Source organism: Rhodopirellula europaea 6C (genome assembly GCF_000338295.1).
Classification (GTDB): domain Bacteria; phylum Planctomycetota; class Planctomycetia; order Pirellulales; family Pirellulaceae; genus Rhodopirellula; species Rhodopirellula europaea.
On the sequence record NZ_ANMO01000085.1, the window covers coordinates 1 to 50,984 of the forward strand.

Below are 50,984 nucleotides of genomic sequence, written 5' to 3' on the forward strand. Positions count from 1 at the left end.
CTGAGATGACTCCTGTATTCGTGATCGTAAAGAATCCTTGTTTTACCGAGTTGAGAATCATTCGCATGTCGTTATTGCGAGCCTCTACTTCGGCTGTGCGTTGAGCCACCTTCTTTTCTAGTCCAATGACATTGTCGAAGAAACTGCGAGCGATGAAGCATGCAGCAATCGACTCAAGCACCACGAAGGCGGCGTGTATTGCTACAACCCAGAATGGTGCTTCATAGTTGAAAATGCTCGAAGGAAGCAGCATCCATAGCAAGGCATGGTGTAGGGCCGCAGTCACGGCAGCGGCAACAATTACCATTGGGTTGGCAAAAACCGCCAGCAAAGCGATGAGCACGAAGAAGTAGAAATGCATCTCAATCTGCACGGGGCCCTGCCCAAAGTGCACGAGAAGTCCACCCATGAACATGGCGGCGATGCCCATCACCGTCGAAATTGCTCTTTTGGAGCTCCATGTTTTCATCGCGAGCAGTGGCCCGAATAGCACCGCCGATGTCAGCACAAACGCCATCAACGGACCGGTGTCATTTAGGTACGCAATCGCGACAAAGACGGGTAAATGCAAGATGAAGAAACAAGCAGCGATCTTGTTCATTCGCTCCAAATACGTTTCTTCGAATTCCGAAGTGACGTGCGGCAATTTCAAGTATTGCAGTGTCGACTGGATCATTTCTTTATGCCCCCGATTCGTTTCAGTATTTGATGTTTAGCGGATCTACAATTGCTTTTAGGCTTTTTGAAACCGCACACCCGTATAACGGGAGTCCGGCAACCTCATTGCCCTCAAGCGTATCTTGGATTATCTGATGGTCTTGGATGTCCAGGCCTCTTTTGCGAGACGTATAGCCGCCGGAGTATTTGATCTCGCCTGCATTGTTTGTGACTATCAATAAAGGTGCTGATTCGACGCCGTACTTTTCTTTGAGTTTGATGGGAGTGACAACGTCAACTTGGTATCCCTGCGTTAATGCTAAATCTTCCATTGCCTTGTCCTCGCCGATCAGGACGACTCGCTCGACCGCATCGTCAACTGGCTTCCTCTTTATGACATGCTTGAGGACGCGGCGAGAACAAGGGCAGTCGCCATATAAGAAATGGAAGGCGAACACCTGGCGATCCGAGTGAGCGACGTTGCTGACTTGGGACGCGTATTCGAAGTCTTGCCCGATTTCGGGATGTGGCAGGTTGACCCAATGTCCTACCATGAGACTTGCTGACACCAACAACAGGGCGGCAGCCCATATCGGTATCGCTAACCGACTTGCGGCACGAATGAATGTGAAATTGCCCATTTTAGATCCACTGTCTTTCAACTAGTAGCGACGTCGCCGGCCCCAATCAGGATGCGGTGTATTCCGCAGCCATTACCCCTCAGTCAATTTTGGCGACAGAGAACGCTAACCCCGAAATGTTCACGGAGCATGAAATGGAAGGGAATCTTTTTGGATCAGGTCAGACGAGCAGGGCAACTTTGCTCATCTTGACGTTTGTGCCGACTGCCGGCGGCAGTCCTGATCGATTGTCCGGGTATTTCCGCTTGCGATCCTATCAATCACTCTGACTTTTGGATGGAGCGGCACTCATTTCGAAACCGGTTCTCTTCTGTTGGTTCCATCCGCAAACGCGAGCTTGCGGACGCTACTGATTGTAGTTTGCGGCCAAAACCGCACCGTTGGCTCGGGGCAATTATGCCACCATCGACCAGATTCAAGTCTGCGGACGAGAATTGACAAGCAATCGCTTTTGCGCTCGCGTTTTCACTGGCCCGATCACGTGCAACGGCAATCGCATCAAAGCATGCCGTTCAAGCAGGAGTTGCCGATGAAGTTCTCTGATTCTGTCCGACTTGTTTGCACACGGGGCGGCCGGATCCATTGGTGAAGCCAAGCGGAGGAGACGATCTATTCAGAGACTTTGTGGATGTCGAAAGGAGTCAGAGTCCCGGGTTTCCGGTTGGCGGTGGGGCGTGATCGATCTGAGATGCCGGTCCCAAGATTTGTGTCAAGGCGGGACGTAATGCGGCAGCCCATACTTGATAGCCGGCTTCTTCTAAATGGATGCCATCGGATGAAACATTCGGCAATAACTTACCTTCCGAGTCGATCAGTTTTTTATTGATGTTGATCCAGTGTATTCGTTCGTCGGCCTCGCTGATCGCCTGTAATTTTTGATTGACGGCATCGATAGCGTCGACTAGCGCTGGGTTTTGATCACGAGGAAACATCGCAGTCAGAACAATTGGCACGTCGGGAAATCGACCGCGGAACTCACCGATGATTGCCTGGATCCCCTCCACGACGTCTTCGACGTGGGACTGATTGGCCGGGCCCACCCAAGGCAGGTTGTTGGCTCCCGCCTGCAGACAAAGAACCTTCGGCGAAACTCCATCGAGTTCTCCGTTTTGCATGCGCCACAGTATGTGGTGCGTGTTGTCGCCTCCCCATGCGAAGTTGGCCGCGTTCCAGCCATGAAAAGATTTTTTCCAATGCGACAGTAGTTTGGGATAGTCCGTCGCGGCCCAGCGTCGGGTGATCGAATCACCCTGGAAGTAGACATCGATTTTTCCCTGTTTTGTCTTGGCAGCGAGCTGCCTGTGTGCTTCCCGCGAGTTTTCATCGTCGGGACGCCAAGGATCATGAGAACTGGTTTTGTTTGAGTTTTTCGATTCTCTTTCGTTGAGCAATTCGTAGACAGCATCGAAGGCTGGCTTCGGCTGGCGGTCACGGTCGAACAGCAGCGGATAATTCGTCCGATCCCACGGAAAGTAATTGAGCCAGCTTTGGCCGTCGTGCAGATTCCAAAACGACACACGAGCAATCACGTCGCTGTATTCGTCAAAGAGCTGAAATAAAGCAACGTACTGGTCAATTGTTTGTTGTTCAATTTCGGCCGGCAGTCCGTCTTTGTAGGGATCAAAAGACTTGAGTTCGTCACGGTACTTTCCGTCTTCAGCCCACCAGCGGCCCCGTTTGACGACATCGATGTCGAGTTCCGACACGACCACCTTCAGCCCCAGATCGCGCAGCGCGTCAAACGTTTCGCGAAGTTGTGGCAGGGAATCGTCGCCGAGTTCAAAATGTCCTTGCATGCCGTAAGCATCGACGGGAGCACCAGCGGCTTTGAGCTTGGTGAGCAGCTCGATCAGCTTTTCGCGCTTGCCGGGTTTGTGGCCGTTGTAGTCGTTGTATATCAACAACGCATCAGGGGCGGCGGCACGTGCTGCCTTGAACGCCGTGACGATGAAGTCGATCCCTGTTGTTCGTGAGTAGACGGATTCGCGAAGCAGATCACCGTCCGTGTCTCCGATCGCTTCGTTGACAACGTCCCACATCGTGACGGCGTCACCGTATCGACTGACAACGGTTTTTACGTGCGTTTCAATCCGGCGGAGCAATGACTGGCGTGAAACGGGCCGATTGTCTTCTTCCATCATCCACGGATCGGTGCGATCGTCTTTGGCCCAAACGAGACAATGGCCAACAACTTCAAGTCGATTTTCGCGAGCGAAGTCAATGAAACCATCCGTGGCATCAAAGTTCCACTCGTCCTCAGCAGGGTGAATGCCTTGCGGCTTCATGCAGTTTTCGGGCGTCAGAATGCTGAAATGCTTGCGGATCAATGCGGCATCGCCTTCATTGGTAAGGATGCGATGACTAACGCCGACCCCCAACTTAAAACGATCTCCCACGGCTTCTTTCAACGAACGCTTAGTTGTGTCGTCGACGCCTGCCTGTGGCTTTTCGACCCGCGGTTTCGTTGCCCACTGCGATTTGGCCCAGCGGATGAAATGCTCGACATTCGGCCCGTCGGTGTGACCGCCATCATGTTGTCGCCACGCCACTGCTCCATCGAGCAGGTCGACATTCACTTCTGGCATTTGCTCGTTCAAGTAGTCGTCGCTGCGACCGAGGTCCTTCGCTCCGAGCAGTCGATAGACCGGTTGGGCAGCGACGGCGGCCATGAAGCTGCCCTGATGGTCTAGCCAATGGGCGTCGCCTCGCTCGGGAATGCCATGGCTGATGAAGGTCAGCCGCGGAGCACAAAGGGCCAGCATCATGTGGGAATCGACGGGCAAGTCGCCAGGGGTTTTGCGTCCAAACGACGACTCCTCGGCCGCATACTGCAGATAGTTCCCGCACATCCAGTGGTAGGCTCCCGAGCTGGCGAGGTTTTCGAGGCTCTCGCCAAAGTTGCGACGATGCAGCGCCGTTCCGCCGGCACCCGAGGAAGCAATCAGCCCCATAGCGAATCGTTCGTCGAACGCCATCGTCACCAAAGCCGCTTTGCCGTAACGCGAGACGCCCGCGATTCCGACTCGGGTTGCATCCACCTCAGGAACTTGTTCGAAGTAATCCAGCGCACGCGAGGCCCCCCAGCCCCACGCTCGCAGCGAGCCCCACTGATCGGGCTGACGCGGCTGACCAAGGTTCGTCAGACCGATAATCCCGCGAGTCAGGCCCACACCGGCCGGTTCGGCGTCCTCTGGTTGAAAACGCCGGCTTTGCCATCCACCGACATCCTCTTGAATCGTCGACGGGTTGATCATTGCACAGCCCCAGCCTGCAGCAATCAAAAGGTCGCGTTTCGATGGCGGTCGAGGTCCGTCGTCGCCGTCATGCTGAATGAAACGTGCGAATGGATTTGGGTCAAACGGAGTCCAGCCAAACGTTATCAGCACTGGCACGCTTCCTTTCGCGTCTCTGGGAAGCGTCAGTGACATCGAAATGTTGACTTCGATCTCGGGGCAAGCGGTATTGTCGACCTTACCAATGATGTGCTTTTGGATCGCAGGCTTGCCACCGGCTTCAACTTCGCGCGTTTCAACGACTTCCCATTTTACGTCCGGGACAGTTACAGGAATCCGACCGTACAAGTGCGTTTCAAGCATACGGACTAGCTCCGGCCTTCGCGTTTCATTCCACTGCTCAGGCGTCGTGACTTCTTCGCCCGCGGTCGTGACGAGAACTTCCGGCAATTGTGGGTAAGGATTCGCTTGGGCTTCGTCGTAATTGGCTCCGTTGGGGGCATTGGCGTCGCTATTGCGCCCAGGACGCAGCTTGGTAATGCCCAACTGATCGAGCATGTCTTGGTGATCTTGCTGAGTCGTGAAAACAACGGGCTTCGACTCCTGAGCCGACGCGGACGTGTCTTGGGCACCGTACAGGTATTCTTCAAAGAAGTCTCGCATCTTCTTGGCGTAGGGAACCCCATATTTGTCGAACGTTGCTTTGACTTGTTCGTTTGGCTTCCAATCAAAGAACGCGTGGCCGGCTCCATCGACTTGTTCGTAGATGGCTTCCTGACTTTTGGCTTCCAGCGTCTGAACGAAAGCTTCAACGCCTTCATGCCGAATCAAAAAGTCATTCGTTCCTCGCAGCAGGTACTGCGGAACCTTTCGCGTACTCGCTTGAGGAATGTTGTCTTGAGGAGCCACGGCCTCGCTCGCCTGATCACCAAGATCTTGTACAAATCGCCCTAAACCCTCGCTGGAAAAAACTCCATAGCTAGGTGCGGCAGCCCTGATCGAGGTGCTTAACTGTTGTCGAATATCAACCGAAGTTTTGCCGTCAGGTAAGTAGATGGGCTTGAACTGGAAAACTCCTGGTTCGACACCGAATCCGCCATCGCCAATTCGGTCGATCAACAACGAAGCCGCCGCGCTGAGGTGCCCTCCAGCACTATCACCGGTCACTCCCACACGATTCGGATCGCCACCGTAGGATTCCGCGTGCTCAACAATGTGAGCGATTCCACCAAAAACGTCTTCGATCAGATCCGCCATCGAGTTGGGGGCGTCGTCGCCATCGGCATCGCCGATCCAGCGATAATCCAGGCTCGCAACCACGAATTTACCTCCCTTGGTCAATTCGCGTGCCAAGCCTCTCATGATGTCTTCGTCATTGGTGGACCACCCACCGCCGTGAATGATCACAATGATCGGCAAGCGTTTGGCGTCCGTCGGCGAATAGACGTCATACTTCAGCGGCTTTTTGCCGGGTTGAGCGTAGACGACGTTGTGCGTGACTTGGACGTGGTCCACTTCGTCTGATTTGATGAACGACGCACCAAGGTGTTTGTCTTGATCGACGACGACCTCAAACTCTCCCGTCAGCGACTCGTGATACATGGCTCCCCATCGTCCTGGGACTGAGTAGTAGACCGAATCGACGGCATAGTCATCCGATGGAGTCGCCGTCAGTTTGAGCTTTGTCCCCGCGGGTACACGACCGTCTTCAGGCAAGGGTGGCTCGATGGAGATGGAGCCGTTGGTTGTCGAGTCAACGGTAACCTGATGCATCGTCTCCTGACCGATGGCCCAATTGCCAATGAAGCAAAAACCCAGCATTAACAAACGTAGATTCACGTCTTTGTTCCTTGTCGTGTTGGCTTTGAAATTGGCAAGCCCTCGTCATTGGAATGCCAACCAGTCAATTGTGCGTTGATTGTCGCGCCGTCAGTCATCTCTAGAATTCAAGCGGATGCCTAGGAAAGTTAGTCGCATTGTCATCGTGAACGAGGTTATTCGTCGAAATTCTTTGTTTCGATCGTCCATGCGTCGTCGTTCGCAAGTTGACTATTCTCACCAACAAACATTTTCGCTGCATCCTGCTTTTCTTTGAGTTGCCAGTCGAGCCAAGCGATCGCTACCGGGGAATACTCGCCGCCGTGCGGTCGACGGTAGGTGCCTCCATGACCGACATCTAGGTTCGTCATCACGAGGGGTACGTGCTCGACTCGCGAGAAATCGTCCATCGCGTTCTTGTAAGCGATGTCGGATGGACCACCCATGATGTACAAGACCGGGGCATGGAAATTCTTGAGGTCTTCCTTGGTTAGATTCGGCATGGCTGGCATCGGAGAAAGTCCCGGTAGAACGCCGCTGTTGCAAACAACCGTCGTCGTGATTCGTGGATCGCCTGAGATTTCGATGGCTTGTAATCCACCACACGACATCCCCATCGCGGCGACTTTGGTCGTGTCGATCTTTCCAAAGTAAAGGCTGTCGTCTTTCGTGTTCTGTGCGATGATCCAATCCAAGGCAGCAATCAGTTGAGAAGCATTCGTCCGCTGACGCGATGACTCATCTCGCTGCTTTAGTTGATCGAGTGGCCCGATGCCGAGCACGATGTATCCGTGCGATGCAATTTCATTGAGAAAGTTTTTGTGCTCCTCCGTAGTGTTTGCACACGCTCCATTGCCCCAAAGAAGCACAGGAAGTTTTTGCTCGTTTCCAAACGCGGCGAGATCGTCGGGGCGGTAGATCGTCATGCCAGCCAGCGTGGGTGATTCCGTAACGATTGCCGAATAAGGGCCCTGGCCGCCGTCTTCGATCTCCACCTTCTTCGGTGACTCGGGGACTTCCTCGGAGTTGTCTTTTCCCGTTAATGCGACAATGCTCGCGTAGGCCGGTTTGGGATTGTTGTTGCTGTCGAAGAGCAGCGGGTGCTGCCCCCATCGCCAGGTGCGTCGATCGTTCAAGCCCCAAAACGTAATGCGTTCAATGGCGTCTTCGTGTTTCTTGAAGATGGCAAACAGCTTGGCGTAGTCTTCGGCTTGTGTGTTCAAGTCTTCGACCGAAGGCGGCGCACTGCTTCGAAAGCGACGCCTGCCGAATTGACCGCCGGACTCACCGCGAATGGTAACATCGAGTTCGGTGATACTGACTTTCAGCCCCAAAGACGCATAGTCGGTGATGGCCTTCTCGATGTCCTCAAAGGGAACGCGTCCGCTACGCCAATGCCCTTGGATGCCAACCGCGTCGATCGGTGCACCGTCGTCGATCAGTCGCTTGAGAAGCACCATCGAACTGGCGTGCTTGGGGCCCGATTCGATGTTGTAGTCGTTGTAATACAAGACGGCATCGGGATCGGCCTCTCGGGCGAACTTGAACGCCAACGTGAGAAACCCTGGACCGAGCGTTTGTAACCAATTTGAGTTTCGGAGATTCTCGGTCTTCGCCGTTTCCGAGTCACCGCCGTCGTCGATCGCTTCATTGACCACGTCCCAGCTCTGCAACTTTCCTTTGTAACGCCCGGCAAGGGTGTCAATGTGTTCCTTCATGCGTCGCTTGATCTTCTCGGGATCGCGGCCGTCGAAAAACCAATCTGGAGTTTGAGCATGCCAAACCAAAGTGTGGCCGTGGATGGTCATTTCGTTCTTCTGAGCCCACTGCACCAAAGCATCGGTCCGCTCGAAATCCCAGCGATTTTCGCTTGGATGAACTCGCTCGGGCTTCATGCAATTCTCGGGAGTGATGGCAGCAAAATGCTCCGCGGCCAGCTCCAGTTCCTTTTCTGAATAGCGAGACGGTAGGTCTCCCGCCATTCCGACCAAAAATGAATTCTTGAACGCATTTCTAACGACGCGATCGATTTTGACATCGACCACCGGGGCGGGATCTTCTTTCGGCGGGGGCTTGGGAAGATCGCGGGTGGCGAGTGAATCCTGGCCGCCCCTTTGCCCAAACGACCGAGTGATCGCAAGGCTCTTTCCCTTAAGTTCGCCGTTGTACTCGATGCGAAACTCTCGCTCGCCAAACTGAAGAACCTCCGCGAATGAGATCGAGTCTTTGTCGACATTCACATCGACGAAGTCAACCTTTCGCTCTTCGTCGCGAGCGTCCACTTCTCCTTTCAATGTCGCGTCGCCAGCGTCATTGATTGCGATGTGAAAGTGGTACGTTTGCAATCCGAATTGTGATTCAAATTGGCAGTGCCATGTGCCTGTCAAGACTTCCGAATTTTGCGTCGGCTCTTGAGCCGGCGTGAACGTGGCGGACAGGGCCAGGCAACAAAAGCAAGAAAGCGTTTTGGGAAACATGCGACAAAATCCGTGTTGGGTTTGGAAGTGAATGGAATCGCTTGGCGAAATGATCTACTCCGATTGAAACAAAAGCGGAGCGAATTCTTTCAGGCTGCGGCGCCAAGACTGCCATTCATGAGCAGTTTCCGGTGAGAGGTAGTAGTGGGCGTCGATCCCCATTTCTCTCAATTGCTCGACGGATTCGGCGGGGTCGCCACCGCGGCGCCTCCGCCCGCCCGCGACTTCTTTGCTCCCGTAGCTGACAAAGACCAGATCGACTTTGTCTTTGAAGCCATCGGTGTTCTCAACGTCTTCCTTTCCAATCGTTGCTCCACTGAACAATCCGATGTGAGAGAACTTGTCGAGGTTGCGAAGAGTGATCGACTTGGTTTCCATGCTGCCCATCGACAGGCCCGCCATCGCGCGATTGGGCTGATCGGTCAGGGTGCGGAAGTTCTTATCAATATGGGGAACGAGTTCGTCAACAAGGACGGTCTCGAAATCTTTGATATCGAAGTTGCGGAGGCCTCCCATGCGAATTTCATTCGTCATCCCGTAGGTCATCACGATGAGGAACGGTTTCGCTTTCCCTTCGGCGATCAGATTGTCCATGATCAAACCGGCGTGACCTTGGGCGCTCCAACCGTACTCGTTCTCACCCCAGCCGTGTTGGAGGTACAGTACCGGATAGCGTTCTTCTTGGCTGCTGTCGTAGCCGGGCGGCGTGTAGACAAAAACGCGTCGTTCAGAGTCCGTACTTTCTGAATGAAAATAGATCTCGCGAACTTGACCGTGTGGCACGTTTTTGAGTGCGTAGAAGTCGCGGTCATGTGCCGGAATTTCGATCCCACTGCCCCAACGCATCGCGCCGAAAAAGTATTTGCTATTCGGATCCGGTACGTGAGCACCGTCGATGATCAATTCGTAGTAGTGAAATCCTTCATCTAACGGACGTGAGTAGCCAATCCACGCTCCGTCATCACCTTTGACGAACTCAGTGCTATCGCGAAAAGTTGTTGCCACGCTCTTTGCTTCCGGCGCGACGACACGGAACTTGATGCGGCCTTGGGAGTTGACTTGCGGATAGTCCTTGCCGGCTTGGTTGGTCGGTGCCGACTGGAAGTCGTCTTTGATTCCATCGGGGATGTTGTTGCCGGCGCTATCATTTTCCGATGGCATTTCCTCCGCTTTGGTCGCTGGCTCTTCGTCCGTGGTCGAGCTTGCCGAATCGTCATGGAACAGCATTTGAGCGAAGTGGTACAGATTGTTTCGCCAGTGAGTTGGATCGTGTCCGTAAGAGTCGACGTTCCAGACGTGTGGGATGTTGTTCTCTTTTAAGTATCGTTGCATCCGCTGACTGATTCGGATCAAGCCGTCTTTGTTTCCGCAGGACAAGTAGAGCAGTTCCAGTTGCTCTTTGGTTTTCTCCGGCTCCGAAATCAACTCCTCAGACGCCTTGGTGTTCGGCGCCGACGAAAAGCCTCCAACCCAAGCGAACGTGTCCAGGTTCGTTAGGCCAAAGTTCAGTGATTGACCACCACCCATTGATAGACCTGCCAATGCCCGATGCGAACGTTCTGTCTTCACCGAGTATCGTGATTCGATGGCGGGGATCACGTCGTCAAGCAAGTCTCTTTCGAACACAGTGAAGGCAGGCGCACTTGCCATGACATTGCCTTCAGCGCGATCGTTTTTCTGAGCACGCCCGTTGGGCATCACCACGATCATGGGGACTGCCTTGCCATCGGCGACTAGGTTGTCAAACAGCACGTCGGGAGTCGCAAATCGTTGCCATTCGGTTTCGTCACCACCGATGCCGTGCAACAGATACAGCACCGGGTACTCCTTTTCATCTGAGTAGCCAGGCGGAGTGTAAACATTCATCTTTCGAGTTGTGCCGACCGTTTTCGACTCGTACTCGATCATTTCCAGTTTGCCATGCGGCACATCCTCACGTTCTTTGACGATGTCGTCCGCAGGGTCCGGATAAGTTTGCTTGTCGTCGGGACCGAGTTCGATTGGTCCTCCAAATCCACCGCGTCCGCGGCGGGGTCGCTCAGGATTTGCGTCGTCTTGTGCTGGCGCTTGCACAGCCTGAAGCAGACACAACGCGAACAATACCAATATTCGTTTCATCATTTCGACCTTGCTTGTCAGATACTTGGAGAAGAAGAGGAGGAGTTTTTTGATACAGGCTTTCAGCCAATGCGAATGGCTAAGGTGATTCCTGAACGCGAACGCGAAAGACGCGCAGTCGAATCGGAGACTCGCGATTCCAGTCGACATCCAAGGTACCGACGAATGTCGACTGGTTAAGCCAATCGTATTTGCCTACAGGTGCAACGAATCGAGGGGTCGTAAAACGCAAGCCAGACGGCGGGGCACCGACACCGAAATTGGAGACTCGAATCAAGACTCCGTCGTCCGTGCGGAGAAAATACGTCGCATCCGCTTCAGTCGCTCCATCGCTGCGGGAGAGATTCCAGTCTACGCCACCGGGAACCACTACGCCCTGGATATCCGGACCTCGAAACTTCCCACCCACGATCGGAATGATCCGCCGTTTCCCGGCGGCGACCTCACCAAAATCGAGTGCTTCGCCTATTTTGATGTCGGCGGTGTAAACAAATTCGAGTGCTGGATAGTCAGTGGGCTCGGGTGCATCGAGAGCCGTTGATTCTTTTTCCTCGTCGATTTTGGAAAGCCCCGATCGCGGATATTGTTGTGCTGTCTGCCAGGCGATTTCTTGAAGTGTTCTGGCAAACGCCCCATTCCACAGCGGCCGATCGGCTTGATTGAGCTCTTGTGTGGCGGGCAAACCAACGGGGCTATGCTGGTACAACACCGCAAAGTGCAGATAAGTGTTCAACGCTTCTAGCGGAGCCGACGGATGAGCCGGGTCAACGAATAGCTCGTCTTGCTTCTCCAGTCCCGGCACTTCGTTCTTAAAGATCCGTGAGCGCAATTCGGCGGCGGCTTGAGACGTTGGAATGAGAAAGACAATGTCCTTGCCATTTCCATATTTCTCATTCAACGCATCGACTTGAGTCTCTCCCGCGCGGATGTTGCGAATGTTCATTTGAGCAAGTTGCTCGGGCGTCTTGTTGCGATCGGGAACTTCCCAAGCCCCTTCCGGGAAGTCCTGGTTGTCGATGTCCCCACCACCCCAAGACAGTTGGATAAGAAATCGCATCTGTGGATTGTGCTTCAAACCCAACTGGATGAAGTTCTCGACGCCTTCATCAGGAAAATGAATAGGTGACATCACGAAGACGTCGACATCGCCTCGCTTGAGAGCTTTCTTGGCTTGATTCGTATCTTCGGGCAACTGCCAGTGCTGCAACGTCCTCGACGCGCCGATCTTTTGCAAACCAACCAGCCAATGGTCTTTGATTCCCTGTGCCGTTGCCAATTCTTGCAATTGGTCAGGCACATACCACATCAGGCTGTGCGACGCGTAGAAAACTCGTTTACCTTTCAGCTCGGTTTTCCCGGCAACGTCAGCGAGTTCCTGAGCATTCAAGCTAGGAAGCACGCACGCAACAAACGCAAGCAGAAAGGTGGGGAGTTTTAGCATCGAGTCATCCTAGCAGTCGCTATAAAGTGGTTCGCTCCGGAATTTCGCCATCGAATCAGTGGCCGCCGCCCGCGAACTCGACGGTAACGGCGAACACAAGTGGGATCGAAAAATCACCGCCTTTGAGGAACTCGATTTTTGTCAGCTCCTTGTCGGATTCGGCGGGGATTTTCAGGTAGCGAACTTGTTTGCCGTTGGCTTTTATGGCTGATGTCGACTCAGGCACGTCTTCACCCGCCTGATAGGTCACGATGTGCTTGCCATTGATCAGTTCGTAGTCACTTCTCGTGCCATCGCCGTAGTGCCGACGCACGATCATGCTGGTCGTTTCGTCCTTGAACCTCGGGTAAGCCGCCCAGGCGACGCCGCCGAGCAAATGGATCGCTTCGACATTTCCAGAACAATCAATGCTGACCGATTCCGGCAATGTGCTTGGTCTTCGTGGTGAAGCTTGCTGCAAGCCAATGATGTTGGCGATGCGATCTCCCTGTGGGTCGATCAGCTCGAAGGGGATGCCTTCGACTTCCACTCGACCGTAGGAATCGAGTTCAAACTTGTCTCCGGGACGACCGCGGAAACCGGGCAAGCCATTGCTGCCGTTGATGGTTGCCACACTTGAAATACTCAGTGGTGCGTGCGTGCCTCGCTTTGCCAGGAATGACAACAAGTCAGCCATCTCGGCTTTCGTCATTGCACTTTCAAACCCCTCGGGCATCAGCGATTTGGCCGACGATGTCATTTCTTCGATGTCTTCACGAAGGACCAATTTTTCCTTGCCCTGCGTGTCGATGATACGCAGCGAATTGGCCGACTCACCCGCAAGCATTCCCGATAAGACGTTTCCGTCGACGGTCAGGATTTGATAGGTGCGGAAGTTGTTCTCAACGCTCCGCGATGGATCAAGAACATTGATCAGGATCTCTTCCTTGGGGTGCACCGACATTCCCGTCAGATTGGGGCCGATCTCGTTTCCCATCTCACCGTGGATGTGACAGGCGGCGCAATGCTTTTTGAACATGGCGATTCCGTTGGTGACTTCGCCTTCTTGCTGGGTTACCGGCATCCACTGATCAACCAAACTTTGCCGATTGGAAGTCACCATGGCGCCGCGTGACTCCATGAGCTTCTTCGCGCGAGCGGCGATAGAATCGGTTGGATGATTCAACAGAGCCTGACGTTGATCCAATTGCAAATCGTTGAACTGCACTTGGCCCTCAGCGATCGCGTTGAGTAGGTCTTCGGTGCTCTCCGCTCGCGAAAGTAGCAGTGTGAGAATCTGGCTTCCAAGCTTCGGCCCCAGCGATGTCCGCAATTCCAAAAGCGTTCCGGTCAACCCTTCGGTTCGGGCGGTTTGAAGGGAGCGAAGTGCCTCGACACCCGTTTCCGGCGAAAGCTGGGGCGTGAAAAATTCCTCCGCGGCGTCCAAAATTTTCGGACTATTCGGGGCGAGTCGGATCGACTGGTCCCACGCGCTCAACCGGGCGTCTGCCTCGGCGCCCGAATCCATCGCGGTCGTCAGCAATTCATCTTGGATTTCGCCGACGATCTCGTTCAGGTTCTCGACGGACCATCTGTCAGCGACGGCAAGAATGGCAGCTTTGCTTTCCACGGAGGTGTCGTCAGCAAGGAACCGATCACGAACCAACATTTGCGATGCTTCCGGCAGGCTGATCGTCAGATCTCTTGGCCAGCCATTGGCAAGACCTTCCCAAACCGTTACCGCCAAAGACGAATTCGGATCGATCAGAAGTAGTTGACCAATTTGTTCCGCAGTCGGACGATTGCGTGCGAGGTGTTCTGCCAGCACCGAGACGCGTTGGGTGATCGCGTCCAAGCTCGCTTGATCCATCTTTGTGATCGCGACGATGGCCGAAGTCGGATCGGTGGAAGCGGCTGACGTCCATGCATCTAGCAAAACGTCATCCGTTTGGATCGAAGGCAGTAGGCCGGCGAGACCATCACCGTCGATCGCATTTTGCGCATTCCCCTCGGCGACGCGAAGCAACACCGTCAAACGGACTTTTGGGTCGACATCCTTTTGCAGGCCAGCTTCAATTGCTTGGGCGAGCTGATCTTCGTGACAGAAGCCGACCGCTGCGTTTCGCACTGGGCTGGAAACGTGCTCGAAGCCGGATTTGCAAGCGGCAGCGAGCGACTCGGCTGCGGCCACACTGTCTGATTCCGCTAAACCCGAAAGCGTCCAAATCGCGTGCATTGCGGCGGGATTCAAGCCGATCTCGTCGACTTCTTCGCGATTGACCAAAGCAACCAGAGCTTTCAGAGTCGATTCATTCGTGGCTTCTCGCTCGACCAACAAACGCTGGGCAGCACGACGCCAGAAGAAATTATCGCTCTTTAATGCTTCGACGAGATCTTCGTTGCTTGCACTGGCAAGTTCCATGGTGCGCGACGGCGAAGGACTGCCGGACTCGTCCGCAAGCAATCGATACACACGTGCAAACCGTTTGTCTCTCAAGTCACTTTCGTAGGCAGCACCCTTGCCGGTCTGGAATCCGTTGGGCGTCGGGTTGTGCTGGACAATGTAGTTGTACCAATCGAGCACCCAAACATTGCCGTCCGGACCAACCTCGGACATGATCGGAGCGGACCAATCGTCGATGCTCGCGACCGTGTTGAACGCATTTCGGCTGCGATAGTTTGCACCGTCTTTTTCCAGAACGAATGAACCCACCAAGTGTCCCGTCGGACCGCAGACCATTTGGATACGGTTCCACCACGTTTGCGGATAGTTTCGTGCGGTATAAATCGCTGATCCACAAGCGGCGGTGTAGCCACCGTGGTAATCAACCTGGCGAATTTTGTCGTCGATCGGGTTGAATCGGAAGTTCTCCGAAATGGGCCCCAGAGTTTCCGGCGACCAACCCCCGACTTGATCGTAGTAGCGGTTGGGGATCGGCATGTGAACGCTAGGGCAACCGTTGGCGGTTGAACCGAAGACGTATCCTTCTTCGCTGAAACCAAGTCCCCAAGTGTTGTTGTTGGTACCACGAATGAACTCCAGTGCATCGACGCGAATCGTGTGTTCGTCGAATTCGTTGGTCGTCTTCTCGGCAACGGCACCGGAATTAGCATCGATCGCGAACGCGGGAGCCGTCTGGTCGGAAGCTCCGGCTCGCACTTTGAATCGCCAAAAACCTTGGCGGAATCTCTGTTGCGGTTCGCCGTTGATGACGGGCTGTGAATTGTTGTAGCCCTGCATGCCCCAGATCCAATTGTCGGGGGCGTACTGGAAATTGCTCACGCCGCCGTGCGTGTCTCCCATCGCCCAGCCGGTGATCAGCGACTGGCGAAAGTCAGCCTTGCCATCGCCGTCGGTGTCTTTGAGATAAACGGTGGTCTGGCCGTCTTGAACGATCACGCCACCGCGGTAGCAGACGAGAGTTGAGGGGATACTTAGATTTTCGGCGAAGACCGTGAACTTATCCGCTTGGCCATCGTTGTCGGTGTCTTCACAGACTTTGATTCGGTCGCGTCCGACGGCCGGCTTTTCTTTGAGCTCGTTCGGATAATCCACCGTTTCGCAGACCCAAAGGCGACCGTTTTCGTCCCAGTTCATTGCGATCGGTTTTCCTCTTAAACCGGCAGCTTTCTCGTGATCGATTTCTTGGTTGGGCCAGTTCTCGCCCGACTCTTTCGCCCAAATGGCGAGGTTTAATCCTTTCGGTGTCGCGTAGGCATCGATCGACTTTTCGGCCTGCTGCGGATCTTGCATCATTGAGAGCGGCTCGGCCTGAGTTCCCCACTGAGCGCCAGGCGTGTAGTTGGGAATCTTTGCGCCCACGTCGGTCGCTGAAAACGTTTCGTCGTCCACCGATGGCGGGTCCATCTCGGGCGTGGAGAACGGGCGATTGGCGGCGGTGACCGCCTCGGCCTTTGGTTGATCGGAATCGTCATCTCCAACGAACGCCGTCAGCGTTTCCCCGCACGCCCAGAGCGTGCCGCGAGCGATGAGCCGCTGGAAATCAACGTTGGACCAAGTGCGATGGTCGTGTCCCCAAGCGGTGTAGAACACTCGGCCTTCACCACTGGTTCGCACCCACGTGTAAGGTTCGCCATCGGGATTGCTGACCGGACCCGACTCACTACTGCGGGTCTCCAGCACCGTCTTATCTGGGTTGAGTTTGCTGTGTCGGTAACTCTCGTCCATCGATCGAATGGGATTTAGACCATTCATGATCGGATGATCGGCCGCGACAATCTTCGTTTCAAAGCGGGTGAATCCGTGACTTTGAAATTGTCCACCTACCAAGTCGATGTACTTCGGCGAATTCAAAAAGCAGAACGACGCGCAATGAACGGTAATCAGCCCGCCTCCCTGATTGACGAAATCCAGCAACGCAGATTCGGACTCAGGCGTGATGCGTTCGATGTTCGCGAAGATCATCAGACCGTCGTACTTCTTCAAACTTTCCGGGCTGATATCTCCCAGCTTCTCGGTGTACCGCAGCTCGATCCCTTGTTCGCGAAGCGGCTCGGCTAAGTGGCGGTAGAACTCGGAGGGTTTATGAAACCCAGAGTCGCCAAGCATCAATACTGAGACAATTTGCTTTGCGGCAACACGGGAGCCTGAGGGAGAAGAGTCTTCTGCTGACGCGAACGGGCAACTGATCAGAGCAGCGACCAACATGATCGTCGCTGGTCGAGTTTGAATGACGGCCTTCATTTCATATTCCGATTGTGTGAATTGTTGTCAATGCATGCCTGTGATCGCGGCAAGCAACGCACTCGAGCAAGGAGCGAACGAGGATGCGATGCATTTCATCGGCGGCAGGTCCGCTGTCTAGACCAAGCGACTCTACTTCCTGCAAAGCCCGTTTCCCGTTGCATTTCTTAAGGAACCGCATGTTGGTATTGGGGCCTTGTGCATTTTGGCGTTGGGCGACGCTCGTCGAAACGTGCGTGTACGCACAAACCGTTTCCGCGAACAAAAGTTTCGCACATTCGTGTGGGTTTGTCGATTTCGTTCAGCCACAGAGCGATGTGGATTCGGGTTGATGCACAAGAAACCGCCAAACCGCGGCAAACAAGCGATTTACTTTCAGGATCGATATGCAATTTGATTGCTCCATCAAGGATCGCTCTGTTGTTACGAATGCGGGCTACGTTTTTTCTGCGGGTCGAGATAAACTGCAATGAGCTGGAGGTATTTCACGCGGCGAGAGGTGATTCGATTGTGCGACAACTTGATCGATATGCTTGTTTGTGATGAAGCTGACCAACGCAGACCGGCCGGAACAGCAGCAATTCCGAATAGGATAAGTCGCGTAGACCATGACAGATTCGATAGACCAAGAGCGTGGACTGCCTCTGGCCCTGCGTGCTGCGTACATGGCACTTCACCGCAGCACGGATGCGAGGTTTGCACCGCATGGAGTGACGGCGGATCAATTCGTATTGCTGCTTGCTTTAAACGAGAGCAGCACGCTCACTCAGCGAGAGCTGGCAGACCGGATTGCATCCGACCCAAGCACGGTCCGAGCGATGTTGGTGCTTTTGGAGAAGAAGGGATTTGTCCGGAGAGTAGCTCATCCAACCGATTCGAGAGCCAAGTCGGTGAAGCTGACGCCGAACGGGAAACGTAAGCTTCGAAAGCTATGGGAAGTCGGGCAATCGATTCGTGATGAAATGTATCAATCGATGACGACGAAAGAAGCCGACATTCTAATTCGGTTGCTTCGTCGAATACCCGACATACTCAGCCGCGGAAGGACAACCGTCTAAGTTGCAACGAAGCAAGAAGTCTCAGTTGCTTCGTTAAACACAATGTTAGGCACAGAAATTTACATCCTGTTGGGCAAAGGAACAGCAGAGACTCGATCGATGATCAGTTCCGCTGAGCATCTTGGTTTCAAATGCCTGGCTGAGAATCCCGGCCACAAGCGTCGCCAATCGGCAATCCGATCAGCACCGTCGAAGCCGCCGCAAGTACCCCCGACAGGATTCGACCAGGGCCGTATTTCTCGGGAAAAAGTAGGCTCTGCGGCAAAGTCGGGACAGAAAGCGGGACAGGTTGAAAAGCCTCGTCGAGCTTTGGCCTGGCTTCTTCATCGGCGGCGTATCCGCCCATCAATTTCCGGCACGCACTCTGGCGTGATTTCGGTTGTCGCATCACGCGGCGACTTCTTCCGGCGTGTCTCCAACGACAGCGACATACGGGAACATCGGAGAGTTCGGAAGTGCACCAACGATCGACCTCGCTTCGCAACCGACCATCGGATCTAGCGTGGGCGCTGCTCACTTGGATTGGTTGCGTCGTTCTCAATCACTCCACTTCCTCTGCGGATCAGGTTTTGATCCGTCGCCTTCGCGTCTTCTGACTTGAGGCGGCACCGAGCCACTCTGGCTGCGATGAGGGCGTGCACCGAATCGACTGCAAATTTTCCTCGCTCAGCCGCCGTTTTGTTCCCTGGTGCAACAAATCGGGAATAGCCGTTTGCCAAATTCAGTTTGTACTTGACGCATTTACCAGGGTGAACGTCGGGCAGTTGGTCAACGTGGCCACTCGATTTTCACCTGATGCGTCGCCTCAATTGCAAGTTTTTGGCGAGCACATGAGTGATTCTCCGAATCGAAAGATCTCCGTCCCCAAACGATTGGACGCCCGTTCAACGCGGATTGAACTGCGGCGTCCGAAAACCGACCGATCAAGCGAACCCCTCGCATTCACGTACCAGCAAGCAGCGGACGCGTTGCAGGTCAGCGTGTCGACGATCAAGCGTCGCGTCGAATCAGGAGATCTCCACGTCGTGATGATCGGCACGCTCCCCCGGATCCCCAAAGCCTCGATCCAGCAACTGCTGGGCGAAGCGTAGCCGTCGGCTGCTCGCTCCTGGAATGGATCCAAATCCTAAACCAATCAACTTCTTAGAAAGGGCATCATGCCAAACCCCATTGCGTACAAAAAGTACAACAAGACAGCGTACCTCTTCCGTTTCAATCGACCTGATACAGGCAAGCGAACCACCTTGCGTCTGGGTGTCGTTTCGAAGTTCGTTGCAAATGACTTCGGTCAAAGGATTGACGAGATTCTGGAATGCAACAAGTACCAAACCGATTTGAGCCCGAAGCTCTATAGCTGGCTCTCGAAGCTGGAAGACGAGACCTACGACTTGCTCGTCAAGGCCGGGCTCCTGGCTGCCCGTCAGGCATCGACCCTGCCGCGATTGAAAGTCTTCCTTGATGACTATCGAGAACTCAAGAAGGGCGGTGGCGGACGAAGCGGCGGCTGGAAGCCTGGCACCTCGAACAATCGCAAGCAAAGCGCGGATGACTTGGTCCGGTACTTCGGCGAAGACAAGGCTCTCCACGAAATCAGTGCTGGTGACGCGGAGGACTGGTTCCAGTGGATGCAGAAGCCAGGTCCCAAGGGACGTGGACTATCCGCGGCCACCGCATCGAAGAAGCTCAAGGACGCTCGCCAGTTTTTCCGTTACGCGGTCAAGAAAAAACTGATCGAGGAAAATCCATTCGAAGATCTTCGAATTCCAACCCAGGACAATCCTGATCGGCTGGTCGAAGTGACTCGCGAGACGGTGCAGAAACTGATTGATGCGTTCGACGATCCTGAGTTCAAGCTGGTCCTTGCGTTGGCCCGGTTTGCTGGGCTGCGTGTGCCCTCGGAGGTTTCTTGCCTCACCTGGGATGACATCGACTTTGATGAAGAGACGATGCGTGTCTTTGCTTCCAAGACGGAGCACCACTCACGTGGTGGCCACAGAATCTGCCCGCTTCTTCCTGAGCTCGTTCCTTACCTCCAGGCCGTACGGCCAGCCGACGCAAAGCACGATGACTTCGTGTTCAGGCAACTACGAGGCCCGAAGTTGAATTTGCGGACACCTCTGCTTCGCAAGATTGAGTCGCTGAAGATGGAGCCATGGCCAAAGCTCTTCCAGAATCTACGAGCGAACGCACTGACCGACTTGGCTGAGGAGCACCCGATCCACAAGGTTTGTCGTTGGCTTGGCAACACGGTCGATGTAGCGATGCGACACTACGTGATCATCAAGAAGCGAGAATATGACGGGCCCCGCCAGGACAGGAAAAATCGCTAATCGATCAAGTGACACCCATTCCAATTTCCCTCGTTCCGAACAAGGAAAACAAGATGAAGAAGCCCAGCAAAAGTGGGAACGTTGAAAGACCTTGTCCTTCATCCATTTGGTTTGCTTATCACAAGCAAGCCACCACTGTGGAGATCAACCCCGTAGCTTCCGGCACGCATTCTCGCGTGATCTTGGGCGACGTATCACGCCGCCCCGCCGTCCGGCTCGTCGAGGCCAGCAGCTGACCACATCATTTTCGATGCAATTTGGTACGTCCTTCGAGGATTCGGAGGACGCACTTCTTCCTTTTACTATCCACTCAACATGGCGACCGTCCAATGACGACTCAGCCATGCCGACAGAAAGAAACTCTCATGTCAAAAAACAATTCTTTTCAATCAATGTTGGCGGACTTCGTCAACGCACCGATGCCCAACGAATCGAAGCGTCCCTGCGGACTGCCGAATCGTGCCGACCTCCTCGAATTGACGATCACCTACCTGACGCGTCAGGCTCAGCATTGGCCTGAACTGGTCGGGAGAGAGCTTCTGCCTGAGCATAACCCGGAGTCGCTCACCCGGTTGGTGGTCGAGTTCGAGAAAAGTTACGTCTCGGGTCAGTTCGTTTCTTCGAATGTTCTGGCGACCCTCGGATCCGACTCCCCTGAACTTGGTGCTGCCTACATCCGCTACAGCGACGCCAACTCGAATACGCGGTCGCTCGATCAACAGCTAATCAACGTTCTGCAAATCGCGCGGCGGGAACAGGTCTTCATCCCTTGGAACCGCGTTTTCGCCGACGCGGCGATTAGCGGGACGACGTCCGCTCGAACGGGCTACCAAATGCTCGGGAACTTGATCCAGTCCGATCAAACACGGGTCGCTCGTCTGTTCGTCGACGACCTTGACCGACTGAATCAAGAGCAGATCGAGTCGCTACAGTTTCTTCAACTGATAAATCTGAACAACATGCGTCTCGCAACCGCTAACGGCTTTGACTCGTCACAGGGAATGTCGAAAGTTGCCCGCTCGTTCAAAGCTAAGCAGAACAAGTTCTTCGTTGCCCAGCTAACGGGAAAAGTGTTTCGCCGCATGATACACGAAAATACCCAGAGACAGAAACTCGGTCTGCCGCCAACGGGACTCAAAGTCGTGCCCAAGCGGGAAAGAAAGCCGGAACGTTGAAAGACCTCGTCCTTCATCCACTTGGTTTGCTTATCACAAGCAAGCCACCTCCGTGGAAAACAACTCTGTACCTGACGCGTCAGGCTTAGCATTAGCCTGAACTGGTCGGGAGGGAGCTTCTGCCTGAGCACAACCCGGAGTCGCTCACCCGGTTGGTGGTCGAGTTCGAGAAACGTTTCGTCTCGGGCCAGTTCGACTCTTCAAACGCCCCGCCGACGCTCGGAGCCGAACTGACGCAAACATTTGGTTCAGCACAGCCCGTTCGCCACTGCGAATTTGATGCGTGTCACCCCTCGTGCCTAAAACGCTCGATCCGAGGTGATCGCTCCCATCCGCAGCGAACGGGCCGCTGAATCCAACGCCCAAGCTGAAGAGCATCGAGACTCTTCTTTAGCTCCCAAACCGTTTTCAAACTTCGCCACTGACCGAGTGCAGTTCGATATTGCCGGTCCCCTTTTCTTCAAAGAGAACAAATCATGACGAACCAAAACCAAAACCAAAAATCCATCTCCAAGACTCCGCCTGTCGCCGGCCTGCCCAGCGACGACGCACTCAGAGAACTCGCCAAAACCTACCTGAACAAACAATACCAGCACTTCCCCGAATACCATTCACTCGGACTCCTGCTGGACCGCACCGAAGCGTCCCACGAGAAGATGGCTAAGCAGTTCAGTAAAACCTACCGCTCGGGCAGCGTGCATTCATTTACGCCAACTTCGCAGGTTCCCGAGAACATGACGGTGGCCGCGTGCTACGTGCGTTACAGCGATGCCAACTCGAACACTCGCTCGCTCGACCAACAACTCACCAACGTACTCGAAACAGCCAGACGCTCCGATGCCTTCATCCCCTGGGAACACGTCTTTGCTGATGCCGCGATCTCCGCGACGACGACTGCTCGTCCCGGATATCAATTGCTGCGGAACATGGTTGAATCGACGGAAACCATTCCCGTGGTCATCTTCGTCGATCAACTTGATCGACTGCATCGCGATCTAGTAGAAGCAAATCAGTTCAGGAGGATCCTCGAGTCGCGGCATCGCCGACTGATGACAGCGGACGGCTACGACTCCACGAACGGGTTTGCAAAAGTTGCCCACGCGTTTTCGTCGCTGGAGGGCGAGATGTACATCGACCAACTTAAAGTGAAAGTCGATCGCGGTATGACCGACGCGTTCAAAAACGGAAAGCACGTCTCCGCACCACCAACGGGATACAAACTCGTCGAATGCAAGGACGCCGAGGGCAACGTTATCATCAATTCCAATAGCAGAGTGGAGAGAAAAGTTGTCATCGACGACGAAGCCGCTGAGGTTATACGGAGAATCTTCAAAATGTACGCCGAAGAGAAGCTCAGCCCGGCGAAGATTGCGAAGGTACTCGACGGCGAGTCCGCGCTCGAAGGCTCCAGATGGGGCCAATCTAGCGTGACACAAATGCTCAAGAATGAAAAATACATTGGACGCTGGACTTGGAAAAAAACCACGCGTGTCCAGGATCCTGTCACAGGGAAACAGCGTTCGGTGCCCGTTCCTGAGGAAGAGCGATTGGTAGTCGAATTCCCAGAGCGCCGAATCGTCCCGCAAGAACTTTGGGAGGCGGCAGTTTCCCGAATGGCGGAGGTATCTCGAGACACCAATCCGCCCAAAGGCCAACGAAAAACATCGCGGCAAGAAGCCTATCCAACGATGCTCTTCGATCTTTGGTGCGAGAAGTGCGATGCTCCGTTGCGGCGTTTTCGGTCCGTCGGGGACTATGTCCAAATGAGCTGCCCTCATGGGAAGGACGGCTTGCGGGGCTGCGACCTCAAGTCGTCCAAATCTCTCCGCATCATCGAAGAGTGTCTACTGACGCCCATCAAGCAACAACTCTTTGCCGACGGCTATGCCGAGCGACTCTGTAGCGAAGCCAACAAGTTCCTGGCGGAAGAGGCCTCCAAACCACCTGTCGACACGAAGAAGATCGAGCGGAAGGTCGCGTCCCTTACGGCGAAGTTGAAACGAAACGGACAGCGTCTCTCTAGCCTCGATGAGGGTGTGGCAGCCGACAGCCTGTTCGAGAGTATTCAGATTGATCAAAACGCTCTGACTGATCTGAGGGCAAAACTCGCACTCACGGCGAAAGCGAACTTCCGCCCCGAGCCGCTCGACGCCGAAACGATCCAAGAGTTTCTCGCAAACTTGCGTGAACTGCTGCACGACGACATCGTCAAAGCTCATGGCGTCCTTTCGAAGATGGTCGGTCAGGTACGCGTATCACTCGGTGAGAAACAAGGGCGAACTCACACGTGGCGAGCAAAGCTCAATCTAAACTCAATCCCGGCGCTGGTCGAAATTGGAAAGCAAAGGGATTGTCCAACCACACACTCACTGGAGTTCCTTCAAGTGTGTAGTTGGACAACGGACGATCAGCAGCGAGTGACGATCGTTGACATCCCCAATTATCAGCGAATTGCGGCAGCTGCGATCAAAATGTATCGTGCAGGGTCGCCGGTCAATCGCATTGCCGTGGCTCTGAAGAGCGATCCATCGACCGTCAAAAAAGCAATCGAGTGGGCGGAAAACAACGACACGGGCTTCATTCCACCCGCCGACTTCAGCGTCCGTCGGAAGCTTGCGAACAACAAAACGGCAAAGATCGGCCCCGAAGTCGTACGGCTGCGAAACCAAGGCCTCAGGTTCGAGGAGATCGCCGAAAAGCTCGGTACAACGGGAGGCACCGCCTCACGAGCCTACAAACAATTCCATTCCGAGAAGAACATCGCAGCTGTTGAGAAGGGAGAGCTTCTCGACACCGGAAAAAACAAACGAAAGATTTCGCCTGATCAGGTGAACCTGATCAGGACGATGCTCGCCGACAAAGGCCATAGTCAGAGAGCGATTGCCAAGGCGGTCGGCGTCTCGCCGTCCACCGTGCGTGATGAAATCAAACGCATGGCGACTTCGATGTGATCAACTTTTTTAGCCCACAGCCGGCCGAATGGCCGCGCTGAAGTGCCTAGGGGACGAGTGGTTGAGTTCTGTCGCTTCGCTCAAGCCTCGTCGCTCGACGATTCCGATGGCTTGCTCGAAGGCGGCGGCATGTTCCGGCGGCACCTGACGTACAAAAGCCTTGACGATGTCGATGCAGAGATCGTGAAGCGATTTTGCAAAGCCGCCATCAAGCGGTGAGATGATCGAAAGGTTTGGTTTGCTTCGTTGGTATAGTTCGGTTCCCGCCCCGATCCTCTCGCCGTGATCACCAAGCATGAAACCGCTCTTTCGATTTGCCGCCGTACTCTTGTTCGCTGTCCTCACTGTACCGGCCGCGGAAGCACAGACCATAACCAGCCTCTTCGAGTTCGCCCAATCCAGTGAAGCGGCCAAGTGGCAGATCGTCAACGACGGCGTCATGGGCGGCCGATCAAGCAGCCAAGCGTCGATCGTCAAATTGGACACTGGGGAAGACGCGATGCGGTTCGCCGGCAACCTGTCGCTCGAAAACAACGGTGGGTTCGCATCAGTACGCTCGCGGCCCAGCGGTTCACTCGGTCTCGATTCCGGCGAAACGATAGTTTTACGCGTCAAAGGCGACGGACGTCGGTACACGTTCAATCTCTACACCCCCGATCGCCGCACCGCTTTCTCGTACCAGATGCAATTTGCCACGACCGCCGGCCAATGGACGGAAGTCAAACTGCCCGTCGACCGGTTCGTCGCTCACTCCTTCGGCCGACGCATGCCCAACATGAAGCTAACGCCTAGCCAAGTGCAATCCATCGGCATTTTGCTCGGAGACAAGAAACCGGGACCGTTCGAGATCTTGATTGACTCGATCACGGTTCAGTGAGATGGGTGAGAAGCAAAAGATGCTCACCGGCGAACCTTACGGCCCGGCTGATCCAGAACTGACGGCCGATCGCCTGCACACGCGGAAGCTAATCCACACGCTGAACCACGCCGAACCGGGCGACGCCGAACGCATGAGAAACGTTTGCCGCGAACTGTTTGGCTTGAATCGTCTTCTAGATGGGATTACGGAACCAATATCTTTCTCGGCGAGAAGGTGTACATCAACTTCGATTGCGTGATTCTGGACGTGTGCGAAGTTCGGATCGAGAGCCTTGTGTTTGTTGCACCTGGCGTGCACATCTATACCGCCACGCATCCGCTGGACGCTGGCCTGCGCCGGACTCAAGAGTTCGGTAAGGCCGTCACGATCGGAGACGATGTGTGGATCGGCGGCAAGGCAATCATTTGTCCTGGATAACCATCGGCGACCGGAGCGTCATTGGTGCCGGCAGTGTGGTCACCAAGCACGTGCCGACTGATGTCGTCGTCGCGGGCAATCCTGCCAGGATCATTCGCAAGCTCGTCTAGCTCCGAACAAGTCAAAAGCAACGTTTCCTATTTTTGATGAGGCAAATCGGCCGCGGATTCCGCCTGTATATTCATGGCGACCAACTTTGACCCCTGTGCGAGAATAAGATGACTCCATCCGAACTTGATCTTCTTCTGGAAAAAGCTCTTTCGATGGACTCAGGGCAACGCGACGAACTAGTCAAATCGCTCCAGCCGGAAATCGCTCGCCGTCTGTCAGAACTTGTAGCAGCGTCGGAATCGCTTCGCGAGCGTCCGTTCCTGGCCAAACCAATTGCCGGTCAGGACATTGATGCAACGCTCGGCAGTGGACAGCTCGCCGAAGAATCAGCTTCTCTCTCTGGTGAATCGCTCCCATCGGGCGGTCAAGACAAACTCAATGACGAGAAGACCCTAGGTGCGGCTTCGAGTCAAACACAATTTTCCAATCTCTCTGGTCAGCAGCTTTCTCAAAGCCAAATTGGTCCTTACCACATCCTGAAACCGATTGGCGAAGGGGGGATGGGAACGGTCTTCCTCGCCGAGCAGCGCGAGCCCATTCGTCGCCGAGTGGCACTCAAGGTGATCAAGACCGAAACGCCAACTGCCGCCGTCGTCGCAAGATTTGAGGCGGAGCGGCAGGCGTTGGCGTTGATGGATCACCAAAGCATCGCTCGCGTGCTTGATGCGGGTACGACTCAAACGGGTAACCCCTATTTCGTGATGGAATTGGTCGATGGTAAGCCGATCACCGATTTCTGTGATGCGAACAAACTCTCCCCTGACGAACGGCTCAATCTATTCGCTCAGGTCTGTCGCGCGGTCCAGCATGCCCACCAAAAAGGAATCATTCATCGCGATTTGAAACCATCCAATGTGTTGGTAGCACGTCAAGACGATCATTCAATCGTCAAGGTCATCGACTTTGGTTTGGCCAAAGCTGTGGGAAACCAAATGCACTTGGCGGGCGAACGAATGCTCACCCAGTTCGGCCAAATTGTTGGCACGCTTGCCTACATGAGCCCCGAGCAGGCGAGATTGAATGCGAACGACATTGACACACAGACCGACGTTTATTCGTTAGGCGTCATCTTTTATGAACTCATGACCGGATCGACACCGGTGACTCGGGAGCGGATGCGTGCCGAAGCGTTTGATCGCGTACTGCAGTCCATTCGCGAAGAAGAAGCCCCGAAACCAAGCATCCGACTGAGCGAGTCGGGCGAGGCGATCGCTGGAATCTCCATGCTCCGACGTACCAACCCCAAGCGTTTGGGAATGATTCTTCGCGGCGAGCTAGATTGGATCGCCGTGAAAGCTCTGGAAAAAGAGCGGTCGCGTCGGTACGCCACCGCGGCGTCACTGGCCGATGATGTCGAGCGATACTTGCGCGGTGAGGCGATCGAGGCCAGGCCACCGAGCGTGGCCTACCGAACCAGGAAGTTTCTACGAAAGAACTTTTTGGTCGCTGCAAGCTTGCTCGCGGTTCTGAGTACTTTGACGGTTGGGATCGTGGGGGTGAGTTGGTTTGCTTATTCGGCAAATCAAGCGGCGAAATCTGAACGCGAACAACAGCGGATTGTTACGGAAAAATCCCGCGAACTGGAGGCTACACTTCAGTTAGCCGACGCAAACTTAGCGCGGTCGCAATTCTATCTCGCAAATGCCCGACTGAATGAAAACCGAACCGAATTGGCTTTGGACACGCTTGAGAAGGTCCCGCCTCGACATCGCAAGATCGAATGGCACTTTGCAAAACAGAAATGTACAGGGGGATTTTGCACACTTTCCGATAGCGAGTACGCGATCAACGCTGTTGCGATCAGTCCCGACGGAAATCGAGTTGCATCGGGTGGCGAAGACGCGACCATTCGTATTCGCGATACATCAAACGGAAATTTGGTGAAAACTCTCAGCCAGCATCGACACCGTATTGAAGACCTCGTCTATTCGCATGACGGAACCATGCTTGCTTCCGCCAGCTTTGACGGCACCATCAAACTTTGGAACGCCGAAACTTTTGAACTGGTCAAAACCTACAGCGACCACGGATCGCCGGTAAATTCCGTCGCGTTCAGTCCGGATGGTACCCGAGTCGCATCTGGTTCCGATCAAGAGCTTGATCGAGATGCCAGACGCCGTGGTGAAGTGAAAATATCGACGGAAGGAACCGTCAAAGTTTGGGACATCGAGACTGGGGAGACAATTCGTTCATGGACTGACCACAGCAACCATGTCCACGATGTAGCATTCAGCCCAGACGGAACCAAGCTAGTGTCGTCGGGAATGGAGGTGATTGTTTGGGATTTAGAAAACGGAAAGAAACTGAAAACGCTCGAAGGTCACGAATTTCATGTTACCAGTGTGTTGTATTCCCCCGACGGCAAACGCCTTTTGTCTGCGGGGGATCGAGGAAGAACTGCAATCATCTGGGATGTCCAATCAGGCAGCCGACAACATACTCTTCGCGGCCACAATGAATTTCTGACCGGGGCAATATTCAGCCCAGATGGCATGAGTGCTGCGACGGCTAGCGCAGACCACACGATCAAGATTTGGGATAGCCAAACGGGAAAGCTCGTCCGAACACTCAAAGGACATCAGGGCTGGGTAAGAGACATCGCGTACTTTAGTGACGGAAAGACATTGGTGTCCGCAAGTCGCGATAGAACGCTCAAGTTTTGGGATCTTTCGGTGACCGACGAAGAGGCATCGTTCTCATTTGACGGGCCAGTCAATGACTTGGCTTGGTGCGATCATTCTCAACGGCTTGCGGTTGCTGGTCCAGGCACGTCGATTCAAATCCGCAACCTGAAGAGTCGCAAGCCGATCAGAACGATCGCGACGGACCACAACCGAGAAGTAAATTGCGTGGACATCAGTAGCGATGGACAAAGGTTGGTTTCAGGAGGTTGGGACGCGACCGCGTGCCTATGGGACACAGAAACAGGCGATTTGTTATTGGAACTCGATACAAAGACAGATTCCTCGATCTCCGATGTCGCTTTCACCGCCGATGGAAAACACATTGCAACGACCGGGGACTCGGTTAATATTTGGAACGCGGAAACCGGTAAACACGAACTCGCGTTTGCGGAGCATAGCGACCATGTGTTTGCCGTGTCATTTAGTGATGACGGAAGATGGGTCGCCACCGGAGGGGCAAAAGATAAAACAGCCATGGTTTGGGATCGAGAAACCGGTGAGGTCAAGCTGAAGCTGCCCGATCATCGGTTCTGGGTTTATGACCTTTGCTTCACGCCAAACAACGAAGAGCTTGCAACCGTCGCTTCAGGTACCGTGACCATTTGGCGGTTGAGCGACGGCCAGATACAACGTCAATTCAAGCACGATGGGGTTCGGCGTGTCGCATTCCTCGACGTCTCGCGAATGCTGACCGCAAACGACTCTGCCGGCGAAAGCACGATCAAGATATGGGATGTCCAAACCGGCGAAGAACTGCTTTCGATGGATGGGCACCAGAATCGAATCGAAGCAATCAAAGTGGTTGCCGTGGAAGGTCAGGCCAACTACTTCCTGAGCGGAGGCTACGACCAAACCATAAAAGTGTGGAGGCCGATTGTCGCTTCAAAGAACAAACTGATACGTCGAAAGTTAGCAACCGTCCAGACGCCTCGACTAACCGACTGATTCGCCGCCCTTGCGTGCCTTGCGAATGATCGCGTGAAGCTTGATTCGCGCCAATCGCCAGTCTCGCTCGACCGTCGCCGGTGATACCCCAAGCATCTGTGCCGTTTCCTGAATACTCGCTCCGCTGAAAAACCGATGCTCAACCACCTCGCGTTGTCGAGGTGATTCTTCATTCAGTTGGTTCAGTGCTTCATGAAGGTCTTCAAACTCACAACCATTTTCGCTCACGAACCCTTCGAGCAAGGTATCCCAAGGCTCACGTTTTCGATCTCCGCCGCGTTTGCTTGAATCGCGTTTGCGAGCATGATCGACCAACACTTGCCGCATGGCGCGGTTGGCCGATGAGTAAAGGTGTCGCCGGTTTTCAGCGGATTCGATCGCGTTCTCGCGAAGCAATTTCAAAACGACTTCATTGACAACCCCGCTCAACCCGAGCGTATGTCCGTTCCGTTCGTTCTGCATCACCGAAACGCCACAACGCCTTAGCTCGCCTACCAGGACGCTGAAAAGATCTTCCCTCGCATTTGGGACATTCGCTCGAGCCAAATCCAGCAGATAAGTCACTGAGTTTTCAGACGAGTCGGAACGAGTGAGGCGTGATTGGTTCAAAGGACGGCCAATGAAAAGTGTAATTCTGATGCCATTTGCGCGGCTCGATTCTTCGCGATCCGTCAATTGCATCGTAAGCAACTCATGGTCGAGCAAGCAAAACCAAAATGCAACTTCCGTCGTCAATGACGTTGATGACGGCCTCGCGTGCAGATTCGCTGGCCTGTTCGTCTTCCGCGCCCGGCTGCATTCAGATGTGCTTTACTCCGGCCGCGATCGCGTCGGCGACGACTTGGCGAGTGACCTCGGGTGGCGTGATGATCGACAGCGATTTGGGAACGACGGGTGGGTCAGCGATCTTCAGGTACGCCTTGTGCCCGTCAATCTCTTCGGTGATGGGGTTGAGTGGATAGGTTTTGCGGTCGGCGGGGAGCAATGCTTTGAAGACCTTGTAACCATACTTGTGCGTACGAGCCGATGCGCCGGCGACGGCGTAGGTTTGCAGCAAGAAGGGATTCGATTTCGTTCATGCGGTCGAGTACTTTTGCAGAAGCGTGCGGTTCTGTAGTTGAGGGCGGAGACCTCGCAGAGAAACACTTTCGCGAAAAAACGATTTCGTGCGAACCCTGCTGACGCCAACGCGTCTATCTCTCCGAACGCACAAGTCACATTCATAGACGAGCGAGTAACGAGCTTTCTGATGTTAACGAATATTCAATCCAGTCGACTCGAACAGATACACGAAGGCAATCTCTTCGGCGGGCAACCGTTGAATACAGATAATGCCCCGGCGTATCCGCGTCTGATGTGACACTCGCTTTTATTAGCGAACGACTTCTTCATGAAGGCTCGGTGTCACACAGGCATCGAGCCTTTTTTCGTGTCCGCATCGAACGGGCAACTCCAATAGCGAACCCAACATGGGCTGGTAGCTGAGACGGTCTAGCGGCGGTCTGAAGAACCGCAGACGAGGATTCGAGCGCCTCCCGGCCCACTGACAAGGAAGATATTCGCCGACGGCAACTGCTGCGGCGATGGAAGCACGCCTGGTTTGGGACCAGGAGGCTGTTTTCATTTGTGAGTGGCTCCGCCACGGGCGGTTCGACTCCGAGGTGTCCGACTTTTGAAACGACAGATGGTAGTCGAGGGCTGGTTGTCCAGGCCTTGCTGATAACGAGGTTGTGCCGAGTTCGATCCTCGGGGCTACCACTTACGACAACGACACGAAAGAAAACCAACATGCTGCCTGCACTGCGATTGAAACGCATAGCCGCGACTGAAAAAGCGGGGCTGTGGTGTAACTGGCAGCATGACGGACTTTTAATCCGTTCGGTGAGGGTTCAACTCCCTTCTGCCCCATCGCTACACATCGGCGTGTAGCTCAGGGGTGAGAGCGGCGTCCTTATAAGGCGACGGTCGCGGGTTCAATTCCCGCCACGCCGACTGAAACGAAACAACGACGACACATGGGATTGTGGCAGACAAGGTAATGCATCGGACTCTTAATCCGAGCGATGTGAGTTCGATTCTCACCGATCCCACTTGGAAATAGCAAATAGCTATTAGCCGTTAGCGATTAGCTCCAGCACTGGAAAGCTAGTTGCCAAGAGCTAACCGCTAAATGCTACTCCAGCACTGATGGTCTAACGGCAAGACTCCTCCGTCGTAACGAGGTGATGCGGGTTCGATTCCGGCTCGGTGCTCTTGAACGCTTCGGCGTATTGATCTTTGACAGTTTGGTAGTGATGCATTTTTGCGCCCATGATGTAGCGGTAGCCTGCTGCCTTGCCATGGCGGAAGTGTGGGTTCGACTCCCACTGGGCGCTTTGTAGAATCCGGCGTGGCCCAATGGTAGGGCGGCTCCCTGTTAAGGAGACGAGTGATGGTTCGAGTCCATCCGCCGGAGCTTCGCGAAGTTTGAAGGGTGAAGCGAGAAGTGTGAGATAGCTCGCTTCGTTTCACACCTCGGCCTTCAAGCTTCCGCATGTTTCGTGTCCTTGGCCGAGCGGCAAAGGTTCCGGACTTCCAATCCGGCTAGGTGGGTTCGACTCCCACAGGACACTCTTTTGTCTTGAAAAACTCTCTCTCCGGCGCGTCGTCGCGACGTGAGCCTTTGAAGCTCGCAGGTCGGGTTCAATTCCCGGACGGAGTGCTGATTTATTGAAGACCAAACGCCGGAGTAGCAGTTGTTGGTCGCTGCACCTGACTCTGGAAGTGTTTTCCGCCGAGGGGGTCGTTCATTGGTTCGATTCCAGTCTCCGGTGCTGATGTTTTCGGGTATAGCTTGGAGTAAGCGGTGTGGTTTGGGACCACGCATGGACAGTGTGCGACTCACTGATACCCGACTGTGGCCAGATCTGGTGTTGGTTTCCAGAGACTCACTGTGAATGAGTTTGTCGCCGGTTCAATTCCGGTTGGTCACCCTCGTGAACATTTCCGGTGGCAATTTCCTTTGGGAAGGAAGCTTGATTGTCCATCAAGTCGCTGCGGGTTCGACTCCCGTTGCCATCGCTTTAGTTCGCGGTAAAGACATCCAGATCGCTGTTTATGACGCCGAGTTGCTACGCTTCAAACGTGCGTTTCCCTGGAATCCTGAGTCCGGGCAAGTGGAAGTGAGTGCTTTGGCAGTCGATGCCGCCAGCGGTCTCGTCTGGTCGACGGACTGGGTGAGTGGCAACTATGTCTATCGTTACCGGCTCGCCGACGGAGAATACGCCGGTAAGTTGCACTTGCGACCGGTCCCTCAGTGGCAACAGGGCATCGCGTGTTACCGTGGCAACCTTTTCATCACTGCTGATGACGGCGATGCCGACAACCAGGAGGCCGACAATCTCTGGAAAGCGCCGGCTGATGCCACGGGGACGGGGGGCACTGTTAACCGGTTTCACAGCAATGACTTAGGTCACTGCCGTGTCAATTCCCGCGATTTTCCTGGCATGGCGTGAAGGATTCGCTTTCTCGCCGATCTAATAACTATGAACAGTCATGAAGAATTCGAGAGCGTGGTGAATGCCCATTGGGTCGACGTTGTTCGGCTCGGCATCCTGATGTTCGCTGATGAGACCGAAGCCGAGGAAGTCGCCCAGCAGACGTTCTTCAAGGCGTATACCGCGTGGGATTCATTCGAAGGTCGCTCGAGCGTCCGAACATGGCTGTTCCGCATCGCCATCAATGTTTGTCGGAGGAATCTCACCACTCGCAAACGTTTCCAAGGCGAACGACTCGACCATCACATCGAGCTAACGCATCCCGAGCCCGACCCGCGTGAACAACAGATGAAGGATGAGGTGAGGCAGGCCTTGAATCGACTACCGCCGCCTCATCGCTTGATTCTGACGCTGTTCTGCATCGAGGGCCTGAAGCATCAGGAAATCGCCAGGATCTTTGATGTTCCCGAAGGAACGGTCTGGTCGCGATTGCACAAGGCCAAACAAGAACTGAGAAAAGAACTTCAAGCAATCGAGGATTGATCATGGATACCAAAGAAATCAGAACACTATGTCTCAAGCGTGTCTACGGAGTAGCACTGACCGAAGGCGAACGGGACTTGGTCGCTGACTACGCACAAACTGCTGACGGCAGGGACTACCTGCGGGAGTGTCAGGAGATGAAAGACCTTCTGAAAGATGTGGCCGACGTAAACATCAAGCCGGCCGATCATGAGGCGATGGTCGAGAACTTTGAGCGTACCATTCGCCAGAAGTTCAACGAGACGGTGTTCCAACCTTGGTGGCGAGCTAACAGCGCGCCAGTTATTCTGGGAATCATGGCTGGGTTGTTCATCGTTCTCGATGATGGTTGGAGTGTCATCAATACTGTGCTGCTGGGGATTTGTGCCTTTTGGCTGATCACGGACTGTTTCCAGCGGTACTACTATGCGAAAGTCTTGAGCATGCCTGACCTTTACGAATACGCCAAGGCATCAAGGAGACGGTCAGACCGGATACTCCAGAGCCTGCCGGGTCGAGCGCTGTTGACCATGTTCTCCGGGCTGGCCATCGCGGCCGTGTCGTACGGTGTGTACTGGGGCTATCGGCAGTTTGGCTTCATCGCGCCGGCGATCGTGGCCTTTGTCCTGATTGATGCGATTGCCGTTGTTGCCATCGTCGTCTACCAGTACCGCAAACTGAAACGCTCGGATCCCGAAGTCTGGGACTGGTGGGCGGAAGAGATCAAGGAGTGATGGGCAAGAAATGGAACTCCGGCGCGGCTCACTCATTGTTGCAATACCACTGCTGCTCGGCCTTCCCACCATGCTCAACGTTGTGTTCGCCGCGCTGAATCTTCGCCGGCTTGAAAGATAGGTTACATGAACTCTGAAACAGGGAAAACGAAGAAAGTCAAAGGATTGAGGTTCAGTCTGGGGCAACTGCTCGGCTTCGTGTTGCTGATTGCATTGTTGGTATCCAACCTGCTTCTCGTTCAGCGTGTCCGCGACTCGGGACGTGAACTCACACAATTGCGAAGAGAGCAAGGTAAGCTCGTGGTCGACGACCCAGGCCAGATGAACATCATTCCTGTTCCAGGGCCCCAGCTGGATTGGCAGAGAAACTGGAGCTGGAGGGTCTATGCTCCGCCGGGTACGAAGATTGACATTTGCTTCTGCAACCGATTGATCCCAGCGGATGGGCTGCCCGATGAGAAAGCGAACTACATCTGGCGAAATACGATGGATGCAGAAGACTTCATTGGCTCGTTGCCGAATGGCAAACTGCTGTCCGTATCGCTGGTCAAGAAATCCAAGAACGGCACGACAAAATCATATCTGGATTTTACCGATGGCGATTCGATCTTCTCGTACCCGCTGGAACATGATGTCGATGCCAATCGAGCCAGTACGACCGACGTCGCGGCGGACGACGGTGAAAAAACGAGTGAACTGGGCAAACCCCTCGTATTGCTTCGTCACCGGTTGAGCATTCAGGAGGAGCCAATGCCAGATGGAACAACAAGTGAACGGATTCCATTTCAGCAGCCGTTGGAAGGATTCATGCTGTGGCTCGAACCCCGGAGTAAGAAGTAGTCGAGACCAATCCGGCAAGGACGCGGGCTCTGCCCAAAACGACATGCGATCAGCGACGATTTGGGCGCGTCGGTTGCATCGAACGCCAAATCAATTTCCTGGGTACAGGTAGACTTTCGGCTAGAATGCGATCATGAGTCGGGAAAACAACCCCGGGGCGCCAACCACAATGCACGGATTGAGCGGAGTCACGAAGTGCAGGTCCAGCTCTGCTAGCTCTGCCAGCCCAAACCCAACATGAATGAAACGTCGCTTAGTTTGCTGCACCGCCTTCGAGAGTCTCCCGAAACGGAGAGTTGGGATCGGCTTGTCGCATTGTACGCACCGCTCATTCGTGCCTGGCTGCGGAAGTACGACGTTCAAGAGAGTGACGCGGACGATTTGGTACAAGAGGTGTTGCTGGCCGTATCGAAGGATCTCTGCAAATTTGAGCATGGTGGACAGCCAGGTGCTTTTCGCGGGTGGCTGAAGGGAATTCTGGTCAATCGGCTGCGAAATTTCTGGCGAGCACGAGATCGCCGTCGGGAGGCTCGCGGTCATTCCGATATCGATGAGAGGTTGGCTGAGCTGGAGATTCCGACCAGCGAGTTGAGTCAGCTTTGGAACGAGGAGCATGACCGGTACGTCTTGCGAAAGCTACTTGAACTGGTCAAGCCTCGTTTCGCCCCCAACACGTGGACAGCGTTCGACCGGGTCGCCCTCAAGGGGGAAAAACCACGTGATGTTGCAGCAGAAATGCAGATTTCGCTGAATGCCGTTGTGACAGCTAAGTCCCGAGTGCTAGGCAGATTACGTCAGGAATCCCAAGGCCTTGTCGACTCATCTTCGGGTTTTTCGGCCCTGCGCTAACATAAATGTTCGGCTGCGGCTCTTTAAAGATAGCCGCACGTCACTCGCGGAAGGATCCGTCTGTGCCCGAAAGACGAATGCTGAAAATCTAACGATGGAGAGCCCTCCCGGTGCCTGAGCTAACAACCGTGCCTGAGCAAACAACCCACCCAAGCCCTACCGATTTGCACGCTTACGGACTTGGACAACTTCCTCCTGATGAAGCGACTGCTATCGAGAAGCATATCGGCGAGTGCGAACCTTGCTGTGAGACCATTGCCGATCTGTCATTTGCTGACACGTTCATTGAGCTTCTGCAGAACTCAGAGCAGGAACCAGACGCTCAGACAGTGGATCATCAGACGGGCACTGCCAATCCAAATTCGGCGGGCGTTCCCGAACCGCTCGCTCAGCACCCGCGATACGAGATCATCAATCTGATTGGCAAAGGCGGTATGGGCGATGTCTATCAAGCTCGCCACCGGAAAATGGAACGGACGGTGGCGTTAAAAGTCATCAATCGCGGACTGGTTCGAAAAGCTGAAGCCGTGGATCGTTTCCATCGTGAAGTGAAGGCTGCCGCTCAGCTCTCACATCCCAACATTGTGACTTCGCACGACGCCGATCATGCCGGGGACTTCCATTTCATGGTGATGGAGTTCGTGGACGGAGTCGACCTTTCAAAAGTCGTTAAAGACCGAGGTGCCTTGCCGGTTGCCGACGCGTGTGACTACGTCCGACAGGCAGCAGTCGGGCTGCAACACGCTCACGAACGCGGCATGGTGCATCGCGATATCAAGCCTCACAACATGATGGTGACTGCGGATGGCACGATCAAGATTCTCGATTTCGGTCTCGCCTCACTCGCACCTGAAGCGATCCCAGCCTCCGACACTGTGGCAGTTCGATCTGACTTAACGGCAGCGGGCGCCCTCATGGGGACTCCTGATTTTATTTCGCCAGAACAGGCCAATGACGCCCGCAGCGTTGATATTCGAAGCGATATCTACAGTCTCGGCGCGACATTTTATTTTCTGCTGTCCGGCCGTCCGCTGTTCGCTGATGGAAGCGTGATGGAAAAACTGAAGGGGCACGCACAGTTCGAACCTGAGCCGCTGAATTCTCTACGCGATGATGTACCAGCTGATCTCGCGATCATCATTTCAAAAATGATCGCAAAGGATCCAGGAAAGCGATTTCAAACGCCCGTCGAAGTGGCGGACGCCCTTTCAAAGTTCAAGGTTGCCGTCGCGGGAGACGTAGTATCGGCGAACACCGAGGTCGAAAAGGCCAGGCCTGCCTTCGTTGCTTTGACGCTACGAAGATTCTTTTCATTGTTGGCCGTGGCTATCTCGTCAGTACTTGCGATTGGACTGTTGAGCGTGAAGGGCTGCGGTGATTCTGCTCAGGAAACGCAGCATGCCTACACCGATCTCAGTTCGTATCTCCAAACGGGAAAAAAGACGAAGCATAACACCTACTCCGTAAATGCCCTGAACGTGCTGACCGACAGCAGCGAGGGTCGGAAGCTGCTGGCAAAAATCGATGCAGATTCAGAGGAGCTTTCCTTTGCCAACTTTGAAGATGCGGGAGCGAAACACGCCATCGACTGGGCCGCGGCACTCATTCACGACGACCGTGTAACTCCACGGCAACGTGAACTCACGGTGACGGTACAGCATGAGAGTGGGAGCTACGGACCGGTTTGGAGTGCGCCCAATCAGTTTCATCTGGAGAGTGTCCGGATAGCGAAAGGTGGAGGCTTCTCAGGGCCTAAACTTGTGATCGGTTTTACAGCATCGGACCGGGCCAACGACCGACAGGTCGTGCGGGAGACATTTCAGCTGAAACCGGGAAAGCGTTACGAAGTGGACGTTGACCTCGTCGACGTGATCGACGGTTCGATTGACTGGATCGATCTATGGCGAAATGGAAAAGAAAAGGCCGGCGACGATCAACCAGCGACTGTCGCAGCATCGCCAAGCAAGCCCGAACTCAAAGTCACCGGCAAGACTGTCGACAAGGGCACGGCTGGACTCCCAAGTCTGTACGACTGGAAAATCAAAGGCCGTGACGTCGGTGATCTGAAAGTGCGAATGCTGCTCGCTCAGAACGGAAAGACCGAAGTCATGCAGGAATTTGATTTCGAAGAGCTGCCAGCCGAGCTCGCCAACAAGGTTCGGTTGGAGGTCAGAGACGCTGGGACAGGTGCGGACCGCAAGCGCAAGGTGAACGCTATTCTCTTCGTTGAATCTCCAGTCCCTTCGCGCAGCACAACCCTCAATGAAGACAAAGGGCTCTCGATCAGCGTCGAAGCCCCGTTCAGTAATACAACGGAACTAGCCGATCTGGAACCGATCGAACCGGGGCAGACAGAATTGCTGCTTGCCTTGAGCTACTGGAAAGGGGACATGACCCACGATCTCACGATGGAGTCGATGACCGAAGCGACAAACGACGGCAATGCCACCTTCCTATTTGTCACGGTTGACTGGTCGCCCGCGAATCCGGACGTCACACAACTCCAGGGCGACTGGGAAACCTTGTCGGTCACCGAAAGCGGAAAACAGCTTGCCACCGAAAACGGCTTTGGCGGCCTCCTGCTCCAGATTAAGGGCAACAGGTTTGTCATCAAGGAAAGGACGCCCAACGGTGATATTTCCGACGTCGACAATGGTCGGATCGAGATCGGCAGTACGACGACCCCCAAAACCATTGACTTCATTGACCGCGACCAACCCAATCAACGATCTCTCGGCATCTACGAACTCGACGACGGTGTGCTGCGAATTTGCCTTGCCGAACAAGGCGGGACCGATGCCTCTGCGGGGGAACGCATTCCTGACACGAAACCGTTAAAACGTCCCACGACGTTTGATTCCCCGGCTGGCAGCAACATTATGTTGATGGAGTTCCGGCGGACGCCAGATAACACTCTCAAGACTGTAACGCGACGGGCGGACGTTCTGGGCATGGGCAAGGTGGTGTCCTTCTTTCCGCAGGAGAGCGATCAATTGGCCACGATCGATCTCAATAAATCGGAACGGGCAGTTGAGCTATGGGTGTCGGGCGATGATGCGAAGCTCGTGCAGGAGGGCAACCGTGTTCGACTGGAGTTTGAAGGTTGGCCAGCCGCGGAACCCGCTGACTTTTTCGGAGGTAAGGTGATCAGCCTCTATCCCACGGCTGACGTCGCAGGAATGTTTCGCGTTCTGATCAAAGGAGATGACAGCGTCTCGTGGCCGGATAAACGGTATCTGCGGCCCGGTGTGCGCGCAAATTGCTGGATCTTCACTGCAGCTCAGAATCCTGCGCAACAATCCGAAGCCCGGTCGTCTAAGCCCACGGTAGAAGAAGACGCTTCGGCGCCAGCGGGCGACGTTCCAGCGAAGGAGAATGACATTCCCAACATTCAAGGCACTTGGCAGGTGACTTACTCTGAAGACGGCGGCAGAATCGCTCCGCAGGAGATGCTGAAACAAATTCGCTTTGTGATTGACAAGCAAAATTTGACCACTGAATTTGGCGGTCGCAAGAGCGTTTCGACATACAAACTCGATCCGTCGACCAATCCCAAATCGATCGATCTCACCGAGAACGGTCGCACGAAGCGAGCCATCTACGATCTGGTAGGCGACACACTACGAATCTGCATCGCCGAAAGCGGCGACCAGCGTCCAACAGCCTTCGACTCCCAACCGAACTCAGCCAATGACATTGTCCTGATACTGAAACGCGTGAAACCAGACAATGCTTCCGCAGACGGGACCGAGGATCAAAACCACAATGGTCCACTATCAGAGGAACTCGCTTGCTCATTAATCCCAGAAGCGGCGTCGATCAGCAATGAAGACTTCCAGAAGTTGCAGACAAATCCTGCAGCTCAAACCATCAAGAACAAGTCACTGTCATTGGTATTGATGGCTCTCGACATTCGCGATCAATCACCTGAAGCCGCCAATGAATTCCGATTTCTCGTTGAGGGGTATCCGAAGCCGAGCGAGATCGCTGCTGCAATGTCTCCAAGCCGCTCGAAAGGCTACTTCAGCATCATTCAGCCCGATTACATCACGGAATGCAAAATCACAAATTCGACAGACGAGATTGCACGAGGAAAAGTCACGTTCAATGCCCCCAAGCTCTACATCGGGTCAGCAACATTCAAAGCCCGAAAGCACGATGGGACATGGCAGATCGAAAAATTTCATCTGCCCTCGCGCCAAATCTCCATCGAGCTTGGCGAAGATGAAAACTGGCATCACGAAGGGAGAGAAGCTGAAGGGAACCACGCTCCGGTGGTTGACCTCAAACAAGACAATAAGTGACTGCTGCCAATTCTCGTGACGTCATGTGTGGGACGATGCTTGTTTTAACTTGGAACCAGAATCTACTAGCATCCCATACAATGGGCAACCTGCTGCCCGGATTCCTCTTCTTGGCATTCATGTGGTGTGGCGTGCCGATTCTCGCCTGCGCTCTACTGGGGGCGAGAGTTGGTTTGGCACCGTTTCGATGGAAACGGATCGGCGGTGCCGCACTGGGTCTGCTGATTGGAGCGGCGACGCTACCGCCGGCCTCGATTCTTTCAGTCTGGGTGGCAGCCCGGATCGATATGCCGCCCATGCTTCCGAGACTGATTGCGTTCATCGCTGGAGGATGTTTGGCCAGTTCGTGGGTTGCCTACGTCGTCGCCCGGATCGGACGGCCCGCGACTCAAGTCCCGACGATCGAAATGCTAAACGAAAACTGCGAAAAGCTTGAACGGATCATACGCGGAAGTGTGTCCGAAGGTGGGCTGGAAGTTGGTGCTAACTCGGACGCCGGCGTCATACAAGCGGCTGGAATCCTGACGCATGATCAAGCTGTTCGCCTAGAAGAGATTCGCCGAGAGCGGAACGCCCTGCGGCAAACCAGAACAGTCCTCCATGAGGACGTGGCTTTCTGGGTCGGCAAGTCCAAAGAGTTGCTTGATGAACTCGACAAGCAATCCAAAAGGCACGTCACCAGACGACTTCGAATCGTGAATTAGACGGCAATTCACGCGAAGACGAAAACCCCTATAAACCCCCGGCGGCGGGTGCTTCATCCCATTAACTGATGTACCGCGCCCTAGCGACTCATCACTTGAGCCACTCAGGGAGCTACCTAAACGGCATTGGTCCTCGACCGCGACCTGAAGATCAGGCTTGCGACCAAGGCGCCTATCATGCCGCCAACGATCCCCGTGACGTAGTGGATCAAATCGATGAACTGACTGTTGTCGTCAAGGAACGAGTAACCTACCAGGACGGAGGCGACGAACCGTCCTCCATACCAACCCGGCAGCATGGCAATCAATGCGAACGGGATGATCGCGACTCGCTGAAGCGAATACTCCTCAGCAGTCACCTCATCGTCCTGCGATGCAAGTCTCGCACGATGCAGACGCGAAGACGCGTTGATCCCACCGCCGATTGCCGCACCAAAATACGCAATTCCAATCAAACCAGCGATCAGTCGCGAGTTATCATCCGTCAGACTGCCTGTCAGGAATACCAATGCCAGGAGCAACGCAGGAGCAAGTGCGGCACCTACAGCGGCCCCAATCAAGCAGCGTGCTCCAGACTTCAGCACGATCAGATACAGGATCACCATGGGAATTGCCAATTGGATCCAGCTCATCGGGTCGTGCCATTGAATGACTGCAAAGGCAGGAGCCATCACTGCCGCCAGCGCGAGCAGACCAGTGATCGTAAATTGCGGCTGCGGTTTCAATGGTGTCTCGATCTTTATGTGAAACGTCTTCCCAATGAGCTGGCACCGGGCCCGAATTCAAAGCTCATCGCCGCAGTTCGGGCAAGTGTTGTGCATCCGAAACGACTTCAAGCGGACCCTATGTCCACAGGCCGTACAAGGACGTCCCGCGCCTTGGAGATTCCACACGATCTCTTCGATGACGTAAGCAAAGCCCACAGTGCAAGCCAACACCAACCCAACATACCAGGGTACAGTTTCCTTCGCGAAATTCTGCAAACAGGCGTACGTGATTGCAAGCAGGATCGACGCAACAGCGTGTTTCCATTTGCGATATCGGAACCACATGTTCTTAACTTCGTCTTAACCTTGCTCGGAAACGATACTGTTAAGCGGCGGGTTTTTCAGATGTCGCGTCCAATCGTACGAAGCACTTGGTAAACTCGCTCGTTATTCTAAAACCCGTTTCATTTACGCAGTGAAGCGATTTCAGATTTGATTGTCCGAAAATGGTGCGCCCGGCAACCTGCGGCACTGTGCCCTACCCCAACGTCATCTGTGCTTTGGAGATCTTGATGAGCCCTGCTCAAGCAATCGTGTGTATGTCCCTGATATTTGTCTGTGGGATAAGCGGCAGAGCCCATGCCAACGAGACATGGGAAGACCATCCTCCATGGCTAGGAACCTGGCACGCTAATCCGGAAGTCGCCCGAATCCTGGGGTTTACCCAAGAAGGATCCGTTGAAAGGGAGATATTGAAGATCGAGTTTTTCGCGTCCCGAGATGACGCGATCGCGGCGGCCGGAAGGGATACCATCCAGCGAGTGGAATCCATGTTCTCCGAGCGGATGGGCGGCAGGCATCAGATCATTGCCGCGGGGCGATGGAACGAAGAAAGATCCACGGTCGACTCCTTGTGTTTCGTGACACAGATTCAGGGGGCAAGATTTCTGTGGTTTGGTGACCCGAGCGTCGCCTTGAACGGTGGCGAAGTCAGCTTTGTTCGCGGAGTGGATCCGGACCATGATTTGCTCGTACTTGATTCGCACATGCCCAGCTTCATCAAACGACGCTTGCGCCGCACGGAACAGACGGCAAGCTTTTTCAAGGCGGTGGGTTACCAGCTAAAAAAACCGAAGTAGAGAAGTAGTCGAGGCCGCCTCTGACGCGAGTGAGACTCTTCCCAGCCGGGAGACGCTCGCGAACGAGGTTTCATTAACCGATCGTTGAACGGTAGACCCAAATGATTCAATTCAAGATTTCCAAGCAATGGCGTCCGGTTTTCCTGACGTTACTGGCTGTCGTGGCACTATTGTTTCGCGACGCTGACGGCGATGATTCGACGAAATCACGAATCAAGATCGATCGGGAGACGACTTTTTTGACAAGCCCGCTACGAACCGATGGAACGGTGGACTACGCGGCCGGCATCAATGCTCGAATAAAGCAGGGCGTCACCCCAGAAAACAACGTCTGCGTTTTGCTCTGCGAAGCGATGCAGCCGCTGCGGGTTTGGGACATGCCGCCGGAGTACTTCAAGGAAATCGGAAGAACGCCGCCACCGAAAGATCGCAGTCATGTCCGCTACCTTACTGCCGGAATCGCGGATCCCTCGTCCGAGGCCGCGAAGCAACGACTTTATCTTGTCGTCGAGTTTATCCAAGGTGATCCGCGTCCGTGGAAGCGATCGGAATTCCCGGAAGTTGCCAAGGTACTCGATGGTGATGCCGAGCCTCTGAGAATCGTTCTTCAGGCGACCGAACGCGACCAATTCTATTCGCCAGTCATCACGCGCGGTGTGGACGAAGTGGATCCATTGCCGCTCGTTGCGGCGATGGATCCGATGACAACCCAGTTGCCTTACCTGGTGCATTCTCTGCGGATGCGTGCCATGCTGAATCTGGGAGAAGGCAACCACGAAGCAGCCTGGGAAGATCTACTTGCCTGCTTCAAACTCGGAAGACTCCTAGGCATGGGGATGAGCAAGACACACGCGCAACACAGTCACATGCTCGAAGAACAGAACTGTGCCGCGATGGAGGCTTATATTCGTACGGCGGACCCTTCTCGATCGCAAGCGAAGCAGTATCTCAGAGCACTTCAGTCTTTGCCTGCCCGCGTAAGACTGAGTGAAAAGATCGACTTGTTCGAACGTTGTGCCTATCTCGATGCACTGCTCGTCATCCGAACGAATCAGGAGGAAGCAATCGCCTATCTCGACTGTGAACCAGGTCTCGCCGCGGCCGGCAAAATGGTGAATCGGTTTTGGAAAGACGCCATTGACTGGAACGAAACGCTTCGAATCGGCAATCGGTACTACGATCGTCTGGTCAAGAGCCTGGAAAAGACGGATCCTGCTCAGCGCCGTGAAGAGACGACGATGCTTCATCAAGAGTTGAAGAGTCTTGCGGAGAGAGCCACTGGCATTCGAGTTACGGACGACACAGCAAAGGGTAACGCGGCAACTGAGTCAAAATCGATGCTTCTCGCCGCCATCATCGCTGAAAACCTGATGTCCGACATCGACAAGCATCTGGCTTCCGAGGCTCGTATGAAGCAGCGGTTCGAAAATCTCGAAAAGACGTTGGCACTTGTCGCGAACCGCAATGGCTTTCGTGAGGAATAAGAGAAGCGAAGACAAGTCGGAGCATGTGCAAATGAGCAACGCAATGCGTTTGGTGGCGGCGACAATCTTGGGCGTTCTGTTCATTGCGGTTGTCCTATCGGTCGCACAAGAGTCGACACAGGTCCCGGCTTCTGAGCGTGCGTCATCGCCGGTTGCGGAGTCACGACCAGATCAGTCGGAAGAAATCGCCAAAAGAATAACGGCGAGCGATCTCAATCAAGATTCCAAGTTGTTGTATGAATGTCTCGTGATGCAACCCGAGGCCTGGAGGTCCGGCCTGGTCGAGAATCTCGGCGTGAGTTCCGTCGTCGGGCCGAAGCATGATCCGAAACGTGTCAGGCAGGTGTTTCGGTCGTTCGACTTAGCTGACAGCAATGGAGAGAAGTACAAGGTTATCTTGGCGGACAGGTCAGGGCTGCGGCGAAAGCGAGTTCGTTCGACGTACATCGTGACAGATCACCATTTCGCTTTGATCGCTTGGCAATGGCCCCCTATTGACGGTGAACTTGTATCGAAAACCAAACTCCAAGGGGACTCGTTCCCGGCGGTCCTGCAATTGAGCGAAGCTTCCAGGCACAACGGTGACGTGGGACACTTCGAGTTCCGGCTGACAAAGCGAGGAATTGAAGGAATTCGAAATGGATTCGGTGGGAGGCGATGGCCTCCGTCACCCATGGTCCTCAAGCGTCGCGTGAAAATCCTGGAGCAGCGCGAGCGACAATTGATCGATCAGCTACGCTCTTTTCTGTCGCTTCCCGATGACAGCATCGAAAAGGTTTGTTCAGAACTCGCCAAAGATGCGAAAAGGCGCCGCGAACAACGTGCGGAACGCGAACAGCGGGCCATTGATATTGGTCCTACGGACTCGGAGGACATGCAAATCGCACTCGGCGAATCGGTGGACAGATTCGAGCAGGAAGTTCAGGAGTTGAGTTCAGCTGAGGGGGACGCATTTGACGGCCGGCTGGAACCACTCCTCCGATTGTGTATTCAACGCGGGCTGTTGGACTCGGTTAAGATTGCAGTCGCTGCAGGTGCCGATGTAAATCGATCCGTCGGCAGCGGGAGCGCGCCGTTGCACGAAGCGATGTTCAGCATGATCCCAATGCCGCTTCAAACGAGGATCGTTGAGGCACTGCTTCAAGCTGGTGCTGACCCGAACGAAACCATTGCCGAGGGAGCGAAAGGTGGCGTTTCTGGGGGACGCTCTCCGCTGATGGCGGCCTTGAATCATCGTCATCCTCCCATGTTGAAAGCGCTGTTGGACGCTGGGGCGGATTGCAACGTCACCGATAGGATTGGCAGGAACGCGTTACACCTGTTGGCGCATTCACCGCATTTCGAGGAATCACCGGCGATGGCCCAGTTGTTGATCGAAGCAGGATGCGATGTCGACAATGCCGACAATCATGGTGAGACGGTGATGCACGTGGCCGCGATGTCGGCCGCATCGTATCCAGACGGAATCGAACACAGCTTAAGATTTCTCAGGCTGATCTTAGATCAGCACCCGGACCTGTCGCTTCGGGACACGCATGGATACCGGGCCCTCCAGTCAAAACGCAAGCATCATGTTCCCCAAGACTTTGAAAAGATACTCGCGAGCCTGCGTGACCATGAGGTGGCGAAACGCTGGATCGACAGGAAAGATCAGTGATCGATAGAAGGATCCGTCAAGCCAAAAGGCTAGTGCAGATGGCCAAATCGATCTCCTTCGCGTGTCGTGCTGGCAGATGCACCCGTCTACGCGAGTTCGTAAAATCGCGTCCGGGCTTTCTTTACAAGATCTCGGACTCGGTTCTGATGAAAATGGGTAGAAGCGGGCAACTGCCAGCAGTGACCGAAGCAGTCGAAGGGATCGGTTTCGTGCAGGCACTGGGAACAACCGTTGGCTTCAAGGGGCCATGCCAACGCTCCTACTTTTCGGCGAATCTCGCGCACTCGCATCATTCGATTTTTGCGTTCGTCTCCGTCCGACGGAGCACGATCAAGTATTGTTTGTCGCCTCCCACAGAGACGAATCGATTTGGTCTACGCTCGTCCATCCACGACGATTTACAGATCACCAATTGCTCCTCGTCGAATTTGTAGACCCATCGATCAACAAAGTTGACTTTGCCACCTTGGGTAAACTGTGTCAGCCACTTTGGGCTCTTCGTCGAATTGATTTCCCAGGTTGAAGTACTGACAAGGTTCCCATTACGTCGAAGCGTCCAGCTGTCTTCGGTTAAAGTGATCGTTTCATTTTCCCTGACGTCCATCGGCTCTCCCTCATAAGTGGCCGAAACGTATTCCCACGTCCCCAGCAGCTTTGTGATTTCCTTTGGATCAGCCGTCTTCCTCAAGGCCGGCGAACTGACCGACCGTCTCTCGAGTTTCTTTAGCCTATCGAGGTGCTTTAGGCCTTCGACGGTGAAGTGGTCTGATGTGATCGAAAGCGACTTCAACTTTTTGCACCGTTCTGAGATGAGTCGGAGTGATTCGTCCGTCAATTCCGCCGAATTCATCATCAACTCCTCCAGTTCTGGCAAGCCCTGGGTAATTTTCGCGACGAATTTGTCGGTGAACTGCCCATCGTGGATCAACAGGTGTTGAAGCGTCTTCGCCGAGCAAAGATGGTCGGCGCACTGATCCGTGCAAATCGGTCTGTCTTCACCGCCGTTGTGGGCGTTGAATTCGAGGATTCGTATCTTTGGCAGCGAGGCGATGAATTTGAGATCTTTATTATTTATCCCGTCCTTGCACAAACGAACCTCTTCAAGGTTCTTTAGTCGCCGCAACTTCCAAAGAGTATCTTCAATTTCGACGTATTCTGAGTCGATACCCGCATTTCCCATGACGATTCGAGTGAGGCTTGTATAGCTTGAAAGTTCATCGATTTCGCTGCGCGTCAGTACCGTGCCGTACCAGAAGGTCACGCTTTCTGGTTTTCCATCTCTGTACGTCCAATCTCCCTTTGAGATGGCTTGCTGAGAAAAGGTCTTCGGTGGCTGGCTAACGACGGTCAGTGTGGCCAATGAGATTGCTAGGATAAGTCGCATGAAATCTGGCTCGTGGAGCACTCCTCTTCGAACTTCTGCGGGCTTACCCGTTCGAGTAAGCTATTCATAATCATCGTACCGAGTTCGTCCGCCGGCTGACACGCAACAACTGGCAGCTTGTCGGAGAAAGAAGGTCAACTTGCTTTGCGGTTCAGAAGCTAGATAAGCCTTTAAGTATGAACCGCCGAGACGGGGATATTTCCCAGCTCTGGCTCGTTACCCGTTGCGACCGAGTCGACGGCTCATCTGGATCCATTATTCCAAGGCTTCACATTGTCCGACAATCCATACTCGCCTACCAAAAGCGAACGCGTTGCAACGTCACAGCGATCACTCACCTGTATGTTGATGTTCTGGCTGACTGCATTGCTCGGGATTGGCTTGATCATCATAACCGCATGGAATGGGTATCAGAATGCTCGATTGCTCGTGGAGAACGAGATGGGGCTTCCGCCCTATGTCGTTGCTGCCACAGCACTGTACTTTGTATGCGGAACCGGCTTGCTCTACTCTGCTTCGCTCTGGCGGTTACGTCGCGTGCGTGGCGCCTCGGTATCTTTTGCTTTGTCAGGTTTCTCTGTTTTCCTGGGGCCTTTTTTGCTCCTAAAGCTGCTGGGGTAATCGCATTGGGATTGATTGTCACGAGGAAGTGCCCCTTCTGATCGTTTAGACGATCGCACAAGCCTTCTGTTCCCCGACGCCCCATCGTCACGGTCAACACGCACCGCATCTACGCACTGGATAACTACCAATTTGATCCGATAGTTGTCGCGAGCTAGGCAGCCGTTGGCGGTCTACCGGTGATCTATCTCTTGTAAAATGATGGGTCACCAAGGCAAATGTTCCTTTCAACCCACACACAGCCGTCCGGGGCAACAGACACTTCACTCTTTTTTAGGGAGCGGCCAAGATACGTGACTAAACGCTGAAGCACTGGCTGTAGTCGTTTGGGTGCTGGATAGGGCTTGATGCCGTACGCGGCCCAATCGACCTTGTAGGTTCGCGATGTGAGCGTCACGAAAAGAAGGATTCTAGGACGCAATCTTCCTTTGTCAAAGTGACGCGACATCAGTTTAACGAGCTCGGCACGAATCTCTTCCGCCGTTGTGTCATTGGTGTCGGGCTGTTCAGGGGCGTGTTGTTCGATCCATTTCTTGAACTCACGACGCTTGGCAGTAAGAGGTGTGAGCTTGCGGCCGACTCCTCGAATGGACGGAAGTTTTGCCAACTCGCGATCGTCAAGATCGGGAATGCCTGTTTTGCGTTTCGACAATCGCGTTAGGAAATCTGCCCAGGTCGCGCCGACAACATCCACCGCCCCCTCGCTGTCGCAGCAGATTAGTGCGGGCGATCGCTTCGTGCAGAACCAAAAAGCAACGAATCCTCCGTCTGGCAAACGGAGAATCGGAACAACTTGGTCTTTGGGGTCGAAGCCGAGTAGTTCCTTGGTCGGACCAGTCTTGATCGCAAACCATCCCAGGTCACCGCGTTGAGCTTCGCAACAGCGATCCGCAAAGCCCTGAAACGATGCCGGCAACCGGAAACCCGCTGGAAGCCTTTTCTGGATGCCGTTGAGTTGAATCGCGTACTTCATAAATGGTGCTTGTAGGTTAGTCGTCCAGCTAAGACGAATTGAGGGAAACGCGTGGCAGCGAAGCATGTTGCCGGTTTTTACATGTATCGCCAGTGAGACCACCGCTTGTGAGAAATGACTACAGAGACGGTTGAGACTTCGGTCGATTGTTCCAATTCCGCCGTGACAGGCGACATCTCCGGAACTCGGAGTTGCCCGGACGTCCCGTTGGGATGCTCCACGATAAATCCCAAGTCGAATCGGCCTGTGATGTAAACGCGAATGCATCGTTCCGACATGGGTCAAGCCTCATTCACGACCCTGGCGATCGCATCCAGTGTTGTACCGTCATAGTGACCCGCCTTCGGGTTTCGTTGGCGCTTGATTGCGACGTGGAGAAACGGTTTGGCGGATGGATCAATGACTCCTTCGTCCATCAGTTGTCCGAGTCCGGTGGCGATGATGGTTGTGTCGAGCGTAAACATGTCATATTGGTCCCCAAGTATCGCATCATCAGGGTTGTCCACATCCATTTCGATCTGGGCAACGGATGCGAGCGACTCGTTGTAAGCGTGAAGATTGCCAGCAAGAATCCAATCAAAACACTCGGTAAGTGCGGCCTTCGGATTTTCCTCTCGCCAGCTTCGCCACTCATAATAGGCCTCGTTGCCTTCGTCGCTGCCAAACGGAGCGGCCTCATCCACGCAGTCCCAAAAGAACGGCTCACGCATCAATTCGCGCGCCCGCGGGTGAGCGGACTCAGGTTCGTTAAAGGGATCGTGTTCAGTCATCGAACCTTCTGGGACCGAATTCGCGTGAAAACACAAGAGATTGCGTCATCGGGAAATACCTTGCCCCAGCAATCAGGAGCGTGGAACCGATCCGTGCCCGTCGCAGCGTGCAACGATCGCAGTCGATTCAGCAACAGACGACACAGCTTACGTGTTTCCATCCGAGCGACGGCTTTGGCTTCCGCATCGCGTCGGTTGTCGCCTGTCCGATGCCAGAACGTGATGGACGCTGTTCCATTACCATCAGACGTCATCTCGAGTACGTGCCAAGCGGGTTCGAGCCAGAAGCCAACCATCTCTGTGCATGGTTCCGCCAGTAGGCGAGAGGTTGCCACCACGAGTTCCGTAACTGGATCGTTGCGAACAGCCGACGCATCAAATGCCCAAGACCTTTCGTCAATTTGGATCGTTACCGGGAGCCATTTAAATTTCGGCGGCTCAAAGGCGATGTCAAAACCAGGCAATGTTCAAACTCTCCGCGGGCAGACAATGCCAATATCGATGTCGGACTAGGGTAGTTGAGAAATGAACCGACGTTCAAGGAATTGCATTCGATCGCCCGACGTCGACATCTTAACTGTTTTGCCGAGAGTCTTTCGCGCTCCTCTCGAATCTGCTAGCAGTTCGATCATTGCGTCAACCGTTCGTTCCTCGATTGTCGTGCAAATCGCCCAAGATACTTGTTCCTGAACGCGAGCGTTTAGACGCCGATCCAACAAGCCTGCCAGAATTGGTTGCAGCTTTCGTTTGATGCTCAAGGGAATCGGCTCGCCCACGTGCTGAAGTGCAGCGGAAAGCAATGGCTGTGTCGAACCGGGATCACTGAGAGCGTCCATGACGGGAGGCCACTTTGCAGGGTTGCGAAAGGTGGAGGTTGCCCGCAGCGCGGCAATGCGTTGTGTTTTCTCGGGACAATCAAGAAAGGGAAACAGCTGGTCAAAAATCCGATAGTCTTCAAGATGGCGAAAATAGACCATTCCCAGTGGGTGCAGTCGGGCTGGTAGCAGCGATCCGGATGGAATAGGTGCCGGATTGCTATTGGAGAAAAACGGCGTCCGTGTCCCAATGCGTGTTTTTGGTTAGCAGGCCAAACACCTCACCAGGAACGGACGCCATGAAGAGTTCTACCAGATCTTTGAATTCACTCCAACGACTTTGCAGTGCTCTTGATCCCAAGTTCATCAGCCAACTGCTTGCTTT

At 54.3% G+C, this 50,984-nt stretch carries 35 protein-coding genes, 11 tRNA genes and 1 pseudogene; 30 read left to right on the plus strand and 17 right to left on the minus strand.

The genetic code is table 11. The features are described from left to right. The 7 genes from RE6C_RS06855 to RE6C_RS06895 all read right to left on the minus strand — a co-directional run. Nucleotides 1-601 (minus strand): hypothetical protein (locus RE6C_RS06855; protein WP_201766870.1); only part of this gene is annotated, 601 nt, incomplete at its 3' end. Between the two features lie 97 nt (nt 602-698). Beyond that, nucleotides 699-1,298, minus strand: a complete 600-nt coding sequence (locus RE6C_RS06860) for a hypothetical protein (RefSeq protein ID WP_039961404.1) — start codon at nt 1,296-1,298, stop codon at nt 699-701. A 641-nt stretch (nt 1,299-1,939) separates the two neighbouring features. Next, complete coding sequence (locus RE6C_RS32605) at nt 1,940-6,370, minus strand: endo-1,4-beta-xylanase (protein WP_201766871.1); 4,431 nt, start codon at nt 6,368-6,370, stop codon at nt 1,940-1,942. A gap of 155 nt (nt 6,371-6,525) precedes the next feature. Continuing rightward, nucleotides 6,526-8,826: an endo-1,4-beta-xylanase gene (locus RE6C_RS06880; RefSeq protein WP_008655101.1), complete on the minus strand. Its 2,301-nt coding sequence runs from the start codon at nt 8,824-8,826 to the stop codon at nt 6,526-6,528. Between the two features lie 54 nt (nt 8,827-8,880). After that, nucleotides 8,881-10,947, minus strand: coding sequence for an alpha/beta hydrolase-fold protein (locus RE6C_RS06885; RefSeq protein ID WP_008655102.1), 2,067 nt, complete (start codon nt 10,945-10,947; stop codon nt 8,881-8,883). A gap of 76 nt (nt 10,948-11,023) precedes the next feature. Then, nucleotides 11,024-12,385, minus strand: a complete 1,362-nt coding sequence (locus tag RE6C_RS06890; protein WP_236618002.1) for a DUF3237 family protein — start codon at nt 12,383-12,385, stop codon at nt 11,024-11,026. A gap of 55 nt (nt 12,386-12,440) precedes the next feature. Then, nucleotides 12,441-17,069 (minus strand): PVC-type heme-binding CxxCH protein, encoded by a 4,629-nt coding sequence (locus RE6C_RS06895; protein WP_008655104.1) that lies wholly within the window; start codon nt 17,067-17,069, stop codon nt 12,441-12,443. Between the two features lie 608 nt (nt 17,070-17,677). On the opposite strand from RE6C_RS06895, the gene RE6C_RS06905 reads away from it, so the two are divergent. Then, complete coding sequence (locus tag RE6C_RS06905) at nt 17,678-18,127, plus strand: MarR family winged helix-turn-helix transcriptional regulator (RefSeq protein ID WP_039961412.1); 450 nt, start codon at nt 17,678-17,680, stop codon at nt 18,125-18,127. 127 nt (nt 18,128-18,254) lie between these two features. Here RE6C_RS06905 and RE6C_RS06910 read toward each other — a convergent pair whose 3' ends face one another. Continuing rightward, nucleotides 18,255-18,515 (minus strand): hypothetical protein, encoded by a 261-nt coding sequence (locus RE6C_RS06910; RefSeq protein WP_039961414.1) that lies wholly within the window; start codon nt 18,513-18,515, stop codon nt 18,255-18,257. A 442-nt stretch (nt 18,516-18,957) separates the two neighbouring features. Here RE6C_RS06910 and RE6C_RS06920 point away from each other — a divergent pair, with 442 nt between their 5' ends. The 4 genes from RE6C_RS06920 to RE6C_RS06945 all read left to right on the plus strand — a co-directional run bounded on the left by RE6C_RS06920 (nt 18,958) and on the right by RE6C_RS06945 (nt 24,583). Then, nucleotides 18,958-19,218, plus strand: coding sequence for an excisionase family DNA-binding protein (locus RE6C_RS06920; RefSeq protein WP_233215048.1), 261 nt, complete (start codon nt 18,958-18,960; stop codon nt 19,216-19,218). A gap of 66 nt (nt 19,219-19,284) precedes the next feature. Beyond that, nucleotides 19,285-20,457 (plus strand): tyrosine-type recombinase/integrase, encoded by a 1,173-nt coding sequence (locus tag RE6C_RS06925; protein WP_008655110.1) that lies wholly within the window; start codon nt 19,285-19,287, stop codon nt 20,455-20,457. 365 nt (nt 20,458-20,822) lie between these two features. After that, entirely contained in the window at nt 20,823-21,632 is an 810-nt protein-coding gene (locus tag RE6C_RS06935; protein ID WP_008655112.1) for a recombinase family protein, read from the plus strand. A gap of 476 nt (nt 21,633-22,108) precedes the next feature. After that, nucleotides 22,109-24,583 (plus strand): recombinase family protein, encoded by a 2,475-nt coding sequence (locus tag RE6C_RS06945; RefSeq protein WP_008655115.1) that lies wholly within the window; start codon nt 22,109-22,111, stop codon nt 24,581-24,583. A gap of 9 nt (nt 24,584-24,592) precedes the next feature. On the opposite strand, the gene RE6C_RS06950 is transcribed toward RE6C_RS06945, so the two are convergent. Continuing rightward, on the minus strand, nt 24,593-24,880 hold the full coding sequence (locus RE6C_RS06950; protein WP_039961418.1) for a hypothetical protein: 288 nt from the start codon (nt 24,878-24,880) through the stop codon (nt 24,593-24,595). Between RE6C_RS06950 and RE6C_RS06955 the strand changes: the two genes are divergently transcribed. From RE6C_RS06955 to RE6C_RS29420, 4 genes are all read left to right on the plus strand, one after another. Further along, nucleotides 24,879-25,460, plus strand: coding sequence for a CIA30 family protein (locus RE6C_RS06955; protein WP_008655118.1), 582 nt, complete (start codon nt 24,879-24,881; stop codon nt 25,458-25,460). The two genes, RE6C_RS06950 and RE6C_RS06955, sit on opposite strands and share 2 nt — an antisense overlap. Before the next feature lie 19 nt (nt 25,461-25,479). After that, nucleotides 25,480-25,701 carry a maltose acetyltransferase domain-containing protein gene (locus tag RE6C_RS33225; RefSeq protein WP_261340109.1) on the plus strand — a complete coding sequence of 74 codons (222 nt, stop codon included), beginning with the start codon at nt 25,480-25,482 and terminating at the stop codon, nt 25,699-25,701. Next, nucleotides 25,605-25,880, plus strand: coding sequence for an LbetaH domain-containing protein (locus tag RE6C_RS33230; protein ID WP_261340110.1), 276 nt, complete (start codon nt 25,605-25,607; stop codon nt 25,878-25,880). The genes RE6C_RS33225 and RE6C_RS33230 overlap by 97 nt, the downstream gene beginning before the upstream one ends. A 218-nt stretch (nt 25,881-26,098) precedes the next feature. Continuing rightward, on the plus strand, nt 26,099-29,620 hold the full coding sequence (locus RE6C_RS29420) for a serine/threonine-protein kinase (RefSeq protein ID WP_008655122.1): 3,522 nt from the start codon (nt 26,099-26,101) through the stop codon (nt 29,618-29,620). Here the strand turns inward: RE6C_RS29420 and RE6C_RS06970 are convergent. Next, on the minus strand, nt 29,609-30,229 hold the full coding sequence (locus tag RE6C_RS06970) for an ECF-type sigma factor (protein ID WP_160167191.1): 621 nt from the start codon (nt 30,227-30,229) through the stop codon (nt 29,609-29,611). The two genes, RE6C_RS29420 and RE6C_RS06970, sit on opposite strands and share 12 nt — an antisense overlap. An 82-nt stretch (nt 30,230-30,311) precedes the next feature. Then, nucleotides 30,312-30,699: pseudogene (locus RE6C_RS06975) on the minus strand (CoA-binding protein). A gap of 392 nt (nt 30,700-31,091) precedes the next feature. Here RE6C_RS06975 and RE6C_RS06980 point away from each other — a divergent pair. The 18 genes from RE6C_RS06980 (at nt 31,092) to RE6C_RS07050 (ending at nt 41,049) form a co-directional block, all read left to right on the plus strand. Next, a tRNA-Phe gene (locus RE6C_RS06980) sits at nt 31,092-31,163 on the plus strand. Nucleotides 31,164-31,455: 292 nt separating this feature from the next. Then, nucleotides 31,456-31,528, plus strand: a tRNA-Lys gene (locus RE6C_RS06985). An 11-nt stretch (nt 31,529-31,539) separates the two neighbouring features. After that, nucleotides 31,540-31,612 (plus strand) — tRNA-Ile (locus RE6C_RS06990). 25 nt (nt 31,613-31,637) lie between these two features. Then, nucleotides 31,638-31,710, plus strand: a tRNA-Lys gene (locus RE6C_RS06995). Nucleotides 31,711-31,801: 91 nt separating this feature from the next. Continuing rightward, nucleotides 31,802-31,872 (plus strand) — tRNA-Thr (locus RE6C_RS07000). A gap of 52 nt (nt 31,873-31,924) precedes the next feature. Beyond that, nucleotides 31,925-31,995, plus strand: a tRNA-Gly gene (locus RE6C_RS07005). A gap of 8 nt (nt 31,996-32,003) precedes the next feature. Further along, nucleotides 32,004-32,075: transfer RNA gene (locus RE6C_RS07010), tRNA-Asn, on the plus strand. A gap of 85 nt (nt 32,076-32,160) precedes the next feature. Next, nucleotides 32,161-32,232, plus strand: a tRNA-Gly gene (locus RE6C_RS07015). A 110-nt stretch (nt 32,233-32,342) separates the two neighbouring features. Continuing rightward, nucleotides 32,343-32,433, plus strand: a tRNA-OTHER gene (locus RE6C_RS32045). A gap of 83 nt (nt 32,434-32,516) precedes the next feature. After that, nucleotides 32,517-32,592 (plus strand) — tRNA-His (locus tag RE6C_RS32050). 15 nt (nt 32,593-32,607) lie between these two features. Further along, nucleotides 32,608-32,680 (plus strand) — tRNA-Asp (locus RE6C_RS32055). Nucleotides 32,681-32,781: 101 nt separating this feature from the next. Continuing rightward, nucleotides 32,782-33,114 carry a hypothetical protein gene (locus tag RE6C_RS29425; RefSeq protein WP_236618003.1) on the plus strand — a complete coding sequence of 111 codons (333 nt, stop codon included), beginning with the start codon at nt 32,782-32,784 and terminating at the stop codon, nt 33,112-33,114. Nucleotides 33,115-33,144: 30 nt separating this feature from the next. Further along, complete coding sequence (locus RE6C_RS07025; RefSeq protein ID WP_008655128.1) at nt 33,145-33,639, plus strand: RNA polymerase sigma factor; 495 nt, start codon at nt 33,145-33,147, stop codon at nt 33,637-33,639. Nucleotides 33,640-33,641: 2 nt separating this feature from the next. Continuing rightward, nucleotides 33,642-34,352, plus strand: a complete 711-nt coding sequence (locus RE6C_RS07030) for a hypothetical protein (protein ID WP_008655129.1) — start codon at nt 33,642-33,644, stop codon at nt 34,350-34,352. Nucleotides 34,353-34,478: 126 nt separating this feature from the next. Beyond that, nucleotides 34,479-35,192, plus strand: a complete 714-nt coding sequence (locus tag RE6C_RS07035) for a hypothetical protein (RefSeq protein ID WP_008655130.1) — start codon at nt 34,479-34,481, stop codon at nt 35,190-35,192. Nucleotides 35,193-35,429: 237 nt separating this feature from the next. Next, entirely contained in the window at nt 35,430-36,041 is a 612-nt protein-coding gene (locus RE6C_RS07040; protein WP_008655131.1) for an RNA polymerase sigma factor, read from the plus strand. Nucleotides 36,042-36,151: 110 nt separating this feature from the next. After that, on the plus strand, nt 36,152-40,345 hold the full coding sequence (locus RE6C_RS29430; RefSeq protein WP_144054681.1) for a protein kinase domain-containing protein: 4,194 nt from the start codon (nt 36,152-36,154) through the stop codon (nt 40,343-40,345). Then, complete coding sequence (locus tag RE6C_RS07050) at nt 40,342-41,049, plus strand: hypothetical protein (protein WP_236618004.1); 708 nt, start codon at nt 40,342-40,344, stop codon at nt 41,047-41,049. Before RE6C_RS29430 ends, RE6C_RS07050 begins: the two co-directional genes overlap by 4 nt. Before the next feature lie 116 nt (nt 41,050-41,165). Here the strand turns inward: RE6C_RS07050 and RE6C_RS07055 are convergent, their stop codons facing one another. Then, complete coding sequence (locus RE6C_RS07055) at nt 41,166-41,681, minus strand: hypothetical protein (RefSeq protein WP_008655135.1); 516 nt, start codon at nt 41,679-41,681, stop codon at nt 41,166-41,168. Between the two features lie 581 nt (nt 41,682-42,262). Here RE6C_RS07055 and RE6C_RS07065 point away from each other — a divergent pair. From RE6C_RS07065 to RE6C_RS32155, 3 genes are all read left to right on the plus strand, one after another. Further along, nucleotides 42,263-42,895 (plus strand): hypothetical protein, encoded by a 633-nt coding sequence (locus tag RE6C_RS07065; protein ID WP_039961421.1) that lies wholly within the window; start codon nt 42,263-42,265, stop codon nt 42,893-42,895. 101 nt (nt 42,896-42,996) lie between these two features. Then, nucleotides 42,997-44,379, plus strand: coding sequence for a hypothetical protein (locus tag RE6C_RS07070; RefSeq protein WP_008655138.1), 1,383 nt, complete (start codon nt 42,997-42,999; stop codon nt 44,377-44,379). Between the two features lie 874 nt (nt 44,380-45,253). Continuing rightward, nucleotides 45,254-46,036, plus strand: a complete 783-nt coding sequence (locus RE6C_RS32155; RefSeq protein ID WP_160167193.1) for an ankyrin repeat domain-containing protein — start codon at nt 45,254-45,256, stop codon at nt 46,034-46,036. Between the two features lie 289 nt (nt 46,037-46,325). On the opposite strand, the gene RE6C_RS07080 is transcribed toward RE6C_RS32155, so the two are convergent. The 5 genes from RE6C_RS07080 to RE6C_RS07105 all read right to left on the minus strand — a co-directional run bounded on the left by RE6C_RS07080 (nt 46,326) and on the right by RE6C_RS07105 (nt 50,119). Then, a complete protein-coding gene (locus RE6C_RS07080; protein WP_008655140.1) occupies nt 46,326-47,420 on the minus strand; it encodes a TIGR03067 domain-containing protein in 1,095 nt (364 codons plus the stop codon). Between the two features lie 805 nt (nt 47,421-48,225). Then, complete coding sequence (locus RE6C_RS07090) at nt 48,226-49,116, minus strand: hypothetical protein (protein WP_144054683.1); 891 nt, start codon at nt 49,114-49,116, stop codon at nt 48,226-48,228. Further along, a complete protein-coding gene (locus RE6C_RS07095) occupies nt 49,092-49,292 on the minus strand; it encodes a hypothetical protein (protein ID WP_039961426.1) in 201 nt (66 codons plus the stop codon). The genes RE6C_RS07090 and RE6C_RS07095 overlap by 25 nt, the downstream gene beginning before the upstream one ends. A gap of 3 nt (nt 49,293-49,295) precedes the next feature. Beyond that, on the minus strand, nt 49,296-49,784 hold the full coding sequence (locus tag RE6C_RS07100) for a molybdate metabolism regulator (protein ID WP_008655143.1): 489 nt from the start codon (nt 49,782-49,784) through the stop codon (nt 49,296-49,298). Further along, on the minus strand, nt 49,781-50,119 hold the full coding sequence (locus tag RE6C_RS07105; protein ID WP_144054684.1) for a hypothetical protein: 339 nt from the start codon (nt 50,117-50,119) through the stop codon (nt 49,781-49,783). The genes RE6C_RS07100 and RE6C_RS07105 overlap by 4 nt, the downstream gene beginning before the upstream one ends. Between the last annotated feature and the right edge of the window lie 865 nt (nt 50,120-50,984).

Bases quoted from the DNA above. Each gene is read 5' to 3' on its own strand.
- RE6C_RS06860 (WP_039961404.1), bottom strand. From the start codon at position 1,298: ATGGGCAATTTCACATTCATTCGTGCCGCAAGTCGGTTAGCGATACCG.
- RE6C_RS06880 (WP_008655101.1), bottom strand. From the start codon at position 8,826: ATGTTTCCCAAAACGCTTTCTTGCTTTTGTTGCCTGGCCCTGTCCGCC.
- RE6C_RS06885 (WP_008655102.1), bottom strand. From the start codon at position 10,947: ATGATGAAACGAATATTGGTATTGTTCGCGTTGTGTCTGCTTCAGGCT.
- RE6C_RS06890 (WP_236618002.1), bottom strand. From the start codon at position 12,385: ATGCTAAAACTCCCCACCTTTCTGCTTGCGTTTGTTGCGTGCGTGCTT.
- RE6C_RS06895 (WP_008655104.1), bottom strand. From the start codon at position 17,069: ATGAAGGCCGTCATTCAAACTCGACCAGCGACGATCATGTTGGTCGCT.
- RE6C_RS06905 (WP_039961412.1), top strand. From the start codon at position 17,678: ATGACAGATTCGATAGACCAAGAGCGTGGACTGCCTCTGGCCCTGCGT.
- RE6C_RS06910 (WP_039961414.1), bottom strand. From the start codon at position 18,515: ATGCGACAACCGAAATCACGCCAGAGTGCGTGCCGGAAATTGATGGGC.
- RE6C_RS06920 (WP_233215048.1), top strand. From the start codon at position 18,958: ATGAGTGATTCTCCGAATCGAAAGATCTCCGTCCCCAAACGATTGGAC.
- RE6C_RS06925 (WP_008655110.1), top strand. From the start codon at position 19,285: ATGCCAAACCCCATTGCGTACAAAAAGTACAACAAGACAGCGTACCTC.
- RE6C_RS06935 (WP_008655112.1), top strand. From the start codon at position 20,823: ATGTCAAAAAACAATTCTTTTCAATCAATGTTGGCGGACTTCGTCAAC.
- RE6C_RS06945 (WP_008655115.1), top strand. From the start codon at position 22,109: ATGACGAACCAAAACCAAAACCAAAAATCCATCTCCAAGACTCCGCCT.
- RE6C_RS06955 (WP_008655118.1), top strand. From the start codon at position 24,879: ATGAAACCGCTCTTTCGATTTGCCGCCGTACTCTTGTTCGCTGTCCTC.
- RE6C_RS06950 (WP_039961418.1), bottom strand. From the start codon at position 24,880: ATGCTTGGTGATCACGGCGAGAGGATCGGGGCGGGAACCGAACTATAC.
- RE6C_RS33225 (WP_261340109.1), top strand. From the start codon at position 25,480: ATGCTCACCGGCGAACCTTACGGCCCGGCTGATCCAGAACTGACGGCC.
- RE6C_RS29420 (WP_008655122.1), top strand. From the start codon at position 26,099: ATGACTCCATCCGAACTTGATCTTCTTCTGGAAAAAGCTCTTTCGATG.
- RE6C_RS07025 (WP_008655128.1), top strand. From the start codon at position 33,145: ATGAACAGTCATGAAGAATTCGAGAGCGTGGTGAATGCCCATTGGGTC.
- RE6C_RS07030 (WP_008655129.1), top strand. From the start codon at position 33,642: ATGGATACCAAAGAAATCAGAACACTATGTCTCAAGCGTGTCTACGGA.
- RE6C_RS07035 (WP_008655130.1), top strand. From the start codon at position 34,479: ATGAACTCTGAAACAGGGAAAACGAAGAAAGTCAAAGGATTGAGGTTC.
- RE6C_RS07040 (WP_008655131.1), top strand. From the start codon at position 35,430: ATGAATGAAACGTCGCTTAGTTTGCTGCACCGCCTTCGAGAGTCTCCC.
- RE6C_RS07055 (WP_008655135.1), bottom strand. From the start codon at position 41,681: ATGAGCTGGATCCAATTGGCAATTCCCATGGTGATCCTGTATCTGATC.
- RE6C_RS07065 (WP_039961421.1), top strand. From the start codon at position 42,263: ATGGTGCGCCCGGCAACCTGCGGCACTGTGCCCTACCCCAACGTCATC.
- RE6C_RS07070 (WP_008655138.1), top strand. From the start codon at position 42,997: ATGATTCAATTCAAGATTTCCAAGCAATGGCGTCCGGTTTTCCTGACG.
- RE6C_RS32155 (WP_160167193.1), top strand. From the start codon at position 45,254: ATGCAAATCGCACTCGGCGAATCGGTGGACAGATTCGAGCAGGAAGTT.
- RE6C_RS07080 (WP_008655140.1), bottom strand. From the start codon at position 47,420: ATGCGACTTATCCTAGCAATCTCATTGGCCACACTGACCGTCGTTAGC.
- RE6C_RS07095 (WP_039961426.1), bottom strand. From the start codon at position 49,292: ATGTCGGAACGATGCATTCGCGTTTACATCACAGGCCGATTCGACTTG.
- RE6C_RS07100 (WP_008655143.1), bottom strand. From the start codon at position 49,784: ATGACTGAACACGATCCCTTTAACGAACCTGAGTCCGCTCACCCGCGG.